The organism is Sinomonas halotolerans, from assembly GCF_039615075.1.
In the GTDB taxonomy this organism is placed as follows: Bacteria; Actinomycetota; Actinomycetes; order Actinomycetales; family Micrococcaceae; genus Sinomonas; species Sinomonas halotolerans.
Genome location: NZ_JBDFRB010000008.1, coordinates 67,542 through 124,444 on the forward strand (window position 1 = coordinate 67,542; position 56,903 = coordinate 124,444).

Annotated in this window: 51 protein-coding genes (1 of these 51 only partly in view); 18 read left to right on the forward strand and 33 right to left on the reverse strand. The window is 69.7% G+C overall.

All coding sequences use genetic code 11. The features are described from left to right. Nucleotides 1-82 precede the first annotated feature (82 nt). The 3 genes from ABCQ75_RS10615 to ABCQ75_RS10625 all read right to left on the reverse strand — a co-directional run bounded on the left by ABCQ75_RS10615 (nt 83) and on the right by ABCQ75_RS10625 (nt 3,017). A complete protein-coding gene (locus tag ABCQ75_RS10615) occupies nt 83-1,240 on the reverse strand; it encodes a substrate-binding domain-containing protein (protein WP_345885341.1) in 1,158 nt (385 codons plus the stop codon). Between the two features lie 90 nt (nt 1,241-1,330). Beyond that, entirely contained in the window at nt 1,331-1,819 is a 489-nt protein-coding gene (locus tag ABCQ75_RS10620) for a hypothetical protein (RefSeq protein WP_345885342.1), read from the reverse strand. 130 nt (nt 1,820-1,949) lie between these two features. After that, a complete protein-coding gene (locus tag ABCQ75_RS10625) occupies nt 1,950-3,017 on the reverse strand; it encodes a LacI family DNA-binding transcriptional regulator (protein WP_345885343.1) in 1,068 nt (355 codons plus the stop codon). 176 nt (nt 3,018-3,193) lie between these two features. On the opposite strand from ABCQ75_RS10625, the gene ABCQ75_RS10630 reads away from it, so the two are divergent. After that, nucleotides 3,194-4,105 (forward strand): hypothetical protein, encoded by a 912-nt coding sequence (locus ABCQ75_RS10630; protein ID WP_345885344.1) that lies wholly within the window; start codon nt 3,194-3,196, stop codon nt 4,103-4,105. Here ABCQ75_RS10630 and ABCQ75_RS10635 read toward each other — a convergent pair. The 3 genes from ABCQ75_RS10635 to ABCQ75_RS10645 all read right to left on the reverse strand — a co-directional run bounded on the left by ABCQ75_RS10635 (nt 4,102) and on the right by ABCQ75_RS10645 (nt 5,954). After that, nucleotides 4,102-4,890 (reverse strand): GntR family transcriptional regulator, encoded by a 789-nt coding sequence (locus ABCQ75_RS10635; protein WP_345885345.1) that lies wholly within the window; start codon nt 4,888-4,890, stop codon nt 4,102-4,104. The two genes, ABCQ75_RS10630 and ABCQ75_RS10635, sit on opposite strands and share 4 nt — an antisense overlap. Nucleotides 4,891-4,990: 100 nt before the next feature. Beyond that, complete coding sequence (locus ABCQ75_RS10640; RefSeq protein ID WP_345885346.1) at nt 4,991-5,527, reverse strand: flavodoxin domain-containing protein; 537 nt, start codon at nt 5,525-5,527, stop codon at nt 4,991-4,993. A 91-nt stretch (nt 5,528-5,618) separates the two neighbouring features. After that, nucleotides 5,619-5,954, reverse strand: coding sequence for a TfoX/Sxy family protein (locus ABCQ75_RS10645; protein WP_345885347.1), 336 nt, complete (start codon nt 5,952-5,954; stop codon nt 5,619-5,621). Nucleotides 5,955-6,180: 226 nt separating this feature from the next. Here ABCQ75_RS10645 and ABCQ75_RS10650 point away from each other — a divergent pair, with 226 nt between their 5' ends. The 4 genes from ABCQ75_RS10650 (at nt 6,181) to kce (ending at nt 10,290) form a co-directional block, all read left to right on the forward strand. Beyond that, nucleotides 6,181-7,185, forward strand: coding sequence for a LacI family DNA-binding transcriptional regulator (locus tag ABCQ75_RS10650; protein ID WP_345885348.1), 1,005 nt, complete (start codon nt 6,181-6,183; stop codon nt 7,183-7,185). Nucleotides 7,186-7,252: 67 nt separating this feature from the next. Next, on the forward strand, nt 7,253-8,569 hold the full coding sequence (locus ABCQ75_RS10655) for an MFS transporter (protein ID WP_345885349.1): 1,317 nt from the start codon (nt 7,253-7,255) through the stop codon (nt 8,567-8,569). Then, complete coding sequence (locus ABCQ75_RS10660) at nt 8,566-9,345, forward strand: SDR family oxidoreductase (RefSeq protein WP_345885350.1); 780 nt, start codon at nt 8,566-8,568, stop codon at nt 9,343-9,345. Before ABCQ75_RS10655 ends, ABCQ75_RS10660 begins: the two co-directional genes overlap by 4 nt. Before the next feature lie 12 nt (nt 9,346-9,357). After that, the gene (kce, locus tag ABCQ75_RS10665; RefSeq protein WP_345885351.1) at nt 9,358-10,290 is read left to right on the forward strand and encodes a 3,5-dioxohexanoate:acetyl-CoA acetone transferase; all 933 of its coding nucleotides are present in this window, start codon (nt 9,358-9,360) and stop codon (nt 10,288-10,290) included. 207 nt (nt 10,291-10,497) lie between these two features. Here kce and ABCQ75_RS10670 read toward each other — a convergent pair whose 3' ends face one another. The 3 genes from ABCQ75_RS10670 to ABCQ75_RS10680 all read right to left on the reverse strand — a co-directional run bounded on the left by ABCQ75_RS10670 (nt 10,498) and on the right by ABCQ75_RS10680 (nt 11,996). After that, nucleotides 10,498-10,998, reverse strand: a complete 501-nt coding sequence (locus tag ABCQ75_RS10670) for a hypothetical protein (RefSeq protein ID WP_345885352.1) — start codon at nt 10,996-10,998, stop codon at nt 10,498-10,500. Between the two features lie 186 nt (nt 10,999-11,184). Next, nucleotides 11,185-11,451, reverse strand: coding sequence for a DUF4190 domain-containing protein (locus tag ABCQ75_RS10675; RefSeq protein ID WP_345885353.1), 267 nt, complete (start codon nt 11,449-11,451; stop codon nt 11,185-11,187). Between the two features lie 113 nt (nt 11,452-11,564). Next, nucleotides 11,565-11,996 (reverse strand): carboxypeptidase-like regulatory domain-containing protein, encoded by a 432-nt coding sequence (locus tag ABCQ75_RS10680; RefSeq protein ID WP_345885354.1) that lies wholly within the window; start codon nt 11,994-11,996, stop codon nt 11,565-11,567. A 182-nt stretch (nt 11,997-12,178) separates the two neighbouring features. Here ABCQ75_RS10680 and ABCQ75_RS10685 point away from each other — a divergent pair, with 182 nt between their 5' ends. Next, nucleotides 12,179-12,892: a biotin transporter BioY gene (locus ABCQ75_RS10685; RefSeq protein WP_345885355.1), complete on the forward strand. Its 714-nt coding sequence runs from the start codon at nt 12,179-12,181 to the stop codon at nt 12,890-12,892. Beyond that, a complete protein-coding gene (locus ABCQ75_RS10690; protein WP_345885356.1) occupies nt 12,889-13,200 on the forward strand; it encodes a CHY zinc finger protein in 312 nt (103 codons plus the stop codon). Before ABCQ75_RS10685 ends, ABCQ75_RS10690 begins: the two co-directional genes overlap by 4 nt. Nucleotides 13,201-13,269: 69 nt before the next feature. Here the strand turns inward: ABCQ75_RS10690 and ABCQ75_RS10695 are convergent, their stop codons facing one another. The 9 genes from ABCQ75_RS10695 to ABCQ75_RS10735 form a co-directional block, all read right to left on the reverse strand. Beyond that, nucleotides 13,270-13,539 carry a type II toxin-antitoxin system RelE family toxin gene (locus ABCQ75_RS10695; protein WP_345885357.1) on the reverse strand — a complete coding sequence of 90 codons (270 nt, stop codon included), beginning with the start codon at nt 13,537-13,539 and terminating at the stop codon, nt 13,270-13,272. Next, nucleotides 13,536-13,814 (reverse strand): type II toxin-antitoxin system Phd/YefM family antitoxin, encoded by a 279-nt coding sequence (locus ABCQ75_RS10700; RefSeq protein WP_345885358.1) that lies wholly within the window; start codon nt 13,812-13,814, stop codon nt 13,536-13,538. Before ABCQ75_RS10700 ends, ABCQ75_RS10695 begins: the two co-directional genes overlap by 4 nt. 103 nt (nt 13,815-13,917) lie before the next feature. After that, a complete protein-coding gene (locus ABCQ75_RS10705) occupies nt 13,918-15,273 on the reverse strand; it encodes an MFS transporter (protein ID WP_345885359.1) in 1,356 nt (451 codons plus the stop codon). Nucleotides 15,274-15,423: 150 nt separating this feature from the next. Beyond that, nucleotides 15,424-16,044: a hypothetical protein gene (locus ABCQ75_RS10710; RefSeq protein WP_345885360.1), complete on the reverse strand. Its 621-nt coding sequence runs from the start codon at nt 16,042-16,044 to the stop codon at nt 15,424-15,426. 182 nt (nt 16,045-16,226) lie between these two features. After that, the gene (locus ABCQ75_RS10715) at nt 16,227-16,460 is read right to left on the reverse strand and encodes a type II toxin-antitoxin system ParD family antitoxin (protein WP_345885361.1); all 234 of its coding nucleotides are present in this window, start codon (nt 16,458-16,460) and stop codon (nt 16,227-16,229) included. A gap of 116 nt (nt 16,461-16,576) precedes the next feature. Next, nucleotides 16,577-17,668, reverse strand: coding sequence for a hypothetical protein (locus ABCQ75_RS10720; RefSeq protein ID WP_345885362.1), 1,092 nt, complete (start codon nt 17,666-17,668; stop codon nt 16,577-16,579). Nucleotides 17,669-18,260: 592 nt separating this feature from the next. Beyond that, nucleotides 18,261-18,416 (reverse strand): hypothetical protein, encoded by a 156-nt coding sequence (locus ABCQ75_RS10725; RefSeq protein ID WP_345885363.1) that lies wholly within the window; start codon nt 18,414-18,416, stop codon nt 18,261-18,263. A gap of 20 nt (nt 18,417-18,436) precedes the next feature. Further along, nucleotides 18,437-18,970, reverse strand: a complete 534-nt coding sequence (locus ABCQ75_RS10730; protein ID WP_345885364.1) for a helix-turn-helix domain-containing protein — start codon at nt 18,968-18,970, stop codon at nt 18,437-18,439. A 98-nt stretch (nt 18,971-19,068) separates the two neighbouring features. Beyond that, nucleotides 19,069-20,916, reverse strand: a complete 1,848-nt coding sequence (locus ABCQ75_RS10735) for a hypothetical protein (protein WP_345885365.1) — start codon at nt 20,914-20,916, stop codon at nt 19,069-19,071. A 163-nt stretch (nt 20,917-21,079) separates the two neighbouring features. Between ABCQ75_RS10735 and ABCQ75_RS10740 the strand changes: the two genes are divergently transcribed. From ABCQ75_RS10740 to ABCQ75_RS10760, 5 genes are all read left to right on the forward strand, one after another. After that, nucleotides 21,080-22,474 (forward strand): IS1380 family transposase, encoded by a 1,395-nt coding sequence (locus ABCQ75_RS10740; protein WP_345885366.1) that lies wholly within the window; start codon nt 21,080-21,082, stop codon nt 22,472-22,474. Between the two features lie 542 nt (nt 22,475-23,016). Then, complete coding sequence (locus tag ABCQ75_RS10745; RefSeq protein WP_345885367.1) at nt 23,017-24,390, forward strand: DNA cytosine methyltransferase; 1,374 nt, start codon at nt 23,017-23,019, stop codon at nt 24,388-24,390. Between the two features lie 31 nt (nt 24,391-24,421). Further along, nucleotides 24,422-26,323 (forward strand): GmrSD restriction endonuclease domain-containing protein, encoded by a 1,902-nt coding sequence (locus tag ABCQ75_RS10750; RefSeq protein ID WP_345885368.1) that lies wholly within the window; start codon nt 24,422-24,424, stop codon nt 26,321-26,323. Between the two features lie 7 nt (nt 26,324-26,330). Further along, nucleotides 26,331-29,138 (forward strand): Z1 domain-containing protein, encoded by a 2,808-nt coding sequence (locus ABCQ75_RS10755; RefSeq protein WP_345885369.1) that lies wholly within the window; start codon nt 26,331-26,333, stop codon nt 29,136-29,138. A 13-nt stretch (nt 29,139-29,151) separates the two neighbouring features. Next, nucleotides 29,152-30,213 carry a PD-(D/E)XK motif protein gene (locus tag ABCQ75_RS10760; RefSeq protein WP_345885370.1) on the forward strand — a complete coding sequence of 354 codons (1,062 nt, stop codon included), beginning with the start codon at nt 29,152-29,154 and terminating at the stop codon, nt 30,211-30,213. A gap of 19 nt (nt 30,214-30,232) precedes the next feature. Here ABCQ75_RS10760 and ABCQ75_RS10765 read toward each other — a convergent pair whose 3' ends face one another. Further along, entirely contained in the window at nt 30,233-30,478 is a 246-nt protein-coding gene (locus ABCQ75_RS10765; protein WP_345885371.1) for a hypothetical protein, read from the reverse strand. Nucleotides 30,479-30,484: 6 nt separating this feature from the next. Here ABCQ75_RS10765 and ABCQ75_RS10770 point away from each other — a divergent pair, with 6 nt between their 5' ends. Together ABCQ75_RS10770 and ABCQ75_RS10775 are read left to right on the forward strand one after the other, a co-directional pair. After that, nucleotides 30,485-31,420 (forward strand): HNH endonuclease family protein, encoded by a 936-nt coding sequence (locus ABCQ75_RS10770; protein WP_345885372.1) that lies wholly within the window; start codon nt 30,485-30,487, stop codon nt 31,418-31,420. An 80-nt stretch (nt 31,421-31,500) separates the two neighbouring features. Next, nucleotides 31,501-32,250 carry a GOLPH3/VPS74 family protein gene (locus ABCQ75_RS10775; protein ID WP_345885373.1) on the forward strand — a complete coding sequence of 250 codons (750 nt, stop codon included), beginning with the start codon at nt 31,501-31,503 and terminating at the stop codon, nt 32,248-32,250. Nucleotides 32,251-32,270: 20 nt separating this feature from the next. Here ABCQ75_RS10775 and ABCQ75_RS10780 read toward each other — a convergent pair whose 3' ends face one another. Both ABCQ75_RS10780 and ABCQ75_RS10785 read right to left on the reverse strand, forming a co-directional pair. Then, entirely contained in the window at nt 32,271-33,098 is an 828-nt protein-coding gene (locus tag ABCQ75_RS10780; protein ID WP_345885374.1) for an alpha/beta fold hydrolase, read from the reverse strand. A 108-nt stretch (nt 33,099-33,206) separates the two neighbouring features. Further along, nucleotides 33,207-36,797, reverse strand: a complete 3,591-nt coding sequence (locus ABCQ75_RS10785; protein ID WP_345885375.1) for a TM0106 family RecB-like putative nuclease — start codon at nt 36,795-36,797, stop codon at nt 33,207-33,209. 219 nt (nt 36,798-37,016) lie between these two features. Between ABCQ75_RS10785 and ABCQ75_RS10790 the strand changes: the two genes are divergently transcribed. Beyond that, nucleotides 37,017-37,289, forward strand: a complete 273-nt coding sequence (locus tag ABCQ75_RS10790; RefSeq protein WP_345885404.1) for a Fic family protein — start codon at nt 37,017-37,019, stop codon at nt 37,287-37,289. A gap of 24 nt (nt 37,290-37,313) precedes the next feature. Here the strand turns inward: ABCQ75_RS10790 and ABCQ75_RS10795 are convergent, their stop codons facing one another. The 3 genes from ABCQ75_RS10795 to ABCQ75_RS10805 form a co-directional block, all read right to left on the reverse strand. Next, on the reverse strand, nt 37,314-37,643 hold the full coding sequence (locus ABCQ75_RS10795) for an SHOCT domain-containing protein (RefSeq protein ID WP_345885376.1): 330 nt from the start codon (nt 37,641-37,643) through the stop codon (nt 37,314-37,316). A 195-nt stretch (nt 37,644-37,838) separates the two neighbouring features. Continuing rightward, nucleotides 37,839-39,122: an MFS transporter gene (locus ABCQ75_RS10800; protein ID WP_345885377.1), complete on the reverse strand. Its 1,284-nt coding sequence runs from the start codon at nt 39,120-39,122 to the stop codon at nt 37,839-37,841. Further along, on the reverse strand, nt 39,119-40,513 hold the full coding sequence (locus ABCQ75_RS10805; RefSeq protein ID WP_345885378.1) for an MBL fold metallo-hydrolase: 1,395 nt from the start codon (nt 40,511-40,513) through the stop codon (nt 39,119-39,121). The genes ABCQ75_RS10800 and ABCQ75_RS10805 overlap by 4 nt, the downstream gene beginning before the upstream one ends. A gap of 101 nt (nt 40,514-40,614) precedes the next feature. On the opposite strand from ABCQ75_RS10805, the gene ABCQ75_RS10810 reads away from it, so the two are divergent. After that, the gene (locus tag ABCQ75_RS10810) at nt 40,615-41,295 is read left to right on the forward strand and encodes an ArsR/SmtB family transcription factor (RefSeq protein WP_345885379.1); all 681 of its coding nucleotides are present in this window, start codon (nt 40,615-40,617) and stop codon (nt 41,293-41,295) included. 301 nt (nt 41,296-41,596) lie between these two features. Here the strand turns inward: ABCQ75_RS10810 and ABCQ75_RS10815 are convergent, their stop codons facing one another. The 3 genes from ABCQ75_RS10815 to ABCQ75_RS10825 form a co-directional block, all read right to left on the reverse strand. Further along, entirely contained in the window at nt 41,597-42,184 is a 588-nt protein-coding gene (locus ABCQ75_RS10815) for a hypothetical protein (protein WP_345885380.1), read from the reverse strand. A gap of 353 nt (nt 42,185-42,537) precedes the next feature. Further along, nucleotides 42,538-43,173 carry a DUF6318 family protein gene (locus ABCQ75_RS10820; RefSeq protein ID WP_345885381.1) on the reverse strand — a complete coding sequence of 212 codons (636 nt, stop codon included), beginning with the start codon at nt 43,171-43,173 and terminating at the stop codon, nt 42,538-42,540. Nucleotides 43,174-43,379: 206 nt separating this feature from the next. Then, nucleotides 43,380-45,464, reverse strand: coding sequence for a hypothetical protein (locus ABCQ75_RS10825; RefSeq protein WP_345885405.1), 2,085 nt, complete (start codon nt 45,462-45,464; stop codon nt 43,380-43,382). A gap of 234 nt (nt 45,465-45,698) precedes the next feature. Between ABCQ75_RS10825 and ABCQ75_RS10830 the strand changes: the two genes are divergently transcribed. Beyond that, nucleotides 45,699-46,523, forward strand: a complete 825-nt coding sequence (locus tag ABCQ75_RS10830) for a maleylpyruvate isomerase family mycothiol-dependent enzyme (RefSeq protein WP_345885382.1) — start codon at nt 45,699-45,701, stop codon at nt 46,521-46,523. A gap of 4 nt (nt 46,524-46,527) precedes the next feature. Here ABCQ75_RS10830 and ABCQ75_RS10835 read toward each other — a convergent pair whose 3' ends face one another. From ABCQ75_RS10835 to ABCQ75_RS10860, 6 genes are all read right to left on the reverse strand, one after another. Beyond that, a complete protein-coding gene (locus tag ABCQ75_RS10835; protein WP_345885383.1) occupies nt 46,528-47,835 on the reverse strand; it encodes an FAD-dependent oxidoreductase in 1,308 nt (435 codons plus the stop codon). 5 nt (nt 47,836-47,840) lie between these two features. Beyond that, the gene (gene fdhA, locus ABCQ75_RS10840; protein ID WP_345885384.1) at nt 47,841-49,058 is read right to left on the reverse strand and encodes a formaldehyde dehydrogenase, glutathione-independent; all 1,218 of its coding nucleotides are present in this window, start codon (nt 49,056-49,058) and stop codon (nt 47,841-47,843) included. 153 nt (nt 49,059-49,211) lie between these two features. After that, the gene (locus ABCQ75_RS10845) at nt 49,212-49,934 is read right to left on the reverse strand and encodes an aspartate/glutamate racemase family protein (protein WP_345885385.1); all 723 of its coding nucleotides are present in this window, start codon (nt 49,932-49,934) and stop codon (nt 49,212-49,214) included. 114 nt (nt 49,935-50,048) lie between these two features. Next, a complete protein-coding gene (locus ABCQ75_RS10850; RefSeq protein ID WP_345885386.1) occupies nt 50,049-51,578 on the reverse strand; it encodes an NCS1 family nucleobase:cation symporter-1 in 1,530 nt (509 codons plus the stop codon). Nucleotides 51,579-51,942: 364 nt separating this feature from the next. Beyond that, entirely contained in the window at nt 51,943-52,593 is a 651-nt protein-coding gene (locus ABCQ75_RS10855) for a transglycosylase family protein (RefSeq protein WP_345885387.1), read from the reverse strand. A gap of 301 nt (nt 52,594-52,894) precedes the next feature. Continuing rightward, complete coding sequence (locus ABCQ75_RS10860; RefSeq protein ID WP_345885388.1) at nt 52,895-56,386, reverse strand: DEAD/DEAH box helicase; 3,492 nt, start codon at nt 56,384-56,386, stop codon at nt 52,895-52,897. 334 nt (nt 56,387-56,720) lie between these two features. Between ABCQ75_RS10860 and ABCQ75_RS10865 the strand changes: the two genes are divergently transcribed. Further along, nucleotides 56,721-56,903, forward strand: partial view of a hypothetical protein gene (locus ABCQ75_RS10865; protein WP_345885389.1) — the 5' portion only. Its footprint extends 1,005 nt past the window's final position; the window shows 183 of its 1,188 coding nt (coding positions 1-183); the start codon lies at nt 56,721-56,723; its stop codon lies off the right edge, out of view.

Genomic DNA, 56,903 nt, shown 5'->3' on the forward strand with positions numbered 1-56,903 from the left:
CTGGGGGGGGGGGGGGGGGGGGTCGTGGGGGGGGGGGGGGGGGGGGGGGCCCCCCGGCCCCCCCCCCCACCACCGGTTCCGGCTACTGCTTGTAGGAGTCCTGGAGCTCTTTCGGAGCGTCCTCGTGGTAGACCTGCTTCCACGCGTCCAGGACGTTGTCGTGGTCCACCGGCAGGGCGCTCAGGGCCACGTAGGCGGGCGCCTTCTTGCCGATGAGGGCACCGGCGCCGAGCCGGGCCTCCGCCGCTCCCTGGTCGAAGGGGACCTGCGCGCCGAGGCCGACGATGAGCTCGTTCTTGGCCAGGCCGATGGCGACGTTCTTGCCCAGGTCCTCGGTGGCGATCTTCAGGTCCTGCCGGCCCGAGGCGCGGGCCGCGGCCATCACGCCCTCGGCGGGCACATCCCACACGGCCCAGATGCCGGAGAGGTCCGCGTACTTGCTCAGCATCGCGTTGGCCGCAGCCTGCGCGTCGCCGGCGAAGTCCGGGCCGGCGATGCCCTTCTCCTCGACGATCTGGATGTCCGGGTAGTCCTTCTGGATGGTCTCCTTGAAGCCCTGGTAGCGCTGCTTCGTGACGAAGAAGTCCGCCTGGTGGAAGACGAGGCCGATCTTGCCCTGGCCGCCGAGGGCCTTGGCCATCTGGTGGGCGGAGACGACGCCATTGCCGTAGTTGTCCGCGGAGACCACCGAGACGTAGTCCTTGCCGGCGGTGAGGCCCTGCGGGACGTTGTCCATGAAGACGAGCTTGGCGCCGGACTCCGCGGCCTTCTTGTAGGCGGAGGCGGTGGCCACCGGGTCGGTGGGGATGGAGACGATGATGTCCGGGTTCTGGGTCATGACGGTCTCGAGGTCCGAGACCTGCTTGTCCGGCTTGAAGTTGGCGTCCGTGGTGGCGATGACCTTGATGCCGAGCTTCTCGAACTCTGCCTTGAGGCCGTTGACCTGGGCGGTGGCCCAGTCGTTGCCGCCGTAGTGCATCACGATGGCCGCGGTGGCGCCGAGGGCCTTGACCTTCTCGATCTCCTCCGGCGTCAGATCGGCCGCGGAGACGGGTGACGGGGTTTCGCCGTTGGGGCCCTTGCTGAGCACCTTGCCCGTGATCTCCTTCAGGGCGGCCTCGGCCTTCTCGGAGACGGCGGTGTTCTCGGTGGCGGCGGTGCTCGTGGAAGAGCTGCAGCCGGTGGCGAGGGCCAGCGTAAGGACCGTGGCGGCCGCGAAAAGGGATCTCCTGCGGATCATAGTTGTTCTCCAGTGTGTTGGGGGGAGGGCCCTGAATGCCCCGCCTGTGGGTGCGAGGGTGGGCTCGGAGGTGGTGGGATTCTGGGTGGCTCAGGCGAGGGCGATGGCCAGAGCCGGGGGGACCGGCGACAGGACGAGCCCGCCGGCGGCAGCGGCCGCGCGGATGGCCGCGGCCTTGTCTGAGGAGTTCAGGAACGCCTCGGCGTGGGGTTTGTCGAAGAACAGGCCCAGTGAGCACGGCCCATGGTGTGTATGGACCCAGCTCACAGCCGTGCCCGCCACGGTGCCCATGTTCCTGTGCAGTCCTACGGCGGCGCCGTCGACTGTTGTCAGGGACGACGGTGTGCCTTCGCCATTGACCGTGACCACCAGGCTTGCCCACAGCGCGCCGTCGTCGATGACGCCGACCACTGCCGATGAGCCACGGGGGACGAATGCTCGGACAGCACGCGCGACCTCGTCGCCCGGACCCGCTGACTTCACCAGGAGCTGTTCGACGTGCGCCCACTGGGTTTCGTCGATGTCGTGGGGTGTGACGTCAGGGCGAAGCGCGAGGGCCCGGAGGATGCTGTCCGCCACGAGCGCTCCTTCCTCTTCGTTGAGTCGATTCCCGTGAACGTTTACGGTGACATCTATCGTGAACGTTCACGGAACCTGTGTCAAGGGTCACTTTTGAAAAACTTCCGGGCCTTGCCGGATCGGGACTGAGCTAGCCGGCCTGAGCGCGGGCGGGGGCCGCGCTGCTGCGGACCACCAGAGTGGGCGCGCTGGGCGTGCGGTCGACCTCGCGGCCGTTGATGGCCCCGAGCAGCACGTCGATGCTCGTGGTGGCCACGGCGGGGAAGTCCTGGCGGACCGTCGTCAGGGGAGGGAGGAAGTAGTCCGAGCCCTCGATGTCGTCGAAGCCGACGACGCTGACGTCATAGGGCACGCGCACACCGTTCTCTGCGAAGGCGCGGATGATCCCGAGGGCAGTATGGTCGCTGGCCGCGAAGATGGCCTGGGGGACGCGTCCCTCCTTCACGAGCCGAAGGGCCGTCTCGTAGGCCCACTTCGGGCTCCAGTCCCCCTCAAGGCACAGCCCGGGCTGAAGGCCGGCATCCCGGAGCGCTGCCTCCCATCCGCGCTTGCGCACCCGACCGTCGAACCAGTCGGTGGAGCCGGCGAAGTGGGCGATGTCGGTATGGCCCAGGTCGATGAGGTGCCGGGTGGCCAGACGCGCTCCCAGCTCCTGGTTCTCGGAGTAGGTGAAGACATTGGGGGTCGAGGTCGCCCCGGCCGCGATCATCTCGACAGGGATCCGAAGCGGCGTGTTCCAGACGGCGGCCGCCATGGGCAGCACAGGTGCGATGACGATGATCCCGTCGACGCCGAGGTCCTCCAGCGTGTCGAGGGCGCTCGGGACGGACTCCTGATAGGGCGGCTCGGCCGAGACGACAGTGGTGGAGTATCCTCTCTGCCGCGCGACGTGCTCAAGAGCCACCAGGGTTCCGACCGGTCCGAAGCGGGGGGATCCGTCCGTCAGGATGCCGATCGACGTGGAGCGGCTGGTGACAAGGGCCGTGGCTGTCCGATTCCGCCGGTATCCGATGTCCTTGATCACCTGCAGCACCCGCTCTCGGGTGGCCGCGTTCACATCCGGGGCGTTGTTGAGCACCCGGGAGACCGTGCCGTAAGAGACGCCGGCGATCTGGGCGACTTCCTTGATGTTCGGCTTGCGGCCGGAGGTAGCTGGCTGAGACGCCTTGGCTTCGGGGCGACTCACTGCTTCTGCCACGACCTCTCCTGTCTCAACCCAGCCCTCCCGTGGGTCACGGGCATGCGTGCTTGCTTAACCTTACGCGGAGGGAGTGCGTCCGCTGGCGCGCTCCGGAACTCGGTCACCGGCGGCGAGTGAGGCCCACGCTGCCCGCGATGCGGCTCTGGGGCCGGGCGGGGGCCGATGATGGACCCATGGGCTTCAGCTACACGTTCCCGCTGGCTCCTCCCCGCCCGGCGGGCCTTCCGTATCCGGTGTGCGGGCTGGACCTGCGGGACCACGGCGACCATTCCGTCGTCCTCCACTCCCCGGAGGAGCTCGACTGGAAGGCGGCCGTCAAGAGGCTCTCCGTGGCCCTCGCCGTGCTCGCCCTCCACGAGGGGGTCGGCCTGATCGAGCGCGCCCCGGGAGGCATCGACGGGTACTCCGTGAGCGCGTCGTCGGCGGCGTGTGCGGAGCCCGCGCTGCCGCCCGAGGTCGCCGAGGCCGTGCGCCGGCTGGAGCTGGCCAACGACCCGTACCAGGTGCAGGCGTGCTTCACCCTCTCCCGCGGTCTGGCCCTCATGGCCACGCCGGAGAGCGCGATCATCGAGTTCTTCAAGGTCATCGAGCTGCACATCGAGCACCTCGCGTGGTCCCGCGCGCTGGACCCCGGCGCCGCGAGGAACGTCCTGGTGGACAAGATCATCCTCTCGAAGCGGGTCAGGGATGCCCTGAGCGTCCGGCGCCTCCTCGAACCCGGGGTGCTCGAGCTCGTCTTCAGGATGAAGGAGGTGCGCAACAAGTTCGTCAGCCATGGGGGAGTGCGGCCCCCGGTCGGCGAGCTCTTCGGCGATCCCGAGGGCAGCGCCCAGCTGCTCGAGGAGTCCGAGTTCCGGTACGACCCGGAGCTGCACTACGGGCCGGGCTTCTTCGAACGCGTCGTGGAGGACCTCGCGCTGCTCGCCGCCTACGTCTTCACTCTGACGCAGGGCCTCGAGCCCCGGATCCGCGAGGCGCCGGGAGGCGGGTCCCGGGCGAGCGCGGGCGTCCGCGAGACGCTCTCCGCCGCTGGCGTGACGTGGATCAGCGCTGGGCTGGGCCCGCATGCACCGCGCCCGAGCTAGAGCCGGACCTCCATGCTCAGCGCGTAGCGGTCCGAGCGGTACCAGGAGCGGGCGTGCTCGATGGGGAGGTCGCCCGAGTAGGAGACGCGGTCGAAGAACAGGACCGGGGCGCTCGTGCCGGTGCCGAGGAGCGCGCCGATGTCCGCCGGCGCCCCTTCGGCGCGCACGGACTGCCGCGCGCGGTCGATCTGGTGGCCGAACTGCGTGGCCAGCGCCTTGTACACCGACCCGGTGAGGTCGATCTCGAGCAGGCCCCTGGCGTGCTCGGGGTGGTACCAGGCGTCGTCCACGCTCACCGGGCGCCCGTCGGCGAGGCGCAGGCGGCGCAGGTGGATCGCCTCGGTGCCCCGCTCGAGGGCGAGCGCGTCCGCAGTGTCGTCCGGCGCCGTCGTGAGCTCCGAGACGAACACGACCGTGCTGGGCGTGTGGCCCTGCGCCTCCATCTCCTGCGTGAACGAGGCGAGGTGGAGCGTGGACTGGACCGTGGCGTCCGCGACGAAGGTGCCCTTGCCGGGGACGCGGACCAGGTGGCCCTCCGTGACCAGACGCCCGATCGCCGCCCGCACGGTGATCCGGCTGACCCCGTACTCGTCCATGAGGACGCGCTCGCTGGGGAGCCGGTCGCCCGGCTGGAGCTTCTCCTTCGCGAGCCTCAGGATGATCGAGCGGAGCTGCTCGTGCTTGGGCACCCGCGTGTTCCCGATGGACTCTGCAGTGCCGTTGGACTCTGCAGCGCCGACGGGCGAGGGCGCGTCCTTCTCCTCTCGGGCGGAGGTGGATCTCACGGTGGCTCCTCGGCGTTGGATAGGTCTGGTAATGACCACTGCCTCGGATTATGGCACGTCCTCTGGCCCGGGGGCAGGGTGCGCCCAGCCTTCCCGGCCGTCAGTGCGAGGCCGCGAGCTCCGCAGCGAAGTCCTCGCCGAAGCGCCGCAGCGCCTCCCAGTCGGTGTAGACCGTGTCCTGGCTCGTGTCGGTGCTCAGCACGCCCCGCTTGCTCGCCGCGATGGTACGCATGAGCTGCCGCTTGGCGAACCCGTACTGGGTGTAGAGGAGGGCGCCCGCGACGAGGGAGACCCGGTCCGGGGTCCATCCCGAGTCGGCCTCGAAGTCCCGCACGTACTTCTCCGCCTCGGCGGTGTCCCCGACGAGCGCGAGGCTCACCGAGAGGAACGCCGAGGGGCGCTCGGCGAGCGCCTCGAGGTTCCTCGCGGCGAAGTCCACCACCTGCGGATCGTGCTTGCCCACGTGCACCGAGCCGCCGAGCACCACGGCGCCGCATCCGTCGGGGACGGTGTCCGTCGCCTTGACGTCCGCGACCGTGACCTCGTGCCCCTGCTCCCGCAGCACGTCCGCCACGAACTCCGCGATGGTGCCCGTGTGCCCCTCCGTGGTGCCGTAGGCGACGAGAATCTGGGTCATGGCTGCTCCTTGGGTGCTGGGCTGGGTGCGCACGGGCCGACGACGCGGCGGCCGGTCCTGCACTCAGCGTAGGAGGCCCGCGGGACGGCGGCTATTTCTTTGCCGGAAGTGACTCGGCGTAATCCGTGCCGACCTGCACCCAGCGGGCCAGGTCCGCGTCGTCGGCGACAGCGCCGTCGTCGACAGTCAGCCAGCCGTTCATCACGCGCTCGCGCATCACGGCGCGGTCGACGCCGGGGCTGCCGCACAGTTCCGCGGTCGCTCCGGGGTTGCAGCGGAGCAGCAGGCCGCCTTGGCCGCTCGCGGCGACTGCCATGTTCCCCCCGACGAGGAAGGCCAGCCCGCCGAACATCGACTTCTCCACGACGCCCTCGTGGTCCGACAAGACGGTGCGGATGCGGTCGGCGAGTTTGCGGTCGTAGGCCATGAGGCTATCGTTCGCCGCCGCGGGGGCCGGTGTCCAGCACACGACCGCCGGTTCTGGAGGCGGCGTCCCCTGGGACTTAACGTTGCTTAACGTTGGCGCGGCCTCTGTAATGGAGGTCACATGGCGCGGGAGCTTCCCTCGCACGAGTCGCAGGGGAAGGAGGTGCTCTGAATTGTCGACCGGAGCAGTGGCGGATGTCCGACCGACGAGGGTGTCGGCTGCGGCTGTGGCCCGCGCGGCAGGCGTCTCGCCGGCGACCGTCAGCTACGTCATGAACGGACAGAGGGGTGTTTCGGTCGATACACGCCGGCGGGTCCTCGCAGTCGCAAACGAGCTGGGCTTCCGCGTCTCGGGTCGAACGCGTTCCCGGGACCCGCAGCTCACGCGGGTGGTCGGACTGATCGTGCCCAACATCGTCAATCCGATGTACACCGGTTGGGCGCAGCACATCATCACGGCCACAGCCGAAGAGGGATTCGACGTCTTCGTCGCCACCACGCAGGACGATGCCGACTCTCTCTCGCAGATTGCCGCCACTCTCGCTGCCCGCAATGTGGACGGCGTGATCATTGCCGCGGCGCTGAGGCATGACGCCCGCTCGCTGCAGACGCTGAGGCAGCACAGGATCCCCTACGTCTACCTCTCGCGCCGGTCCGAGCAGGTTCCCGGTGATTTCGTGGGGATCGACGACGAGGCAGCGGCCTCCCAGCTGATGCTCCATGTCCTCGGGCACGGGTACACCGAGATCGCCACGGTCATCGGACCGCGGTTCTCCACAGCATCCCTCGCCCGGGAGAACGCCTTTGTCCGCACCGCCTCGAATGCCGGGATCACCATCGCAGGGGAGCGCAGGGTGAGCACGAGGCTGAACGCCCAGGGCGGGGCTGCGGCCGCCCAGCGGCTGCTCTCGTCGCCCCGGCCTCCGGCGGCGATCGTCTGCGGATCGGACGAGATCGCCATCGGCGTCATGGAGCACGCCCTCACCCTCGGTCTCCGCATCCCGGAGGACCTCGCCGTCGTCGGGAGCGACGGCCTCCCGCACAGCCGCTCCAAGCTGATCGGGATGACCACGATCGTCCAACCCGTCCAGAAGATGGCGCACAAGGCCTTCGCGCTGCTCCTGGACCAGATCACCACCAAGCGCACCACCGTCATCCACGCGATCTGCGATCACGAGCTTCACCTCGGCACCTCCTGCGGCTGCCCCGCCGATCCGCATTCCGCCCGTTAGACCTCAAACCTCAAGAGACGGCCCGCCGTCGGACCGTTCCCCTCGAAGCACAAGAAAGGGCACACCCATGTCCTCAACCGTCCACACGACCGCCCGGCGATCGCCGGAAGCGGTCAACCGACTGATCTTCCGGCGCATCATGCCCCTGCTCATCGGCGCCTACGTCCTCGCGTTCCTCGACCGGACGAACATCGGCATGGCGAAGGACCGCCTCGAGATCGACCTGGGCATCAGCGCCGCCGCCTACGGGATCGGAGCCGGGCTCTTCTTCCTCACTTACGCGCTCTCCGAGGTCCCCTCGAACCTCATCATGCACAAGGTCGGGGCCCGGTTCTGGATCATGCGCATCATGATCACCTGGGGCCTGATCTCCGCGGCTATGGCGCTCGTCAACGGCGAATGGTCCTTCTACGTCCTGCGGATGCTCCTCGGCATCGCCGAGGCCGGACTGTTCCCCGGCGTGATGTACTTCCTGACCCAGTGGTTCGTGGTGAAGGACCGGGCCAAGGCCAACGGCATGTTCCTCCTCGGCGTGTCCATCGCGAACATCGTCGGCGCCCCGCTGGGCGGGCTCCTCCTCACCATGGACGGTGTCGGCGGCCTCCACGGCTGGCAGTGGATGTTCGTGATCGAGGGCCTGCCCTCCTGCCTGCTCGCCTTCGCCGTCTGGAAGTTCCTCCCGAACAGACCAACGGAGTCCACCTTCCTGACCCGCGACGAAGCCGAGGACCTCGAGTCCCGCATCGTCGCCGAGGAGCGCCAGGGCGCGGCCGCCGCGGGCAACTCGAAGCTGCGTCACGTCCTCAAGGACAAGCAGATCCTCCTCGTCATCGGCATCTACTTCACCCACCAGATCGCCGTCTACGCGTTGAGCTTCTTCCTGCCCTCGATCATCGGCTCCTACGGCAAGCTCAGCCCGGTGCAGATCGGACTCCTCACCGCCGTTCCGTGGATCTTCTCGGCGGCCGGTGCCATGCTGCTCCCGCGGCTGGCGACCAACGGTGCGCGGTCGCGGACGATCGCCACGGCGGCCATGGTCGGAATCGTTGCCGGCTTCGCCCTGGGGGCGGTGGGAGGCCCGGTGCTCGGCATGGTCGGCTTCTGCCTCGCGGCCTTCAACTTCTTCGCCCTCCAGCCGATCCTCTTCACGTACCCCGCAACCCGTCTCACGGGCGCGGCGCTCGCCGGCGGCCTCGCGTTCGTGAACACCATCGGCCTGTTCGGCGGCTTCCTCGGCCCCTACGTCATGGGCATGACCGAGGACCTCACGGGGTCCAAGCTCTCCGGCCTGTGGTTCATCGTGGCGCTGTGCGCCGTCGGGGCAGTCCTCACGCGCTCCCTCAAGCGGGGTGCCGAGGCTCCCGCACGGGAGGCGCAGCAGTGACGGCACACGGTCTCGACTATTCCGGCCGTAGGGTCCTGGTCACCGCGGGAGCGGCCGGCATCGGACTCGCCATCGCCTCCCGGTTCAAGGGCCTCGGCGCCTCGGTGTTCGTCACCGACGTCGACGAGGGCGCCGTGGAGCGGGCGGAGCGCGAGGGGTTCGCCGCCAGCGTCAGCGACGTGTCCAGCGAGGCGCACGTGGCCGAGCTCATGGAAGAGGTCGAGTCCGCACTCGGCGGTCTGGACGTCCTGGTCAACAACGCGGGCATCGCCGGTCCCACGGGACCGATCGACCAGCTGGACGGCGATGCCTGGCGTCGCACCTTCGACGTCAATGTGCACGGGCAGTTCTACGCGGTCAAGCACGCCCTGCCCCTGCTGCGGCTCTCGGACGCGGCCTCGATCGTCAACCTCTCCTCCGCCGCGGGACGGCTCGGGATGGCCGGCCGGAGCCCGTACTCGGCGTCGAAGTGGGCGGTCGTCGGACTGACCAAGACGCTCGCGATCGAGCTGGGCGGCGAGGGCATCCGGGTCAACGCCATCTGCCCGGGCGCGGTCAACGGCCCCCGCATCAGCGCCGTCATCGAGGCCAAGGCCGGCATGCTGGGCCGCCCGGTGGAGGAGGTGTCGGAGCTGTACCACGCGCAGTCGTCCATGAACCGGCTCGTCGAGCCGGAGGACATCGCGGACATGGCCGTGTTCCTCGCCGGGCCGCTGGCGAAGAACGTCAACGGCCAGGCCATGGCCGTGGACGGCAACACCGAGAAGCTCTACTAGGAGGCCCTGGACATGTCGCTCAAGCGCAAGGTCATCATCACGTCGGCCGTCACGGGCGCAATCCACACGCCCTCCATGTCGCCGCACCTGCCCGTCAGCCCGGACGAGATCGCGGAAGCGGCGATCGGCGCCGCCGAGGCGGGTGCCGCCGTCGTGCATCTCCACGCACGGGACCCCCGCGACGGGCGACCGTCGCAGGACCCGCGGCACTTCGAGCCGATCCTCGAGAAGGTCACGGCGAACTCGGACGTGGTCATCAACATCACCACGGGCGGCTCGCCCCACATGACGGTCGAGGAGCGGATGCGGCCCGTGGCCGCGTTCAAGCCCGAGCTTGCCAGCCTGAATATGGGGTCGATGAATTTCGGCCTCTACCCCATGCTCGAGCGCTTCACCGAATTCGAGCACGAGTGGGAGCGCGAATCCCTCGAGAAGTCGCGGGACCTCGTCTTCAAGAACACGTTCTCGGACATCGAGACGATCCTCGGCATTGGCAACGCCAACGGAACCCGCTTCGAATTCGAGTGCTACGACATCTCCCACCTGAACAACCTGGCCCACTTCCACGCGCGGGGACTGGCCAGGGGCCCGCTGTTCGTGCAGTCGGTGTTCGGGCTGCTGGGCGGGATCGGCGGGCATCCGGAGGACCTCATGCACATGCGGCGCACCGCTGACCGGCTTCTGGGCTCGGACTATGAGTGGTCGATCCTCGGCGCAGGCCGGAACCAGATGCCCTTGGCCACCATGGGGGCTGCCATGGGCTCCCACGTCCGGGTGGGCCTCGAGGACTCGCTCTGGATCGGCCCGGGACAGCTCGCCGAGTCCAACGCCGAGCAGGTGTCCCGCGCCCGGGTGATCCTCGAGGCGCTCAACCTCGAGGTCGCCACACCAGACGAGGCCCGGGAGATCCTGCAGCTGAAGGGCCGCGCCAACGTCGGCTTCTGAACGGCGGGGGGGGGGGGGGGGGGGGGGGGGGGGCCGGGGGGGGGCGGGGGGGGGGGGGGGGGGCCCCCCCCGGGGGGGGGGCGCCCGCCCCGGGGGGCGTCGGCCGGGGGGCCCCCGGGGGGGGGGGGGGCCCCCGCCCCCCCCCCCGCGGCTGGGGAGGGCAGCAGCCAGCGCTGCGGGCCTCGAACCTGGCGTGGGTCGCTCGCGTCAGCAGGTGATGTTGGGGTTCCAGGTGGTCAGGACGCCGTCCGGATTGTGCGACCAGATGTAGGCGTGGAGGTCGTAGTGGATGGGCATGCCCGGGGCGTGGCCGGGCATCGGGCCGTCGAACGCCGTGCCGAAGAAGTATGGCCGGTCGCTGTCCGTCGTCAGGTCCTGGTCGGCGTCGACTTGGAACCACTCGACTGCAACGAGCTTGAGCCGCCCGTTCGGCGCCGGTGCGTAGAGCAGGGCGCCCGGGTGGAGGGGATCCGGCGGAGCGCCGAAGCTCGCGAAGTTGACGTAGTGGATGCCCATGCCCGGGATGCAGTGGACGTCGGCGGTGTAGCCGTCGGCGAGGGCGACGTTGACGTCGTGGTACTTGGCGGTCGCGGCGCGCACCGCTGCCAGGTCGTCCTGGACGGTGGCGGCGGATGCGCTGGACGCCGCGAGCGGCACTGCCAATGCGGCAGCCGCGGCGGCAGCCAGCAGCTTCTTCGAACTCTTCATGGCCCTATCCCCTTCATTGTGGAATGGGCGCCGCCCCAGCACAGACGCTGACGGGGCGATTGTAGGCCTAGGTGACTGCGGCAGGAAGGCGCGGATGAGTCCAGTGAGGCGGAGCATGGGCGGGTTCGGGGACGCGGAAGGGGCCACCGCCGGAAAGCCCGGCGATGGCCCCTCGCACTCGGTGGGTCAGTACCGCGATGCGGCGGTGCCGAGCACCGTGATGGCGACGATGATGCCGAGGGCGATCCCCGCGTAGCCGATCACGAGGCCCGCGATGGCCAGGCCGCGGCCGCCCTCGCCCGTGCGCTTGATCTGGTTCAGGGCGATGTGGCCCAGGATCACCCCGAGCAGGCTGATGAAGAACGAACTGATCAGCGCGGCGATCGCCAGGCCGTTGGTCCGCTGCGACGGCGCGTAGGCCGCCTGCTGGCTCGGGTACTGCTGGTAGCTCATGGTGTCTCCGTTCGCATGGGTGCGTGGTCCCCCAACCCGCACGCAAGCGGATCGGCAAGCGCATCGTAGCAGCGGCACCCGCTGAAACAGAGGCGCCGCGCGAACGCCTGTCCTCAGCGGATGCCGGTGTCGCAGGAGACGTCCGCGCGGACGGCAGAGGCCGGCTCCACGGTGACCGGCGTGTCAGGGCAGGCCGGCCACCCCGAGCGGGTGACGACCACCAGCACGTAGCGGCCCGGCAGCAGGTCGAGGGCATAGCGGCCGGACGAATCGCTGTGGGTCGAGGCCATGGGCGCCCCTCGCAGGCTGCGGGCCACGACGCCGGCCGAGACCGGCTGCGGCGGGCAGGGCTGGTCCGCGCGCTCGACCGGGTAGGTGGGGCCGGCCGTGACGGAGCCGTAGACGCCCGTTCCGGAGCGCGGCGTGGGGGACGGCGAGGCCGAGCCTGTCGCGGTGGGGCTCGGCTGCGGGGCCGGCGGGCCGCACGAGGCCAGCAGCAGGCAGGCCGCGCTCGCTGCGGCCGTGACTGCCGGCGTCGCTCTCATGGCATCAATGGTTCGCCGGCCCTGTGGGCGGTGTCGAGAGGGGCGCCCGACGGGGCGGCCGGGCGATTGTTGTAGCGATCCGCCGACCGGACACTCCTGCCCATGGTGGATTCACTACAAAACGGCCGTGCCGCGCGCTGCATAGCCTTCTTCCAGACCCACCCGGATCATCTGGAGGAACCATGAGCAACCCGACAGCGCCGACCCCGGCACCCGACGCCCTCGCCGAGCAGGCCGAGAAGGGCCAGACGGCCGAGAAGGGCACGACCACCGAGACGGCCGCAGCAGCCGAGAAGGCCCAGCCGAGCCCGCGAAAGCCCCGCCGCATGTGGGACTCGCAGTCTCTGGCGCTCGTCTCCGTGTTCGCCGCCCTCATCGCGGCCTCGGCGATCGTCCCGGGCATCCCGGTCGGCGGCCTCGGCGTGCCGATCACGCTGCAGACTTTCGCGATCATGCTGACCGGCCTCGTCCTGGGCGGCTCCCGCGCGGTCGCGGCGGTGGCGCTCTACCTCACCCTGGCGTTCGCCGGGCTGCCGATCTTCTCCGGCGGGCGCGCCGGGCTGCAGGTCATGGCGACCGGCTCCGGCGGGTACATCATCGGCTTCATCGTCGCCGCGCTTCTTGTCGGCATCGCCGCCGAGCAGATCATCAAGCGCCTGCCGGCCAAGCGCCGCGGCCTGTGGTTCTTCCTCGCCGCCGTGGTGGTCACGGTGGTCGCCTCGCACGCGCTCGGCGTCCTGGGCATGATGGTCAACCTCAAGCTCTCGTGGGAGGCGGCCTTCCTCGCCGACCTCGTCTTCTACCCCGGCGACATCCTCAAGGACGCCGTTGCCGCAGTCGCTGCCGTGGCCGTGCACCGGGCGTTCCCCGACGTGCTCGTGCGCCGCGTGAAGTGAGGGTCTTCGGCAGCACTGTTGACGACCAGACCCGGTGCATCCACTACCGCACCGAGGTGGACGTCATCGCCATCAAGTTCCGGTGCTGCCGGCGGTACTACCCCTGCCACCTCTGCCACGCCGAGGACGCCGACCACGAGGCCCAGACCTGGCCGCGCAGCGAGTGGGCCGAGCCGGCGGTGCTGTGCGGCGTCTGCAAGGGCGAGATGGCCGTCCAGGACTACCTGGCGGTGACCTCGTGCCCGAGTTGCGGCGCCCGGTTCAACGAGCGCTGCGCCCTGCATTCGCACCTGTACTTCGAGGCGTGACGGCGGACGCCGCGGGAGGGGGCGGACGACGGCGGGCGCGTACCCGCCGTCGTCCGCCCATCTCTGCTGCTAAGCGCGGTATGCGTCCTTGCGATGCGTCACGGCGACGACCTCGAGTTCTCGGCGTGAGTCGTCGAGCCGGTAGATGACGCGATAGGTGCCTCGTCGGGCGGAATAGAGGGGGAAGAGCGGCTCCGCGAGCTGCTTCCCCAGCCGGTGCGGGTTCTCGCTGAGCGCACCCGTGATGAGCTCGAAGGCCGCCGCGGCGACAGCTTCCGGAAGCCCTTCGGTGAGGGCGCGCTTCGCGGCAGGAGAGAACCGGACGGTGTAGCGGCTCACAAGCGCCCGGCGGCCTTCATGGCTGCGCGGACGTCGTCTTCATCGTGGCCCTTGCCGGAGCTGAGGTCCTGGATGGCTTCCTTGAGCTCCTGCAGCGTCTCCGCCTCGGAGAGGATCGACACGGTCTCGATGAGCCCGTCGTAGTCGTCGGCGCCGAGCAGGACGGCCGCACGTTCGCCGTTGCGCGTGATGTCGAAGCGCTCGTGGGTCCGCTCGGCCCGGTCGATGATCTTCGAGAGGTCGGCACGCGCTCCTGCGACGGGGATCGTGGTCATGTACATAATTGTAGCGCTTCTCAGGGCGCTACCCGCAGGGATCAGCGGACGACGGCGGGCGCGCGCCCGCCGTCGTCCGCCCGCCTCGGAGGAGGTGCCGCGGTCAGTGCCCCGCCGCGACCGCCTCGAGCTCGCCGTCGGAGGCCTCCGCCCGTGCGGGCCTCACGAGCAGCGTCGCGGCGCCGGCCACCACGAGCGGCACCGCCAGGGCCGCGAAGTAGCCGGACGGGCCGAGGCCGGTGAGCAGCACGCCGCCGAGCGCGGACCCGACGATGGAGCCGAGGCGGCCGACGCCGATGCCCCAGCCGGTCGCGGTCGCGCGCAGCTGGGTGGGGTAGGCGTTGGCGATGAGGTAGTTGAGCGCCAGCTGCTGCCCGCCGATGCCGAAGCCGGCCAGGCCGAGGAGCGTGAACACGAGGCCCCACTGGGTGCCGGCCGCGCCGAGGCCGAGGGCGATGAGGATGCCCGCGGCGAACATGCCGAGCAGGAGCCGCCGCGGGTTGACGCGGGGGAGCGCGGCCGAGAGCGGGACCGAGAAGACGATGAACGCCGCGTTGACGGTGACGGTGCCGAGGGCGGCGGTCCCGGCGTCGAGGCCCAGGGCCTTGAGCGCGGTGGGCATCCACAGCAGGAGCAGGAACCACGCGATCCAGTTGAAGAGGTACGTGGCCCAGACGGCGACGGTGACCTTGCGGTACGTGGGGGCGAACAGTGCCGCGACGGAGCCGCGCTTCTCGCCGGCGTCCTCGACCGTGAGCGCGGTGTCCTCGGGGACGGCGCGGCCCGTGGAACGCGCGATGAGCGCGCGGGCGCGGGAGTCGTCGTCGTGCGTGCCCTTCGCCACGAGGTACGCGGGCGACTCCGGCAGCAGGGCGACCGCGGCGGCGAGGAGGAGCAGCGGCAGGGCGCCGCCGATGAGGAAGATGCCGCGCCAGCCGACCACGGGCAGCCAGGCCGCTGCGACGAGGCCGCCGATCATCGCGCCGCCGGGCAGGCCCAGGAGCACGAGGGTCATGAGGGTGCCGCGGCGGGCGCGCGGGCTGTACTCGGCGGTGAGGGCGAGCAGGGCCGGGGTCGCGCCGCCCATGCCCAGGCCGATGAGGAAGCGCAGGACGACGACCTGCCACGCGGCGGTCGCGAAGGCCCCCGCGAGCGAGAACGCGCCGAACAGCGCCAGCGCGATGAGGATGGTGCGCTTGCGCCCGATCCTGTCCCCGAACGTCCCGAGCGTCATCGCGCCCAGGGCCATTCCGACGGTGCTGGCCGTGATCACCCAGGTCATGTCCGTGGCGCTGAGCGCGAACTCGGCGGCGATCGCGGTGCCGATGAACGCGATCGACTGCGTGTCGAACCCGTCCAGCAGCGCGATCACGAAGCAGAAGGCCGCCACGGCCCACCGCCTCGGCCCCATCGGCGGGTCCATGGTCTCCTGGACGCTCAGCGTCCGCGTGGCTGTCATCGTCGGCTCTCCTCCGGTCAGTGCGGGGAGGACGACGGCGTCCCCCCGGTTTCGCCTGTTCCCGAGGCTAGGTGGGGGCTTCTTGGGCGGTCCAATACTTGTTTGGGCGGGATTGATAGGGGGGCGGGAGGACCCGCGTTGGGCTGACCGCTAAGACGTGGGGGGCTGATTCGCTGCAGGTGAATTGAGCGACAGCAGCTCGAGCCGGTCCCGGAGCCTGCCGACTTCCGCCTCGAGATGGCGCTGGCGGACGGCCAGTTCGTCGAGCTGCCGCACGCGCTGCGCTTCGACGTGCCGGCCCAGCAGGAAGGCGGCGATCGCGATGCAGACCATGGCCACGGTTCCCCAGAGCGCCATGACCATGAAGTCGCCCGAGACGATGAAGGCGTTCTTGATCGCGAGGGCATCGTTGACGCCGGATTCCACGGTGCTCGCGAAGCCGTTCAGCGCGTTGACGATCCCATCGAACAGAGGGAGGCTCGGCGCGAGCTCCGGCACGTCGAAGGGGGCGTCCCTGCCGGCGGACCAGCGCACGTCCGAAGCGTGGCCCAGGATGTAGAACGCCGCCGCCAGGCTTGCCGCCGCGTAGGCGCCAGCGCCGGCCCGCAGGCTCTGCAGCGCTGCGAGGCCAGCCGGCCGCCAGTCCTTGCCGGACCTTCGTGCGGTGGGAGCGAGTAACTGCAGGGCCGCGACGGCGACGGTTGCGGCAACTGCCACGATCCACACGGCGGTGCGGAGGTCGTCGGTCCCCATGGTGCTCAGCACGTCCACTGCCCGCTCCTCATCCGAGTCTCCACCCTGTGGCGTTCGAGAGGATCCTAGTCGAGGGCCGCAGGCTCATCGATGCGGCAGGATCGGCCGCGTTGCGACTCGGAAGGGCCTCCCAGAATCGGCGGTGTAGTCCCACATCGATGGCAGATCCTGTGCCGCGGCCGGCGTGAGCCCGTACTGCTTCACGACCGATTTGAGGCCATGAACGCGTCGAAGTCGAACGGCTGCGGCTCGCCGCTGGCCTCGCCGGCGCTGAGAGCCGAGCGCAGGGCAGAGAGCCGGGCTTCCTGACCCTCCAGGAGCCTGAGGCCGGCCCGCACTACCTCGCTTGCGGACCCGTACCGCCCCGATGCCACCTCACGGGCGAGGAAATCGGATAAGTGGGAATCCAGGCTGATCGACGTGTTGCGTGCCATGGGAGCGAGGGTACCGGGGATTGTTATGGCACGGCAGGGATTCCGCGGGCTGGCCGTGACCACCGAGGTCATGTCCGCGGCGCTGAGCGCGACTCGGCCGCGATCACGTGCCGACTTTAGAGCGACTCTTCGGTCAGGCCGAACGCCTTGGAGACCTCTTCGATCGTGAATTTGCTGCGCAGCTTGCATGCGCTGTTCTGGTTGGCGAACATCCCCTGGCGCCACACGGCACTCTCGAGAGGAACGGTGTGGAGCCATCTGACTGGCACGATGTACTCGCCGACGTCACCGCTCTCGCTGTCACCGTGGGAATAGGAGGCCGTCACGGGCAGTGATCGGAAAGGCTGCTGTTGCCCGCCGAGGCTCAGAACCGCGTCATCCGCGGGCTGGGCGGGACCTTCGACAACTCCCACGCCGACGTACCCGCGCTGCGGCACGTGCACGAAGACCCTCGCCCCCTCAGGGAGGCTCTTCAACGTTCGTGAGTACCATTCACCGCCACCGGCTGAAACGAAGCCGAAGCGCTTGGCGTCGTCCCAATGCCTGTCCCTGCCTTCGCCGAACGCCACGTACCAGTCCCTGCCATTCCAGGAGGCCCGCGTTCCTGAGGTTCGAGACGCAGAGGGGGACTTCACCGCCGAGGCCTCGTCCACCACCCAAGTTCGCGCGAGATATTCGTGGTCGCCATCACGGAAGTACTGGAATTTCATGATGTTGATGGGAACCCCGTAGGACTGGTTGAGATACATGACGATGCGTTCAGTGGCGGTGTCGGTGTCGCTCGCCACCACCGTGAGCGAATGTGTGCCGTTCAGTTCGTCGGGGACAGGAGCGCCGTCGAAGCGCTCGGCGAAGGCCTCATCGAATAGCACAGCTGGATGGTTGACCGTGAAGATGTCGCGTATGTCGTCGTTCCCTAGCTCCTGCACCCAGGTCGCGTAGTCGAGGATCTGGGCGACCACGTCGCGGGGCGTCTTGTCCCGCTTGAGCTCAAGGATGTGGATATTCCCCTCAAGGTCGAGGCCGAGGACGTCCGCGAACTTCCCGTAGCGCGTGGGGACCTGATTGCCGATAAGGAGGAGCTTCGACCCCAGTATCTCCGGATCGTCGAGAATCAGCTGCTCCAGCCGCGACTCAAGGGGCATGGAGCCCGGGCGGATCCTTTCCGCCACCGTGTCGATCCTCCATAGCCCAACTTCAACTGGCACGGAGCCGCCTTCCTCTAGCGCTCGACGTCGTCTCTGGCATCAGGGTGCCGCAGGCAGGGTGCCCGTTTCCAGTGTTTGAGCACCCTCGGATGTGGATCACGTCAACCATTGCGTCCCGATGGGGGACCCGCTGCGGCCTAGGTGACATGGCTCATGTCTTCTTCGGATGCACATCAGGGTCGCTCGGGGTGCTCGAGTGATAACGGCGAAACTCGCATTACTTCACCTCCTCATGTTCGCCAGCGTGCAGCTCTGCACGCGTGACCGAATGTAGAAGGAGGGTCCGACAATCATGGACCGCGATCACGAACCGAAGTTTCGGCGGCCGCCTACTCGTTCGGTAGTTCTTCCGGATAGACATGTCCCAAGGCCTCGCCCAGCCCGTAGCGCCTGACGAGTTCGTGGGCTAGGGAGAGCGCGTCCGTCTTCCGTCTTTGGCCCATCTTCTCCAGAGCAAGCCGGGTGAGATCGGGGTCCAGCGAGACATGGTCCGCGAGGAATTGCGCAGGCTGCAGTACTTGGAGGGAAACTGGCAGGCGGCTTGAGGGGAAATCTCGCATGTTATGCGTGACGATGCACCCCGCGCCACCTATTACTGCTGCGGCCGCGCGACATGCTCGTCATTCGGATCCGGGAGGTTGAACGAGCCTTCGAGCGGTTCCCAGCCCGTCACGATGGCGTCTTGGAAGCTGTCCTCCATTCTGAGGACGAGGCGCCGTGCCCGGTTGCGGGCCTGTTCGCGTTCCAAGCCGCGGCGGCGAACACGGTCTATCGATGCCCGTACCGGCGGCCCACGGCCCGACGCGCTTCACGCAGCCGTTCGAGCATGGCTTCCAGGCCTTCCTCCTCTTCCAGTTCAACGCTCGTCGCGGCCAGCGCGTCGTACTGCTCTTGGCGTCGCTTCTCGCGATAGTCGAGCAGGTCGCGAAGCTGCAGCCGCCGGTGGGAACCGACGCGTTCGTAGGGGAGGGCGCCTCCTGCGAGGAGCCGGATCAGAGTTGGCCGACTCACGCCGAGAAGGTCGGCGGCCTGCTGTGTCGTCAGGGTGGTGGTCTCGGGCGTCACCGTCACGGCAAGCCCGTCGTCCATGGCCTCTGCGACCTTCTTGAGCACCGCGAAGATCTCGGGAGTCAGGGGAATGATGTCGTCCGGGCCAGGGCCGGACAGGGAGTAGCCGGTCTCTGCCGCGGCAGCGGGCGCGTCATGCTCATGCGAACGCACCGACGCAAGAATCATCCTGGCCGTGCCGGCGTCCGCGACGGTTGGAACGAAGGTTTCTCGGGTGAGCGTGCTGGCAGTCATCATCGCCCCTCTCTGAATGAAACATAACACCTTGCGATTCGTTCGGATAGTCACGGGTGAGCGGCTCACCGGCCGCAGCTGGCGCTCCGAGCAGAGAGCTACCCGTCCTCGGTTCCGGCGAGGTGTGCGACGGCGAGGAGGACGCCACGGGCAACAGCGGCCCGCAGCCGGTCGGGGACCTGAAGGGTGCCTGAGACGTCGAAGGCGACGAGTCCCGCGCGCTCGAGATTCCGCACGGTCCATACCGGCCCCCGGCCGAGCAGTGCGGGTGCTTGGACCTCGAGACCTTCGGGAGCCAGCGCACCCATCAGCTGGGCCAAGGACGGCTTGACAATGAACGCACCGTAGTTGCCCTGGTTCATGGGGGCGGCCAGCGTCGCTGCGACGAATATTCCTGCGACCGACTCGGCCAATTCGAGCGGCGGAAGCGCCTCGGCGCTCCACTCGGCGGCCAGGGGGCCGGGCCGGACGCTGGAGGAGTTGGTCCGGATGACTTCCGCGGCCAAGAGCGCCTCCCACCACTGGGCGAGCAGGGGGACGTCGGCCATCGAGAGCGCCTGTACCGGCTCGTCCTCGTCGCGGTAGTCGCCCACGCGCTTCGCGACCCCGACTGCCCGGACGCCCAGCATGCCCGCGACCTCCTTGATGTCCCCGCGGCGCACGCCGCCGGTCTGCGTCACCGGCCGGCCGGTGCCGAGCCACGCGAGCAGGTCCTTCACCGCGGCGATGAGCCGGGTCTGCGCGAGGGCGCTGCGGCGTGCGTGCGGACTGACCTTCTCCGCATCCTCCAGGATCGCATCGAGGGGGCTCGGCCCGGCGACGTCGTCGAGCGCGTCCTCGACGGCACCGTGCGCTTCCTCCCAACCGCCCGGGTCGTGGCCGGCCTCGAGGCGGAAGTGCACGTAGTCGTGCAGCGTCTCGAGCGCGGCGTCGAGCGCATCGGGGTTCTCGAGGTCGGAGTCGCGGAGCAGGTCGATGAGGGGCTCGACGTCGGCGGCCCGGCTCAGGTCCAGACGCTCGCCGCGCGCGATGCCCACCAGCATCTGCATCATGCCCAGCTCGTCGGCCACCGTGGGTGCGGCGATCGACGGCGCCTGCTCGAGCCACGCGCCGAAGCCCCGCTGCAGCGCGCGGTCCGCGGCCCGCGCGCTGCGGGCACCCTGTCCGGGAACAGCCCGGCGCGATCCTCTTGTACTGCCTGCCGCCCGTGGGCGCGTGAAGCTGCTTCCGCGCGGATGGGCGGAGGGGGCAGGGGGAAGGTCCTGGGTGTGAGGCAGGCCCCAGCCGGTGTCGACGAGCACCCGCCCCGCCAGCTCGCCCACCGATGCGCCCTCGCTCGCGGCGCGCGAGCCGAGGGACGCCGCAACAAGGAGCGCGGATCCCTCGAAGAGCGCCAGCCCTCCGTGCCGGTGCAGGCTCTTCAGCGAGTCGAACGCGCGCCCCTTGCGGGCGAGGGCGAGGACATCGGTCGCCGCAGCGCCGGCTGCGCGGTTCCACCGCGGCACGCGCGTGCCCGCGAGCGCGCGGCGCAGCCTCGGGTCGGTATGCCAGCCGTCGAGGAGCCCGAGGCTGACGCCGAGGACGTGCGAGATTGCCGGGGCATCGCCCGCTGGATCGCTCTCGACGCCTGCGACCACTGCGGCGGCCAGGTCTTCATCGCCCTCCGCGAGGGACTCGGCAAAGAGCCGCAGGACCGCGAGGGCTCCGGCACGCTGCGCGGCGACGGGCGTGAACAGCGCCAGGTTGTGGCGCTCGGTGGCGCGGGCGAGGGCAGCGTTGACCTCGCCGAAGTCGACGTCGTCGCCCAGGTTGTCTAGGTCGATCCCCTCGGCGGCGAGCAGCGGCGCGAGGTCATCCATCATCCGGGCCGCCATGCCAGGAGTCTGGACCACGCCCATCTGGGCCAGTCGGGCGGTGAACTCGGGATCGTCGAAGGGCGATGTCACCCGGTCAAGGCTACGCGGTGCGGGGGTCGGCCGCCGCGATTAGCCTCGGGCTTTCATGGGGTGGCGCTGGTGGCTGCGACCTGAACTGCGAAAGGTGCCTCTGATCTGGGAAAATGCTGTTGTCTACGCAGCGTTCCGACCAGCTCGAGGAGGCACCTTTCTGGTGCAGAAGTCTACCTGTCCCTATCCGGCTGTGCTCGTGGACGGCAACGGCTTCGGAGTTGTCTCCCAGGCCGGCGGGATCGTCCTGACGGAGACGGTGCGCGCCAGTGGCCTCGCGGCGGGCCTTTCTACGGCGTTGAGGCCATGGCGGAAGCCGCTGTCCCGGCATGATCCGGGCAAGGTCATCACCGATCTGGCCCTGTCGCTGGCGATGGGCGGGGACTGCCTGGCGGATGTGGACCGGGTCCGTTCCCAGCCGGGCGTGTTCGGCCCGGTCGCTTCGGACCCGACGGTCAGCCGCGTGATGAAGGCCCTGTCCGGGCAGCAGCCGGCAGAGGCGCTCAAGGCGATCGCCACCGCGCGAGCCGCGGCCAGAGCCCATGCCTGGTCCCTGGCCGGGGAGCAGTCCCCGGCCCATGGCGCCACGGCGCGGGATCCGCTCGTGGTGGACCTGGACGCAACCCTGGTCACCGCGCATTCGGAGAAGGAGCACGCGGCCCCGACGTGGAAGAAGGGCTACGGCTTCCACCCGCTCACGGCGTTCCTCGACCACGGCGCCGACGGGACGGGCGAGCCGCTCGCGGTGCTGCTGCGGCCCGGGAACGCGGGCTCGAACACCGCCGCGGACCACATCACCGTCACGAGGCAGGCCCTCGCGCAGCTGCCCAGGGGGTTCCGGTCCGGGCGGAAGGTGATGATCCGGACCGACTCCGCCGGCGGAACGAAGGACTTCCTGCACTGGCTCACCGGTGCGCGGCAGAACCTGGGCTACACGGTCGGGTTCCCCATCGGCGCCCAGCTGGAGTGCGCGCTTCCCCGCATCCCGGAGGAGGCGTGGGCCCGGGCCTACAATTCCGACGGGCACGAGCGCGACGGGGCCTGGGTCGCCGAGGTCACCGGGATGCTGGACCTGTCCGGCTGGCCGGAGGGCATGCGGGTCATCGTCCGGCGGGAGGTCCCACACGTCGGGGCGCAGCTGCGCATCACGGACCTGGACGGGATGCGCTACACCGCCTTCGCCACCAACCAGGCCAAGGGCCAGCTCGCCGACCTCGAGGTCCGCCGCCGGCTGCGCGCCAGGTGCGAGGACCGCATCCGCGGCGCCAAGGACACCGGCCTGTCGAATCTGCCCCTGCACGCGTTCGACGCGAACACCCTGTGGTGCCACCTGGTCATGCTCGCCGCCGAGATCACCGCCTGGGCCCAGATGCTCGCACTCCACGGGCACAACGCACGCCGCTGGGAGCCCAAACGACTCCGTGCCAGGATCTTCGAGACCGCCGCGCGGATCTCCCGGCACGCGCGGCGCACCGTCCTGCACCTGGCCGCGGCCTCGCCGGAGACGCCGCTGATCCTCACGGCACTGGGCCGGCTCGCACTCCTGGCCCCGCCCTAGCCGCGCGAGCGTGGACCCAGCAGCGACGAGACAGGAAGAGCACCAAGCGTGCGAGCAGTGGAACCCGCACCGACCACCCGCCACGGTCAGCGGGCAGAACTGTCGCACCCCCATGCCAGAATCCACACAGTCAGGCAGACGGTAAGCCCTGACACTCAGCCAACCAGCCACGCTGAAAGATCGAGGCTAGCGACAGACTGAGGTCCTAGAAGACTTGGTCGAGGCGCCACCGACCCTGGAGAGGAGGCTGCTCCTTCGCACCATGAAGAAACGGGGGAACGAGATCGAGATCCGCTCACTGCCGGCACCACCACAATCAGGGTCGAGGCGAAGGCCACTCCCGCTGAAACGCGAAACGTCGGAGGCCGCCGCTAAAGTACGAGAGGAGGATGCTGGCGCCTGGTCACTTCGCGTGACTCCACGCCTAGTTGCCAAGCAGAGATGCTTCGACTGTGACTCCAGGAGTCTGAGTGTATTCCAAGGCATACGGGGCATGCATCGCAGACTCACGCCATGCAACTTCCAACTCGAAAGGGGGATCGGTGGACCAGCCCGCCGTCAGATTCCGATTCATCGACCTATTCGCGGGGCTCGGTGGGTTCCACGTCGCACTCAGGGACCTCGGTGGCCAAGGGGTCTTCGCGGCCGAATGGGAACCCACCCTGAACACGCTCTACGAGCACAACTTCGGCATTTCGCCGTGGTCTGACGTGAACGAGTTGGACTCGGATGAGGTGATCGCTCAGATGATTCCGGACCACGATGTCCTCACAGCGGGGTTCCCATGTCAGCCCTTCTCGAAGGCAGGGGAACAACTCGGCTTCGAACACACGCTGCAGGGCCGGCTCTTCTTCAAGGTGTTCGATATTCTCAGTGTGAAGCGCCCCCGGCGCTTCATTCTGGAGAATGTCCCGAACATTCTCCAGCATCGTGGCGGACAGACTGCAGCAACGATCGTGGCAAAGCTCGAAGGTCTTGGGTATGAGGTTCAGGTCCATCGTCTCTCTCCGCACCAGTTCGGCATTCCGCAGGTTCGGGAGCGGGCCTATTTCGTCGGATCGCTAGACGGCCTCAACGCTTTCGAATGGCCGACGGAGTTCGAAGAGTCGACCAGTATCGCTTCGGTACTGCACCCCGACGCTCAGGCTTCGCGCGATATCCCTGAGCAGACTTTGCGGGCCATAGACATGTGGGGTGACTTTCTGAGCCGCTCACCCGCTACAGTCAAGTTGCCATGGTTCCCCATCTGGTCAATGGAGTTCAGGGCGACCTATCCGTTCGAGACCACGACCCCACCGAAATCGTGGGCCCGTCGTCGCCCACGCGAACTCGACGGATTTGCTGGTTCATTCGGTTTCCCGCTCGAGCGGCTTAGCATCCGAGAGCAGCGTAGACTCATCCCGAGCCACTCGGGCCGCGATGGCGATATAGAGTTTCCCGTGTGGAAGCAAAAATTCATCCGCCAGAATCGCGAGTTCTTTCTCACCAACCGCAAGTGGATCGAGCCCTGGCTAGACAAGTGGCAGCCTTGGGAACTTCCGTCCAGCTTCCAGAAGTTTGAGTGGAACGCACAGGGCGGAGTGCGCGACATCGACGAGCACGTGCTACAAGTGCGCGCCTCCGGCATCCGGGCGAAGCGGCCGGTGACCGCTCCGAGCCTGATTGCGATGACAAACACGCAGGTTCCGATCCTCGGGGCGAACATATCTCGCACCGGTAAGCGTAGGTACATGACGCCGGAAGAGTGCGCGGAGTTGCAGAGTCTGGGAGGCATCGAGTTGCCGGAGAGCGACCTCCAAGCCTATAAGGCTCTTGGCAATGCAGTAAATGCGAGCGTAGTCAGGGCCATTGCCCACCCGTTGCTCGCAGACCTCCGTCCGGCCAAGAAGAACGCGGCGCACCCACAGGCAGCATAGTCTGAGGCGACGTGGAGAACAGGAGTTTCTGATGGAGACATACAGCATCGACGAGGCCGAGGATGACCTTCCTGAGGAAGACTCCCGCGGGCAGCTGCATGGCCGGATCGCCGAACTGCTCGCCGAACTGTCTGAGGCGACGGATACGCCCAAGGGTGTTGAACCTTGCGCTGCGTTCACCCCGGACGATGTCAGCTTTGACTCAGATGAATGGATGTCCCGTCTGACGGAGATTCAGGGCTGGCTCCATTTTGGTGAAGACTTGTCGACCTCTGATCCAGCGGCATTTGCGGCGAGTCTGGTCGAAGCTCTCGGCTTTGAGGCCCAGGCGGAGGGGATTGCCTCAGCAGACGGTATACCTCGGTTGACGGAGGCGGCGCTCGAACGGCTAAGCGAGCGTGCTGAACTCGCGGCCCGGATTCAGCAAGCCTTCCTCGAGGAACTCGAGGCTGAGGGTGGCAGTCAGGCGTCTGCAACTGCAATTTGGGCCGAGGCCTGGTTGACCGAGGAGGACACTAGCGCGGACGAGGTTGCCCCTGAGCCGGTGAAGGCGGAGGCCGACGTCTGGAACGTCTCGGATCTGGCAGGCACGGACTTGAACCTTAACCCCTCTTACCAGCGCGGCGACGTTTGGCGGACAGGTGACCGGCAGGCTCTGATCGAGTCGGTTATCCGAGGGATCCCGCTGCCGTCGGTCATCCTGCTCCGGACGGGGCCAAACACACCGCACGACGTCGTTGATGGCAAGCAGCGCTTGACCGCCCTCCTACGCTTCGTCGGCCAACACCCTGTCGCACTGTCCAAGGTCAAGGAGGCGGCCGCGATGCACCCGGAGGCCGACTTTTCCAGGATGTTCGCCGAGGACTACCCTATGTTCCGCCGGGCATGGAAACGGTACATGGGCGAGCCTCTTACCGCGAAGCTGGAGGATGACTACTACTTCCCATTTAAGCTCCGCAACGATGACAAGGGCGGGCTCGTAGGTTCCGAATTGGAGCCTCTGCGCGGCCAGTATTACACGCAGATCAGAGACCGCGTCGTCAATGTCGCGGGCCAGCAGGTGACAATCACTACTCTTTTCGAGAAGAGGCCAAAGTATCGGGTTCCGGTGATTGTGTACGACGAGGAGACCACCCAGCGCCAGATTCATGAAGTGTTCAAGCTCTATAACAAGCAAGGCATGCACCTGAACGCGGAGGAGATCCGCAACGCGGTCTATCACGACGTAGAACTCACGCGTGCGATTCTCGTCGCGGCCGGCGACGTGAGCGCGCGCAGTAGCATCGCTGAGGTCGCCCCGTCTCTCGTCGGCGTCCCGGGCGTTCCTGAGCTTGGGAAAACCCTCCGCGACTACGGCTTTGGGGAGGCGCGTTATCGTCGCACCAAGGTGCTCGGCTGGATCGTCGCTGTGCTGTTGGGCGACTCACAGGGGAAGTTGCTGCCCTCGACAGCTCGATACACCGACATGCTGCTCGAAGACGTCCAGGAAAAAGACTCGCACCCGTTGCGCGACAAAGCCCGCATCGCGGACCTGTTCGGCTGGATTGCCCGGGCGGCGGATCTCCACGCGGCACACGACGAGCTCTGGCCAGACCAGTTCCGCGGAGACGGCAAGAACGGTAAGTGGCAGGATCTCCAGTTAGTCGGCTCGCTGGTTGGCGTGGCGATTGCCACTGCCGGAGCACCCACCGAAGTCGAAGAGCGGATTGAAGCGTCGGCCGAGGCGATCCGCTCGGCGGCGTTAGACGAGTGGAAGCGCCCCGAGAAGACCCAGACGCGCACCCAGTGGGACTACATCGCCAAAATCGCCCAAGGCGTCGTCAAGAAACTGGACATTGACATCTCCACAGCGTCGGAGGCGATCAGAGCGCGGTATGGCTCATCTGGCGTCGAGTCGCTCCTCGGTTCGATCCTCCCGCCGAAAGACAGGTAGTGGCGGCATGACGGGTGACGCAACAGAGCGGGTGTACTTCGATGCACCGACATCGACGGCGAAAGACAGTTTTTGGTGGGATCGATACGGCGCAGAGTTGACGGCACTGACATCGACCGCGCGTGGAGCACTACAGACCGACTGCGCCTACATCCTCGATCGCGGAATCTTCGGGTCGGGCGAACCGAATGCGGCTACGTGGCCCGTGAACCGGACACGTACCGGGCTGGTCATGGGCTCCGTTCAGTCCGGCAAGACCGCTTCGATGTTCGGCGTGACTGCACTCGCCCTCGACCGCGGCGTCAATATCGTCGTCATCCTCGCCGGGAGTCGGTTGTCTCTATGGCGACAGACATACGAACGCTTGGGCGAGCAGCTGGACGCCGGAGAAGACAGCGCAGCGAAGATCACTCGCCGTCTCCTATGCCCCGCACGCGGCGTCGCGCTCTCCGGGGCGTCGACGTCGCTTCAGGATACGTACCGACTCTCCTCCGCGCAGGTTAGACGCAAGCTTGCCCAAGGCAGACCGCTGATTGTCGTCGCAATGAAGCAGGCGAACCACCTCTACGCGCTTGGGAACATGCTGCGCGACAGTGTCTTTGATGCGGTGGGGGAACTCGAGCACCCTGTGCACATGCTGGTGCTCGACGACGAAGCCGACGACGGCTCAGTACTCGATGCTGCCGTAGAGGCAGGGCAAGATCCCCTATCCCCGAACCTCAAACAAATTCCCCGAGCCATCGCGGACCTTTGGGAGCCTCGCGCGGGTGATGCCCCGTCCAACCTCTACACCACGTACGTTGGTTATACGGCGACTCCGCAGGCGAATCTGCTGCAGGAGGATCACAACCCGTTAGCCCCACGGAACTTCGTGATCTCGCTGCGAACGCCGCTTGACGTCGGGCACCCGGTCGATCCCGCTCGTAGTGCGCCTAGGACATCGACCTACCCCGAGCCGGCCGGTATCGACTACTACTACACAGGAGGCGAGGTCTACTATGCGCGCGGGGCGTCGGCGCAGCTTTGCATAGAACTCACCGGCCGTGCCGATGACGATCTAGGAGAGGCAGTCCGCGCGTTTCTCGTTGCCGGTGCCATCAGGCATCACCGAACTGTTGGAGCGTCAGGTCCGTATTCCCTGGCGGATGCTGACTTCGATACACGCGGCGCGGCATTGTCGGCGTCGCCGGAACCGCACTCGATGCTCTTTCATCCAGCTGCGGACATCGAGCGGCACTTCACCGGCGCCGAGGACATACTGCTCTGGGCCGGTATCAGCGACCGTGCTGCGGCGCGCGAACTGCTGAGATCAGGCGACGCTCGCTTGCCTGCCAGTCTGATTTCAAAGATGCTCGGCGAACAGTCGCTGTGGGAGGCTTGGATCGACAGATACCGTCATTCGTCCGCCGAGATCGCCACCGAGTTCAACCTCTTTAACCCGCGCACGATCCCAGATTGGCCTGTGGTCCGGCAGATTCTCGAGACTGAGATTATCCCTGGGACACGGGTCTCGGTCGTTAACAGTGACCCCAATGCCGACGACCGTCCCGAATACAAGCCATCCTTCGAGGAGACCACCGGGAGGTGGCGCGCGGGGCGGGACTTGTCCACTATCTTTGTCTCCGGCAATGTGATGTCCCGCGGGTTGACCCTCGAGGGGATGACAACTGCGCTGTTCCAGCGAGGGTCGAACAACCCGTATGCGGACACTCAGATGCAGATGCAACGTTGGTTCGGTTACCGCGGCAAGTACATCGAGTTGTGTCGGGTGTTCGCCGCCCGCCAGCAGATCGACCTCTTCAGCGCGTACCACGACATCGACGAAGCCCTACGCGAGGGGATTGCCGCGAAGATGACAGGGGAGGCCCCTTCTCCGGTAGTCCTCCATGGCATGGGCTTCCTCGCAACCGGAAAGATCGCAAACCTCGGCCGCACGCCGCTCTGCCCGAGTTCGAGGCCGTTCGTGACTCTCATCAACGACGGCCAGGCACCCGACCCGAACGCGCAGCTCGTCGCCGATTTATTCGCGGCCGAGCCGTCGTCGGACGTGACCGTTGGCCGGACCAGGGGGCGTGCGCTCGACGACACCTTATCGCTCACTGAGGCTGCTGATCTTCTTGACCAACTCGTCTTCGACTCATATCGCCCCGGCAGAGATAACCGTCTGGGCGAGCTTTGGGATCAGGTTCAGACTCGCGTCTCGGCCACTCTCCCGCCGTTGCCGAGCGACACGTGGCTGTACAACCCACCGGGGCCGTCCGAAGGCGAACCCTCTCTCGTGCGGCTCGACTGCCCATACGCGATCCCGGCGTACCTTCGCCTCTGGGAGGCGTGTCTCACCAGGCCGGTCCGCGGGCTCTTCGTTATCGGCGAGCCGTCCGGCCGTTGGTCCATGGCCGATCTTCGGAACAAGCAACGGCACCAACCGAGGTTCACGGTGGGCATCCGTTACGGAGCAGGGGACCCGATCAAAGACGGCCCACTCGCGGAGCTGGGCTTCAGCATCCCAGCGACCCAGAAGCGTGTTGGGATCGAGGGTGAACTCGAGACGACATGGGGCGCGAACGATCCGAGTGCAGGCCCGCATGGTTACCGCGGTGACGAGTTCTTCGACTACTACCATCGAGGGGAGCCAGTACCGCTGTTGAGCGGGAGCGCGCCATGGCGGCCCGCCGGATCGCATGGTCAAATTCTGTTCTACGTGAACCAGTTTCCCCAACAGCCGCACCCTGCCGTGACGGTTGGAATATGCATTCCGGCGGGTGGGCCCGAGCAGTTTGCGGCGACTCGCACCGGATCGCTGGTTGCGGGGTGAGAAGGAGGCGTCCTTGACGACTTACGAGGCAGTGCTTCAGTTGATCGAAGACGTGCCGAGCGCGGCATCTGCCGGTCACCGCGACGTGAGGTGGTTGACGGGCGCCCGTGTGGTCGGAGTCGCGCGGGACCACGACGGCCACATTGAAGTGTTCCTAGCAGGAGTTCGGCTGAGCCCTGGTTCTAGCGCGGTCAGGGACGCAATAGAGTTCCGCGCCTGGCATCGGGAAGGAGCCCCCTCGTTCGACGCCAGCAGGCTCCTATTCCCCTCGTTCAGTTACTTCGATCAGGTCGCGGCGTTCATCTGCGCCGAGTTGCTGCGGTGCGGCGCTGACGTGTCCCTGAGGCAGGCATTCGCTCAGACCGAGCCGATCATCGAACTGGCTATTCAGAGACTCCGCCTGTCGAACCAGGTCATCCTCGGTTTAGCCGGCGAGCTTCTCTTGCTTGACGCTCTGTGCCGCCAGGCCGCCGATGAGCAGGTGGCCCGGATCGCCGGGTCATGGGACGGTTGGAAGAGGTCATCGCGGGACTTCTCCTGGGGCTCCACCGGCATCGAGGTGAAGGCCACAACCCGGAGCGGTTCCTCGCATCTCGTCGAGGGGGTCCATCAAGTCGAGCGGAGCGATGGCTCCGATGGAGGGGCGCCGGAGGAACGGCTGTTTCTGGTGAGCATCGGTTTGCAGCTCGCGGCCCCTGGGGATAACGCCTTCACGATTACGCACTTGGTGGAGCGAATCATCGCGCGCATAGAGGGAGCAGGGGGCGGCGGATCAGTTGCCGACAACTTCCTCGCTCATGTCGCCGAATACGGCGCGAGTTCGGGCGCCGGATACCAGCACAGCACCCAGATGCCCGACCCCTCCTACACGACACCGTTCCTTACGAGCTTCTTCCGTGCGTATGACATGTCTGACAGCGCTGTCGAGGTGCTGCGCAGGGGCGACGTCGCGGTTCGCCATCATGTTGACGTCAACTCTGTGAGATTCCGCGTGGAATTGCCGATAATTGCAAGTCTAGGCAACCCCATCGTGGGTGCGAATCAGGTGGCACGGGCCATCCTTGGCGCTGCATAGGCTCAAGCTGTAGGGGTGTTCACCCGGAGAATTCCGCGATGTAGGTGAAACTGCGTAGGTGAAACTGCTTCGCAAGTTCGGCCACGCTGAGCCGCTGCGCGGGCTGTCGTATTCGCGGTTCAGTGGGAATGGCCACCATGCTGCCCAGTCTGCGGACGAATTGCTGACGCCGCAGGCTCGCCGCAGGATTGCCGCGTTTTCCTGAATCGCCCCGCGCTCGCCCGCGATCATGGATGACGGCCGACCACTCGTTCTTGGGGGACACCTTTCCATGCCTGACCTGCCGTCTCTGCTCCACCCGCGCCCGACTGCCCGCCAGCGCGTCCTCGCCGCGTCCGCCTGGCTGGCGGCTGCGCTTGCCGCCTTCGGGATCGGCACGGTGGCGACGCCGCCCGCCCACGCTGCCAGCTCGCCGTCGTCCGTCTACACCGCGCCCAACCCGCAGCCGGCCTACGGCGCCACCGCCAGCGAGGTCCTCGCGACGCTCGAGGTGAAGGGCCGCGCCCCGAAGACGGGCTACGAGCGCTCCCAGTTCGGGTCGGGCTGGGTGGACGTGGACCGCAACGGCTGCGACACCCGCAACGACATGCTCAACCGGGACCTGACGGGGATCGTCTACGTCAACAGCGTCCCCTGCAAGGTCGCCTCCGGCACGCTCGCCGACCCCTACACCGCCACCACGATCGCCTTCCTGCGCGGCACCACGACGAGCGACGACGTCCAGATCGACCACGTCGTCGCGCTCTCCGACGCGTGGCAGAAGGGCGCCCAGCAGCTCACCTACGAGCAGCGCGTCGCCTTCGCCAACGACCCCCTCAACCTCCAGTCCACCGACGGGCCGACCAACCAGCAGAAGGGCGACGGCGACGCCGCCACCTGGCTGCCGCCGAGCAGGGCCTTCCGCTGCGAGTACGTCGCCCGGCAGATCTCCGTCAAGGCCACCTACGAGCTCTGGGTCACCCAGGCCGAGCACGACGCGATGGCGCTCATCCTCACCGACTGCCCCGGGCAGCCGGCCCCGACCAACCAGACGTCGCCGGACGCTGCCCTCGAGCCGGCGCCCGAGCCCCAGCCCGCCTCCGAGCTGCCGCTCGTCACGCCCGGCGCCTACTGCAGCACGGAAGGGGCGCTCGGGGTCAGCTCCACCGGCGTCGTGTACACGTGCAAGACGTCGGAGACGGACGCTCGGCTGCGCTGGCGGCAGTAGGGGCGGGATGGGCGGCTGCCTTGCGGGAAGGCGCTGCACGCGTCATTGCGGGGGCAGCGGGGCTGCGCGACCATCGTCGTATGGGTGCCGATACGCCTGTCTCTGTTGAACTGAACCTCCCCCAGGCCGTCCTGCTCCTGGCCACCAATGACACCGACGGGAGACCCGAGGTGCCCGTGTTCGCGCTGCGGACCGCGGTGGCGGGCGCCGTGCTCGCCGAACTGCATCTGCTCGGGGCGGTCGAGCTGCAGGGGAAGCACGTTCGCGCCACGGGCCGGGTGCCGATGACGGACTTCCAACACGAGCTCGAGGTCATCCGCGACAAGTCCCGCCCCCACACTCCCAAGCGCTGGGTCGCCATGTTCGAGGGCCGCGCCCAGGTGCAGCGCGTCTACGAGGGGATGGCATCGCTGGGCATCCTCGAGCCCATCGGCGAAGGGCGGGCGGGGCGGTTCCGGGCCAGGCGGTACGCGGAGAAGGACCACGCTCCGAGGGCGGCGCTCCTGAACGAGATCGAGCAGGCGCTCGGCGGGACGCCGTCGCCTGCCGTGGCCTCCGACTCCTCCGGTGTGGGGGCCGAGGCTGGGATGGGGGCCGGCGCCGGCGCCACCGAGGCGCACACGGCCGACCACGGGAAGGCCGCAGCGGCCCAGGCCCGGGTCACCGCCCTCATCGCCCTGCTCGAGGCGAGCGGGCTGCTGGCCAGGCTCCTCCCGGCGGCGGACAAGACCTGGGCCGACGAGATCGCGAAGGACTACTGGCCGGCCCGTGCGGTGGAGGACGAGCTCCGCCTGATCAGGATCGCGGAGGAGGAAGCCCCGACCCTCTGACGGGCAGCTCTGACGCGCGGCTACGCCGCCTGCCGCAGGAACCGCCGGAAGGCGCCGAGCATCGCCTCGGAGGGACGGTGCAGAGCGCTGTGGTTGGCCCGCGGGACCACCATGCTGGTGCTCCCCGGGAGCGACGCCGCCAGGCCCGAGGCGATGGTCCGGAAGTACGCGGGGCTGCGCGCCCCCGCCAGGAGCAGGAGGGGGACCGCGATGCCGGCGTACCGGTCAGCGGCCGCGCGGCTGCTGTCCAGCAGCGCGATCTCCTGGGCGAGGGCCGGCACCATCTCCTTCCACGCGTGCCCGTCCCGAGTGAGGTGGGACGTGGCCCACACGAGCGCCCGCGCCGCCGAGTCGGGCAGCGGCACCCGCGCCATGACCGGGTCGATCTCGCGCGAGAAGACTGTGACGGCCCCGACGTGGTCCCCTCTGGCCGAGGCCGCGACGAGTGCGGGAAGCGTGCTCGTGGGAAGGCATCCGTCGATGTTGACGGCGGCGTCGTAGACGGCGACCCGGCTCACCGGCAGGCGCAGCGCCGCCTCCAGGGCGATCCCGCCGCCGAAGCTGTGCCCGAGGACCACCGAGCTGCCCGTCGCGTGCAGGACCGTGTCCAGGTCCTCCAGCTCGGTCTCCATGGAGTAGTCCTCCGGCTGCGGGGGCGACCCGCCGCGGCCCCGGCGGTCGTACACGTGGACCGGGACGGTGGCCGAGAGGCTGCGGGCGAACCTCTCGTAGACGGCCGTGCGGGTCAGGCTGCCGCCCGCGAGGACGGCGCCGGGGCCGGTGCCGTAACTGTAGACGCGCAGTGAGCCGCCTGCGGTGCCGATCGACCGGATATGGGGGGCAACCATGGCGGCCTTCTTCCTCGAAGACTGCGCCCCCAGCTGCGACAGCGTGCGGACATGATAGACCCGGCCCGGCCGCGCGCATAGATGCCGCGCGCCCCGCGCCGTCAGTCCTCAGGAAGGGGCGCTCCCTCGGTGCCCTGCCGAGAGGAGAGCGTGTTCTCGCTCAGCCGTGAGCCCCACGAAGGCGCCGAGCTCCTCGAGCGCTCGCGGCCTGTTCGGCAGCGTCCACGTGAGCTGGGGCGACCGGACGATGACGGCGCGCCACATTCCGCGCGAGATGGCCACGTTGATCCGGTTCCGGTTGAGCAGGAACTCGAGCCCCCGCGGGGCATCGCCGGGGGAGGAGCAGCCCATCGAGACGACCACGACCGCGGCTTCCTGGCCCTGGAACTTGTCCACGGTCCCCACCCGGACGCCGCTGTGGCCGGCGGCTTCGAGCGCGTCCTTGATCAGGTTCACCTGGGCGTTGTAGGCGGCCACCACGAGGACGTCCTTCGGCCCGAGGTCCCGGGACCCGGTACCGTCGTGCCACCGCAGCCCGAGGTGGCGGCGGACCTGTTCCACGACCTCCTCCGCCTCCTCGGGGGAACTGGTCCGGTTTCCCTCATGCTCGACGAACACGGTCTCGACGCCGGCCGGCACCCCGTCAAGCCTCCTGCGCTCCACGGCGCGGGCTGGCTCGAGCTTGCCGTCGTAGGCCAGTCTCGAGACGGCGGCGCACAGTTCGGGCGCCATGCGCCACGACTCCGCGAGGAAGTATCCGAAGCGCGGTGGGAGCACCGCCGCGCCGTCGGCCAGCCAGCCGAGCGCCGAGGTGTCCACGGGCGCCGGATGCGTGCCCTGGCTCACCTGCGGCAGCTGCTGCGGATCGCCCAGAAGCAGGAGCCGGGAGGCGGCCCTACTCACGGCAACGGTGTTCGCGAGGGAGAACTGGCCGGCCTCGTCGATCACCAGCAGGTCCAGTGACCCGGCGGGCACGTGCTGCCCAGTGAGGTTCCATGCGGTCCCGCCGATGAGGCAGCCGCCCTCGCCTGCGACCAGCGCGCCGACGGCCTCGATCCGGTCGTTCTCGGTTGGCCACGGGACTGGGCAGGTGGCCCGGTCTTCGCCGTCCTTGACCTTCTTCGCCACGAGGTGCGCTGGGACGCCAGCCTCGACCGCCTTGCACAGGACGTTCTCGATCACGGCATGCGAGTTGGCGACGACGCCGACCTTCCAGCCCTCGGCTACGAGAGCCGCGATGACTTTCCCGGCGGTATAGGTCTTGCCGGTCCCGGGCGGTCCCTGCACGGCCAGGTAGGAACGGTCGAGGAGCCGGATGGCTTCCGAGATCGTCTCCCACCTCTCACGGCCGGCGGCAGCCTGGGGGAGTCCCGACGGCGTCCGCGGAGCCGAGCGGCGCAGGATGTCCATTCCCGGCTGCTCGAGCATGCGCGGCAGCGCCGCCGCTGCCGCAGTCGCCAGCTCGGCCTGCGCCGCCTCGATGGACTTGGTGTCGAAGGGCCGGCCCTCACTGAGGACGACGGGGAGCTGCGGATACGCTCCCCCCTTGGCAAGGCTCACCTTCTCCCTGATCACCATGACGTCGCACTCGCCGTCGTGGGAGACCTCGAGGACCTCCGTGTCGAACCACCCGTTCCGGCCCTGCCCCGAGGCGTCGGTCGGCTCGAGGCCCAGGGGCAGCGGCTGGTTGAAGGCGCGGAACCACCCCTTCGAGCCCGCGCGGAAGTCCGAGCCAGGGGTGATCCGGCCGGACAGCCGGGCGGTCCGGGCCACGCTCTTGGCCACCGGGGCCCAGTCCTCGACCACCTCCGCCCGGTCCACGACCATGACGTTCCGCTGGTCCTCGAGCTCGTCCAGCGGCCGCTCGAGCCGGTCGAAGTGGGCCCACCAGAAGGACTTCTTCTCGCGCGGGTGGAACCGCACGGCGGCGGCGAGCAGCTCGAGCGCCGTGTCGTCCGCTGTCGGCTCCCAGTCCGCCCGCTCGGCACGGCGCTCCAGGTACGCCAGCAGGGGAGCCTCGGCGCCCACGGGAATCTCGGCGCCCAGATCTGGCTCCGCCCGTTCGGACTCCTCCACGGACGCCGGCGCCGCCGAGCCGAGTTCGCGCAGCCACTCGTCCAGGCGCAGGGTCGAGACGCAGTCGTCCCGGTTGTAGTCGAGGATGTCCCGCAGGAGCCGCTCGGCCTCGGCCTCGTCAGCCTCCTCCCGCGCTTGGGTGAACTGTTCGTACAGGTCCACGCTCGAAGCCGCCGTCTGGACCACCCCGGTCCGAAGGTTGTCTCCCATGTACAGGGGTTCGAGCTTCTTGATCGAGTACGAGCGTTCCGAGATGCGCACGCTCTCCCGGACCGTCGCGTAGAGGTCCACGAGGAGGCCCTGGCGCAGCCAGCAGTCGATCTCCGCCTCGCGGACGCCATGCCGCACCGAGAGCTTCCGCAGCGCGGTCTTCTCGTACGCGGCGTAGTGGTAGACGTGGAGCCCGGGGTAAGCGGCGCGGCGGGCCTCCGCGTAGTCCACGAAGTCCTCGAACGCTTTCTTCTCCTCGGCCAGGCTGTGCGCGAGGAACGCCCGGAAGGTCGGCTCGCCGGCGGCGCCCTGCGGACGCTCGACGACGCCGAACAGGTACTCGAGGCCCCACGCCCGAGTGGTGGGGTCCTGCCACAGAGGGTCGCCCTCGAAGTCGAAGTAGATGTCGCCCGGGTCGGACGCCGGGAGCGACCCGATGCGGTGGGTCGGAAGAAGGCTGTACCGCAGCGGGTGGGCGGGAACGTCGTCGTGCGCCGGGACGATGACGCCTCCGTCGCCCGCCTCGGCGCCGGACTGGAGCCGGGCCTGCGCGCGCAGGCGCTCGAACGTCTGGTCCTGGGGGCGCGGCTCGGCGGCCGCGAGGTCCGCAACGGTGCGGATCCCGTCGGCGCGCAGCTTCTTGCGCCGCTGGACGCTCATCCCGGCCACGAGCAGCACATCGCCCGCCGCCTCCGCCTCCGCGGAGCAGTACTCGCAGCGGCCGCAGGCGTGCACGCCGTCGGCCTCCCAGGCGGCAGGCCCGAGCTGGGCGGCATGCCTGTCGACGAGCTCCTCGAAGCGCGCGCGCCGTTCCCTGTAGACGGGCAGGAGGTCCGGCAGGCGGAAGGACTCCTCGGCGTCCGTCCCGAGGATGAGCGTCACGGTGTCCGACGGCGGGAAGCCGGCCCGGGCGAGCTGGTCGCCGTAGGCGGCGAGCTGGAGCAGCGCCGTGACCTTCGCGTGCCGGGCGAGCTTGGTGTCGAAGACCTGGTACCTGCCCCCAGGGTCCTTGACGAGGAAGTCGGAGCGGCCGTGGAAGCGGCCGTCGAAGAACGACGCCTGGAAGACGACGTCGGCACCGGCGGCGAGTGCGGCGAGGCTCTCGGCGTGCTTGCCCTCCAGCGAGGCGCGGTCCATGCCCTCGCTCGGGACGATCTCGGCCACGCCTCCGGAAGCGCCCGGCGTCCACGGCCCGTACTCCTCGCGGAAGCGTCCGAGGACCCGGAGCTCGTGCACGTCGCCCAGTCGGGCAGCGCGGGCCTGCATGGGATCGTCGACGTCGACCTTCTCGGCCCGGCCGAGCTTCGCGTCGAGGATGCGCAGGGCCTTGAACTCGCATTGCGCGGCCGTCACGAGGTCGCTGGCCGAATACCCGAGGACGCGTGCGCCGTCGGCTCCCTCGAGGAAGAACATGGAACCCCCATCTGTAGGCCTGTTCACACTCTAGGCAGGCCCGCCGACAGTTCTCACCCCGCAATTGTTGAGTTGAGCGGGGTGAACGGACGCCGCACCCTGCTCAATCCAACAATTGCGGAGGGCGAGGGCGCAGATCTCACAAGAGACGGCCCGCTGTTGTCTTTTCATCATTCAAATACGAATAATGGACCCGGTATTCGTTGTTCGGGGGGCATCATGCTCGCCCAATCCGCGTTGGCACATGCGCAGTTCGAATCCATCCACCCCTTCACCGATGGAAACGGGCGCATCGGCCGGGCGCTCATCAGCGCGGTGCTGCGGAGGCGTCGGCTGGCGAGCCGAACTGTGACCCCTATCGCCTCGGCCATGGTGGCTGACGTGGACCGCTACTTCGGACGTGCTGGACGAGGTCGACCGCCTCGCCTCACGGCTGAGGCATCCCTCGACGTTCTAGTCCATGCTCGCGTGCAGCCGGGCCAGGGCCCATAGTCCAGCGCCCTCGCCGCTCTCCCCCTACGCGCCGCCGCGGTGCTGCCGCAGCACGTCGATGCGGGCGCGGTACTCGGCCTCGTCGATCTCGCCGCGCGCGAACCGCTCGGCGAGGAGCTGTTCGGGCCCGCCGTGGGGGTTGCCGCCCTGAGGGCCACCGGCACCCCAGCCGGGCCCGCGGGAGGGCGGCGCGCCCCAGCCCGGCTCGGACCAGGCCGGCCCGCTCTGCTGACCGCGCCCGAGCGACCGGACCAGCAGGACGACCACGGTGATGATCGCGCCCCAGAACAGCACGAACGTCACGATCATGGTGATCCAGCCCCACACGCCCATCTGGCCGTTCCAGTACATCATCACGGTTCCTTCCGCCGCGTCCGGAGGCGTCCCTGGACGTCCCGTTCGCAGTATCCGGGCGCAGGGAGGGCGGCTGGTAGGGCCATGAGTCACTGGAAGCGCGCCGGCGCGGGGGCCGCCGCCGCGGGGCACGCGCCGTCGTCCGCCACCGTGCGCTGCCGCACGCGGTGGCGGCGCACGACGGCGGGGGCCCGCCTACCGCCGCGCGTGGTCGCCGGGACGCATGCGGAGGGCGACGACGGCGCCGGAGGCCGCCGTGAGCGCCGCGACCACCGCGACCGCGGCGGGGATGCCGTACAGGTCCGCGAGGACGCCGGAGAGCAGCGCGCCCACGGCGAAACCGCCGTCGCGCCACAGCCGGTACACGCCCACGGACCGGGCACGCCAGGCCGGGTGCGCGACGTCGCCGATCGCGGCCAGCAGCGTCGGGTATACCATCGCCGTGCCGAGGCCCAGGAGCACCGCCGCCGCGAGCCAGGCGCCGAACCCCTGCGTCGCCGCGACAAGCGCGAGCCCCACCGCCTGCACCCCCATCCCGGCGGCGATGAGCCACTTGCGCCCCCACCGGTCCGACGCCGGCCCGGTCACGATCTGCGCCGCGCCCCACACCGCCGGGTAGGCGGCGGCGAGCAGGCCGATCTCCCCGAGCCCCAGCCCCGCGGAGGCGAACAGGACCGGGAAGAGGCCCCACGCGAGACCGTCGTTGAGGTTGTTCACCATGCCCGCCTGGCTCACGGAGGAGAGGGAGCGGTCCCGGAAGCTCGTGAGGGTGAACACCTGGCCGCTGGTCAGGCCGCCGTGGGCGTGCTCGTGGGCGTCGACGTGGCCGAGCGCCTCGGCGCGCGCGTGGCCGCGGGTCTCGCGGACCAGCACCACGGACATCCCCAGGCCCAGCGCGATGTACGCCGCGCCCACGAGGAACGGCCCCGGCCGCAGCCCGTACTCGGCGGCGATGTAGCCGGTGGCAAGGGCCGTGACGGCCACCCCGAGGTACCCGGCGGCCTCATTGAGCCCCATCGCGAGCCCGCGCTGCGACGGCCCCACGAGGTCCATCTTCATCATCACCGCGATCGACCACGTGAGGCCCTGGCTCACGCCGAGCAGCACGTTCGCCGCGACCACCCAGCTCCAGTCCGGGGCCAGGATGAGCATGGCCGGCACGGGCACCGCCGCGAGCCACCCCGCCACGAGAACCGGCTTGCGCCCGAACCGGTCCGCGAGGATCCCCGCGAAGTAGTTCATCGCGGCCTTCGAGAGCCCGAACGCCACGATGTACGTCAGTGCACTCGTGTACAGGTCGAGGTGGAACTCCTCGGTGGCCAGCAGCGGCAGCACGGTGCGCTCCTGCCCGAGAGTGCCGCCCACGAGCGCGTTGACCGCCACGAGCAGCGCGAACTGCGGCAGGTTCTCCCGCAGCCCCAGCACCGGTGCGGCGCCCGCGGAGGCGCGTCCCGCCGTCGGGCGCCCCGGGCCGCTCACCGGGCGGGACCGGTGACGAGGGGCTGGCCCGTCGCGGCGGCCCAGTCCTCCGGCGCGCCCTTGAACACCGTCACGTCCGCGAGGCCCGCGCGCTGGAGCAGGCTCGCCCCGCCCGCCGCGCGCTCGCCGTGCGCGCACATCACGACGACGGGCCCGCCCGGCAGCTGCCCCGCGTCCATGCCGGCGAGGGCCCCGAGCTCGAGGTTGAGGGCCCCGGGCACGTGCCCGTCCGCGTACTCGGACGCCTGGCGGACGTCCACGATCCGCGCCTCCTGCACGCCCTCCGCGGACGCGTCGGCGAGCCCCGCGGTGTCGGCCAGGCCCGCGTGGGCCGCCTCGCCGCCCGCCGCGGTCCACGCGTCCATCCCGCCACTGAGCTCGCCGGCAGGGCGGTCGACGCCGACCAGCGCCGCCGCGGCCGCGATCGCCTCGGGGTCCTGGTCGCCTCCGCGGACGATGACGAGCGGGACGTCCGGGTCGGCGAGCCAGCCGAGCCACACGGCGAACACCTTCCGGAAGGGGATGCTGATGGCGCCGGGGACATGGCCGGCGGCGAACTCGGCGACGGGCCGGGCGTCCACGACCTGGGCGCCGTCCGCGACGAGCGCGCGGACCTGCTCCGCGGTGAGCGGGGCGAGCGCCGGGGGCTCGGCGAGCACGGCTGGGCCGCGCCGGTTCACCTCGGGCAGGCGGCGGAAGTAGTCCGGGAAGGTGCCCATCTGGGCCAGGAGCGCCTCCACGAAGGCCTCCTCTCCGTCGAGCTGGAGCAGGGGGTTGCCGCGGCGCTCGCGGCCGATCGTCGTCGTGCGCTCCGCTCCGCCGCCTGATGAGCAGAAGGAGCCCGCGCCATGGGTGGGCCAGACGGGCGTCTCGTCGGGGAGCTCCATGAGCCGCTGCAGCGAGTGGTACTGGTCGCGGGCCAGGGGGATGGTCTGCTCGGGGGCCACGAGGTCGGTGCGGCCGGCCGTGCCCACCATGAGCGAGCCGCCGGTGAAGATGCCGGCGAGGTCCTCGCCCGCGTAGACGAGGTAGGAGAGGTGTTCGGGGGAGTGGCCGGGCGTGTGCAGGGCGCGCAGAGAGAGGCGGCCGAGGTCCAGGCGCCCGCCGTCCTCGAGCGCGGTGTAGCGGAAGGCGCGCTCGCCCACCTGCGGGGCCACGACCTCGGCGCCCTCGACGGCGGCGAGCTCGGCCACGCCGGAGATGAAGTCCGCGTGGAGGTGGGTCTCGACCGCGTACGCGATCCGCAGCCCGCGGGCCGCGGCCTCGGCGCGGAGTGTCCGGAGGTCCCGCTCGGGGTCAAGTGCGAGGGCGGTGCCGTCGCCGAGGTCGAGGAGGTAGGAGGAGTTGCCGAGCCCCTCGTCGACGACGGGGATCGGGGTGATGGCGTCCATCCGTGCACGTCCTCTCGGGGCCGGAGCCCGGTAGGGAGTGTATTCCACGAAAGTGTGGAATAGTATGCTCAGCATTATTACACGGATCTTTGGAGGACGTGATGGGTGACCGCGCGGACAAGGCGGCGCTCTTCGAGGAGTTCGCCCGGGTGGGCAAGGCGCTCGGGAACGGGAAGCGGCTCGAGCTCCTGGACCTGCTCGCACAGGGGGAGCGCAGCGTGGAGGCGCTCGCCGCCGCGGCCGGCCTGGGACTGAGCACCGCCTCGGCCCACCTGCAGACGCTCCGCCAGGCCGGTCTCGTGGCCACGCGCCGGGAGGGCACCCGGATCTTCTACGGCATTGCGGGGCCGGACGTGCTGCGGCTGTTCGGCCTGCTGCGCACGGTGGCGCAGGAGCGCGTGCCGGAGGTGGAGCCTCGGCGGGTCGCCTACCTGCGCCTCGAGGGCGGGCGGGCCGACGCCGAGGTCCTGACCCGGGACGAGCTCGCCGCACGCGCCGGCGACGGCGGGGTCACGGTGCTCGATGTCCGCCCCGCCGACGAGTACCGGGCCGGGCACGTCCCGGGAGCGCTGTCCGTGCCGCTCGAGGAGCTCGAGGGGCGCCTTGCCGAGCTCCCGGCGGATGGGGAGCTCGTGGCGTACTGCCGGGGAGCCTACTGCGTCATGGCCTACGAGGCGCTGGACATCCTCCGCGCAAACGGCCGCGACGCCCGGCTGCTCGAGGACGGGATGCTCGAGTGGCGGCTCGCCGGCCGCGAAGTGGAATCCGGGAGCGCGGCGTAGGCGGTGGCGACGGCTACGGCTGCCTCTGCCTCTGGCTGCCGTGGCCCGCGCGGGGTTCGGCACCCGCCCGGCAGAGACCACGTTGCGGGGTCCCGTTCCGTCGGTTGCGGGGTCCCGTCGCGCCGGTTGTGGGGTCGATTGCTGGCATCCAACAGGTTCAGTGCCCTGGCCGTTCGCTCCTGCTCGTTATGGGGAAGCAGGCCACCCAGCGCTCGGCGTGTCGCCGTTCGCCACGCCGGTGGCAGTCTCCAGCACGAGCACGAGCAAACACGCCGCCCCGTGGCAGGCCTGAATCAGTGGTTCAGCAGCCCTCGCCCGCAGGGTTGACGTTGCAGTCGTCGGCGTAGAGCTTGACCTGGGATCGCCAGATGCTCAGCGCCCGCGGCTGCGAGTCGACCTCGGCGGTGCCCACGATGGCCTGGAACGGCCCGCCGTCCACCGAGTACTCGCCGACGAAAACGGTGGTCAGGCCGACTTGGACGTCTCCCGTGGCGGTGTAGACATGGCTCGTGACGGTCTTCTCGCCCCACCGGCTCTCCGGCACGGGGCCGCCGGGGGCTGCGCTGATCAGTGTGGTGCCGTCGCCGTAGTCCCAGTGGTATTCGAGGGGCCGGGTCCTGATGCTGAACTCATGTCCGGCGAGCGTGACACTGAACGACTGCTCTCCTGACTCGGCGTAGATGTTCGTCTCGGCGCCCTTCAGCGTGTGCCGCCCCGGCTGCGCGCCGATCTTCGCGGGAGCAATCGGCAGCCTCCGGAACTCCCGCTGGGTGAAGGCTGGGGCGGCCGCTGCGCCGGACGGCGGCTCGTTCGGGAACTGGCACTCCGGCGCGCCGGACTTCTCATACCGAACTGGAGCTGTGCCCGGAACGGGCACCATGAGCTGCATCAGTTCGCCATCTTCCGCCCCGCACTCGGCTTTCCTCTCGGAGCATAGGGGGCCGAGGAGATCCGAATAGTCGGTCGGGCAAGCCCGCTGCCAGTACGGCTGAGGGCCCTCGGCCACCCCTCGGCCTTTGCCGCCGCTTTCGCCGAGTTCGTCCATTCCCGGTACGGTCCGCTCGGCCTCCACCTCAAGATCGCCTCCTCCAACCCCGACACGGCCAGGCGGAGCTTGGTCTGCCGGGGAAGGCGTTGTGCTGGGCGTTGGGTCGGCAAGTGCCTGGGCGGGGCTGGCGAGAAGGCTCAGGACTACGGCCAGGGAAAGGCCCATTAGCCGAAAGGACGCACTTCCGCTGCCCATTATCGGCGGGTGCCCTTCGGGACACCGAGATCGAACATCTGCCATGCGCCGCTGACGAATCGCGCGCGGGCGAGCAGAAGGCTCGAATCCCCTCCCTTGGACGTGGACGCGGGAGTGGGGGTCGGGCTGGAGGACTTGTAGTCCGTGAAAGGCTGCTGGCGCAGTTTGAGGTACGCCAGCCAGATTCCATGGATATCCGGAGTGGGGTCCGCCGAAAGATCCGACGGTGACAATTCTCCCCCCACGAGCCACGACTCATCACCGACCGTACTCGCGTCCTTGGTGATGGTCCCGCACATCCCGCACTCCGCGTCCCCCACGGCCAGGGCCGGCTTCGTGTCACCGGTCTGGTAGGCGTAGTCGAGCAGTGCGATGTAGTGGCGGACGAAGGCCTCGAAGCCTTCCTTCGTGTTCTTCTTCGCGGCTTCGGGCAGCTCGGGCACCGGGATGTTGCGGGCGGGAGCGGTGGAGGAGGCTGGAGTCGGGCGGGTGTCCGGAGCCGGCGCGGCGGTGGCGGAGGCGCTGTTCGAGGCGCTGGGCGCCGCCTGCCCGTTCCCGCCGCACCCGGTGAGCGTGAGCATCCCGCAGACGGCAAGAGCGGTGAGCACAGTGCTGGTCGCGCGCGTGGGCGCCATGGAAATTCCCCCTCAGTCCATCCCGGACCGGCCGCGGTCCTTGGGTCGCGGCGAGTCTACAGGCCCCCGGCGAACGCCGAGGAAGGTTATCCACAGCCCAGCCCCACAGCGGCAAGCATCGCCAAGTGAGCAGGATGAAGAAGAAGCAGAGGCGGGGCGCCAGACAGTGTCTGGTGCCCCGCCTCCCCTGGCCCGAGCCCGTCAGCTCAGAACGTCACCACCCGGACTACGCCGTTCTTCCAGTAGATGCGGCCGCCCTGGAAGTTCTGGGCGACGGAGCCGTCCGGGGTGCTGTACTGGCCGCTCGTGGGCCAGCCGAGGACGCCGCCCTGGGCGCCCCGGGAGAGCCATGCGTTCCGGATCCCGCCGAAGATGAAGTACGTCCCGCTGCCCGACCAGGTGATCGTGCCGCGCTCGTAGTTCTGGTACGCCCCGCCGTTGGTGTGGACCTCCTCGGCGGTTGGGTAGCCGATGAAGCCCCTCTCGGCCCCGTAGCGGACGTGGAGGCCGCGGATCGCGCCGATGGTGCGGTGCGCGCCGTAGGTGGGGTGCCAGAAGATGGTGCCGCGCTGGAAGTTCTGCACCACGCCCCCGCGCACCGAGGCGACCTCGCCGGTGGTGGGGTAGCGCACGTAGCCGTCCTGGGCGCCGTAGTTGAGCCACAGGTTCCGGACCGCGCCGCGGAGGATCTGTGCGCCGGTGGTCGGGGTCCAGTAGATGCTGCCGCCCTGGAAGAGCTGGCGCACGCCGCTGTCCCGCAGGCCGCCCACCTCATCTGTAGTCGGGTACCGGAGTGCACCGTTCTGGGCACCGGCCCTGGCCCAGGCCCCCCGGATCGCGCCGCGCGTCACGTGGGCGTCGGTCGCTTCCGTCCAGTGGACGCTGCCGCGCTGGTACGCGCGGGCCTTGCCGCCGTCGCGCAAGCCGGAGATTCCGGCCGCGAGCGGGTCGCCGAGGTTCGAGGCGGCCGCCTTCTCGTCCAGGACCGAGAAGTCCTCGGTCACGGTGCCCTGGTAGCTCAGGCCGGGTCCGGTGACGGTCACGCTCGCCCCGGTGGAGGAGATGGAGTTGACCTTGACCTTGGTGCCGGACCACGTGGTGAACGTCTGGCCGGCCTGCCACGCCGCGTTGGTGATGTACCAGCCGGAGTAGGGCTTGGTGCTCGGCGGGATGAGCAGGGATTCCGAGGCGGAGTCGTCCGCCTTGAGGATCTCCACGCCGCGGTTGCCGTTCACGGCGGTGGAGGAGTCGAATCCCACGGGCAGGCGCAGCTGCACGTAGTAGGTCTCCCCGCCGGCGTCGGTGAACTTCAGGGCCCTGCGCGCAGCCGTCCCGGCCCAGGCCGTGAGGTTGTAGGTGGCGCTCGCACCGGGCGTGACCGTGCGGAGCTCGTCGCCGCGGCCGAACCCGCTGTAGTCCAGCAGCGCCGCGTTGAGGTAGGGCTTGGCCCACTGGGAGATCCCCATGAGGTCCGTCGTTCCGCCGTAGGCGCGCGAGGTGCAGGCCGTGTCCTTGAGACCCGTGGACAGCCGGGAGACGTCCATGCGGCCGTTGGTGCACTGCAGGGAGTTGGCGTGGCCCAGCCCGAACACGTGGCCGAACTCGTGCGCCATGACGGGGCCCGTGAAGTTGGAGGTGATGGGCAGCAGGATACGGCCGCTCGTGGGGCCCGAGGCCCAGCCGGCGCCGAGGTTGCCGCCGCTGCCGTACACCACCACGTCCGTGCGCGGGATGAACAGCACGAGCACCCGGTCCGTGCCGCCGGTCCAGCCCAGCTCCTTCTGCACGGTGTTCATGATCGTGGAGAACTCGGCCCCGGAGGACACGCTCGTCTTGAAGCCGAGGACGGTCTTCTCGATCCCGATCGTCATCTTGCCCGCGGACACGCTGCGCCAGTACTGGTCCGAGCCGGTCACGGCGGCCTTGGCCGCGGCGACGTCGATCTTCGCGAGGTCCGCGGCGGTCTTGTCCTTGGTCTGCAGGGTCACGAGCGTGACCCGGATGTTCGCCGAGCGCGGCGCGAGGGCCGCGGGGGCGAGCGCCTGCACGGCGGTCTGCGGGGAGGCGGCCTCGAGGACGGCCGGGGCGAGGGTACCCGTGGCGGCCTGGGCCTCCGCGGAGACGGCCGACGCCGACGCGGGCAGAGCCTGCAGGCCGGCGGTGAGGAGGGCGGTGGCGACGAGCGCGGAGCCCTTCGCTGCGGCACCGACGGAGGCGGCGGCGCGCCGGGACGACCGGGTGGAGCGCTCGGCGCGGTGGCGGCCCTTGGCCTTGCGCTGGGCAGGGGTCATCGAGGACAAGCGTGTCTCCTAGAAGCTGCGGGCGTTGCTGCCCTGGCCTGGGTGGGGCTGGATGCGGGGTCCGAGACTCGTCCGCGGCGCGGAACCCGGTAGTGGTGCCCCCGTCGGATCGAGGGGGATCCGTCCGCGCCTCTTCGAAGGTAACAGCCCACACGTGGCCTATCGGCAGGTCCGCGCGAATCTTGAGGCCAACCTTGCACAATGCTTGGCCGCTACGCTTTTCCCGTGCCCCAGCCACAGAATCCCCACGCCCCCGAGCCCGCTACGCCGCTCCTCGACCCGGCGGCCGAACACACCTTCACCCCTTCATCGGACCCAGAGGCCTACACCGGTGCCCTCGCCGTACTCGAGGAACTCACCCTGGCCTTCGCGGGGGCCGCGGAGGATGCCCGCCGCCAGCCGGACGGCCTCGCCCGGGCCGTGCCCGCCTGCCCGGGCTGGAGCATTGAGCAGCTCGTGGACCACCTCGCCCAGGTCCACCGCTGGGCCGCGGCAACCCTGGGCGCCGAGTCCGCGCCCGCCCGGCCACCGCGACCGGCCGGCCAGGACCCGGTGGAGTGGTACCGGGCCAGCGCGGCACATCTGCTCGGTCGGCTCCGGTCCGCCGGGCCCGCCGCCCCTGCCTGGACGATGTGGGGCGAGCCGGTGGCCGCCTTCTGGGCCCGCCGCCAAGTCCACGAGACATGCATCCACGTCTTCGACATCCTCGACGCCCTCGGCCGCCCCCACGAATGGCGCCCGGACCCCGCCCTCCCCGTGGACGGCATCCGCGAGATCCTCTTCAGCCTCTACCCGCGCCAGGTGCGGCTCGGGCGCACGGCCGGCCTGGCCGGCGTCGTGCGCTTCGAGGTGACGCACGACGCCGGCCTGCCGCCCGCGGCGCTCGTCTCGCCGGGGGTGGGTGAGGGCGCCGCGGGCGCGGAGGTGCAGCTCGGGACGGTCGCTGCCCGGGCGGAGGAGGTCTATCTGGGGCTGTGGGGACGCCGGCCGCTGCCCGGCGTCCCGGCCGCCCTCGCCGAGGCGCTGAGGTCTGCGAAGCTCACGCCCTGACGGCCTACCGGAGGGGTTCGAGGCGCCGCGCCCAGCTCGGCGCGTGCTCGGGCCGAGGACCGATCCCCACTACCCGGGCGGGGATGCGCTGGAGCACGGGGAAGCGCATGAGCAGGCGCAGGGGCAGCGGGACCCGGCTGCCGGCACCGACCCGCCCGCGCAGCGCGCCCCGCACCACGGTCGCGTGGCCGGCCCGCTGGGCGGCCTGGACGAGCGCCGTGGGCCAGAGCCGCCGCCTCTGCACCTCGGCGAGCACGTCCCGGCCCACCGGCCCGGGCGCCCTGCGCATCGCGGTCCCCACGATCCGCGCGGTGGCGACGGCGTCCTGGATCGCGAGGTTGATGCCCACCCCGCCGAGGGGGGACATGGGGTGGGCGGCGTCCCCGATGAGGAGGAGGCCGTCCTCGTGCCAGCGGGGGAGCCGCTCCACCCGGACGTCGAGGAGTTTGACCTCGTCCATGCTCGAAGGGTGCTCGCCCAGACGGTCCGCGAGCCACGGCTGCAGGGACGCGATGCGCGCGCGGAAGGCGGCGAGGCCGGAGGTGCGCAGCTCCTCGTCGGCCCCCTTGGGGATGACGTAGCCGCACTGCCAGTACTGGCCGCGGTCGATCATGATCATGAACCCGCCGCGGGAGACCCGGCCGATCCCGCCCTCGGGGTCGCCGTCCCGGCGGGGGACGCTGAACCACCAGACGTCCATGGGCGCGCCGTAGCTGCGCGGCTCGAGCCCGGCGGCGGCGCGGACCGAGGACCAGCGTCCGTCGCATGCCACGACGAGGTCCGCCTCGAGGGCACGCGGCTCGGCGCTGTCCTCCGGCCGGCCGGAGGACCGGTCGAGCCAGCGCACCCCGGCGACCCGGCCGGCGTCGTGCATCAGGTCCACCGCCTCCGCGCTGCGGACGAGCGTGAACGCGGGCTCGCGCTCCGCCGCGGTGGCGAGCATCTCGAGGAAGTCCCACTGCGGCACGAGCGCAATCCCCCGGTGCCGGCCCGGGAGCGAGGCGCCGAGGTTGGAAAGGCGCACGGTGCCGGCGTCGAGGCGGATCTCGGCGCGGTCCAGGAGCCGGTGGGGGAGCGCGGCGAAGGCGGTGGCTAGGCCGAGCTCGTCCAGGAGGGCGAGCGTGGAGGCGTGGACGGTGTCGCCCCGGAAGTCGCGGAGGAAGTCGGCGTGCTTCTCGAGCACCACGGTCTCGATCCCGCCGCGGGCCAGGAGCAGGCCCAGCACCATGCCCGCTGGGCCGCCGCCCACGACGGCGACCCTCGCCCGGGTGGGCGAGGGCCGCTGTGCGGGGGCCGGCTCGGGCGGCGGCACGGCCGTCAGTTCCTGACGTAACCGTTCGGGTCGAGGACGAACTTCGTGGCGGCGCCGGCGTCGAACTCGGCGTAGCCTTGGGGGGCCTCGTCGAGGCCGATGGCCTTCGCGTTGACGTTCTTCCCGATCGAGACCCGGTCGTTGAGGATCGCCATCATGAGCTGACGGTTGTACTTCATGACCGGGCACTGGCCCGTGGTGAAGGAGAGCGACTTGGCCCAGCCGGTGCCCAGGCTCAGCGAGAGCGAGCCCTTCTTCGCGGCCTCGTCGATCCCGCCCGGGTCCCCGGTGACGTAGAGGCCGGGGATCCCCAGCGCGCCGCCGGCAGCGGTGATCTCCATGAGGGAGTTGAGCACCGTGGCGGGCGCCTCGTGGCCCGCGTCCTTGCCGTGGCCGCGCGCCTCGAAGCCCACGGCGTCCACGCCGCAGTCCACCTCGGGCACGCCGAGGATCTGCTCGATCTGCTCGGCGGGGCCGCCCTTGGTCAGGTCCACGGTCTCGCAGCCGAAGCTCGCGGCCTGCTTGAGGCGGTCCGCGTTCATGTCCCCCACGATCACGACGGCGGCGCCCAGGAGCAGCGCGCCCGTCGCCGCCGCGAGCCCCACCGGCCCGGCGCCGGCAACGTACACCGTAGAACCGACGCCGACCCCGGCCGTCACGGCGCCGTGGAACCCTGTGGGGAAGATGTCCGAGAGCATCGTGAGGTCCATGATCTTCTCGAGCGCCTGGTCCCGGTCCGGGAACTTGAGCAGGTTCCAGTCCGCGTACGGCACGAGGACGTACTCGGCCTGCCCTCCGACCCAGCCGCCCATGTCCACGTACCCGTAGGCGCTGCCCGGCCGGTCCGGGTTCACATTGAGGCAGATGCCGGTCTTGCGCTCCTTGCAGTTCCGGCAGCGCCCGCACGCGATGTTGAACGGGACCGAGACGATGTCCCCGACCTTGATGAACTCGACGTCGGGACCGACCTCCACGACCTCGCCGGTGATCTCGTGCCCGAGGACGAGGTCCGTGGGGGCGGTGGTGCGGCCTCGGACCATGTGCTGGTCCGAGCCGCAGATGTTCGTGGTGACGGTCTTGAGGATGACCCCGTGGCGGACCTGCCGGCCGACGTTGGCCGGGTTCACCCCCGGGCCGTCCTTGAGCTCGAAGGTCGGGTACTCGGTGTCGATGACCTCGACCGTGCCCGGTCCCTTGTAGGCGACTGCCCTGTTTCCTGCCATGCTTCCTGCTCCCTATGGGTAGTTCGGAACGCCCGATGCGGGCCGGCACGGCATGACCGTGCAATGTGGCACGCATCACTTCCTGGCGGTACTCGCACCCTAGGCAGGCTCGGAGGCCGGGGTCAAGGGCCCGCCGCGGGGCGGGCCCCGGCGCTACCGGACGAGGGGCCAGCCCGTGACGGCCTTGGGGCGCGGGGCGGCGTAGGTGCGCACCTTCGATGTCGCGAGGCCGAGCCGCACGAGCCCCTCCGCCACCGCCACCGCGGCCGCGACGCCGTCCACGACGGGGACCCCGCAGCGCTCGCGGATCTGCGCGTCGAGCCCGCTCATGCCGCCGCAGCCGAGCACGATCACCTCCGCCTTGTCCTCGCCGACCGCGAGCTCGGCCTGCGCCACGATCTCCTTCACCGCACGCTCGGGGTCCTCCTCGAGCTCGAGGACGCCGAGGCCCGAGGCGCGCACGGACGCGCAGCGGGCCTCGAGCCCGGCGAGCCTGAGCCGGTCCTCGATGAGCGGCACCGCGCGGTCCAGGGTGGTCACGACCGAGTACTTGTGCCCGAGGTACATCGCCGTGGATGCCGCGGCCTCGGTGATGTCCACGACCGGCACGTCGAGGAGCTCCTGCAGGCCCTCGCGGCCGTGCTCGCCGTAGCCGGCCTGGATGACGGCGTCGAACCCGCCCTCGTAGCGGGTCACGGCGTCCATGACGGCGACCGCGGCGAGGTAGGACTCGAAGTTCCCCTCGCAGGACTCGGCGCCGAAGCGCGGGGTGATGCCGATGATCTCGGTGCCGGGGGACGCCGCCGCGCGGGCGGCCTCGGCGATCGAGTCGGTCATGGACTGGGTGGTGTTGACGTTGGCGACGAGGATGCGCATCGCGGGACCTTCCGGGAGGGGGCTGGGGTGCGGGGTGGGCTGGTGTGCAGGTGGGGAGCACGACGGCGGCGGGCCGGGTCAGGGGCCGGCCCGCCGCCGTCGTGCTCCGGGGCGCTAGTGGGCGCTGGGGACGGCGATCTCCTCGCCGTCGGCGTCCGTGAAGGTGCGCTTGCGGTCCGCGATGAACCAGTAGTTCACCGCGGCGATGCCCGCGCCGAAGAACCAGGAGAAGGGGGCCAGGGCGCCCAGGACGGGGATGAAGGCGATGGCGATCGCCACGGCCGCCGCGGGGACGAGGGCCGCCACGGCGCGCAGGTTGACGCCCTTGACGTAGTGGTAGTCGCCGGCGGCGTCCTCGGTGTAGAGGGCGGGGACGTTGACCCGGCCGCGGCGGATGAGCCAGTAGTCGGCCATGATGACGCCGAACAGGGGGCCGAGGAGCGCGCCGAGGCCGCCGAGGAAGTACACGATGACCACGGGGTTGTTGTAGAGGTTCCAGGGCAGGATCACGAGGCCGATGACAGCGGAGACGATCGCGGCCTTGCGGAAGTCCAGGTGGCGCGGGAACAGGTTGGTCAGGGCGTAGGTCGGAGCCACGAAGTTGGCCATGAGGTTCACCGCGATGGTGAGGACCAGGAGTGCGGCGGAGGCTCCGGCCAGCAGGAAGGTGTTGGGGATCCCGGCGACGATGTCCGAGGGGCTCGTGATGATCTGGCCGTTGATCTTGAACTGCGCGCCGGCGAGGACCACAGTGATGGCGCCGAAGAGGAGCATGTTGATCGGGATGCCCCAGAAGTTGCCCTTGACGATCGCGCCCTTGGACTTGGCCGCGCGGGTGAAGTCGCAGAAGTTCAGCACGAACGTGCCGTAGATCGAGACCCAGAGGGCGCCGCCGCCGAGGATCTGGACCCACATCTCGCCGCCCGAGAGGCTCTTGTCGGTGCTCCACGCGATCTCGAAGCCGGCCTGGGCGAACATCCAGACGGCGAGGGCGAGCATCGTGACGAGGATGATCGGGCCGGCGAACGCCTCGTACTTGCGGATCATCTCCATGCCGTACGAGACGATGACGACTTGGACGATCCACAGCGCCACGAAGGCGATCCAGCCGAGCGGTGAGAGGCCGAGGATCGAGCCCTGGTCGAGCGGGGCGAGCCCCGGAGCGAGCGCGATGAGCAGGACGCGCAGGACGACGGAGGCCAGGTAGGTCTGGATGCCGAACCACGCGATCGCGACGCCGCCGCGCAGCACCGAGGCGATCTGGGCGCCATGGATGCCGAAGGCGATGCGGCTCATGACCGGGAACGGGACGCCGGTCTTCTGGCCCATGAAGCCGGAGAGGTTCAGGAGGGCGAACAGCAGGACCGCGCCGACGCCGAGCGCCGCGAGGACCTGCCAGCCGCCGAGGCCCAGGGCGAAGAGGCCGATCGCGAAGGCGTAGTTGCCGAGGCTGTGCACGTCGTTCGCCCAGAGGGTGAAGATGCTGTACGCGGACCACTTGCGGCCCTCGCGCTGCGTGGGGGCCAGATCATGGTTGTAGAGGCGCGGGCTCGTGCCCGCGAGGGTCGCAGTGGCGGAAGACGCGCCCGAATCGGCGCTATGGGATCCCAGCGGGGGGACGGCGGTGTCCTGAATGCTGTTCATGGTGCTCTTCTCGGATCGTGGTGAACGGGGGCTCGCGCCCGGGAAGTTGGCTGATCCGCGGGGCCTTCCAGCGCTGATGGGCGGCTGGGGCCCAGCGGAGCGGCTGCTGCCGCGTCCTGACGTGAGTGAGGGTGTGACCTGCGTCTCGCGTTCTGGTATCCCAACTGTAACCGGTGGCGGCTTGCAACCACAAGGAGAAATTTTCTTTCCGCATAACGGAAGAAAGCCGCATCGGCACGGACCGGCCTGCGCAGGCAGGCGGTTCGTCCCGATGCGGCGTTCCGCAGGGGGAGAATGGTGGGCGCGCAGGAGGGGGCCGCGCCCGGTGCCCCCGCCCTTCTCGGCCGGGGGCGGAGGCCCGGCGTTACTCGGCCGGGAGCTGGAGGACCTGGTCCACGAAGATGAGGTCCGGGTCGGTCACCGTGTCGGCGTTCGCGTCGGCCAGGGCCTCCCAGCCTGCGGAGATCCCGAGCTTCTCGGCAATGATGCTGAGCGTGTCGCCGGCCTGGACGGTGTAGGTCTCCCCGCTCACGGCGACCTCGGCGGTGTGGCGGCCCTGGGCGGGTGCGGGCTGCTCGACGGGCTGGACCGGCGCGGACTGGACCTGGACCGGAGCCTGCTGGACCGGGGCGGCCTGGACCTGGGTCTGCGTGGTGGCGCCCGCGCTGCCGTAGAGGCCCAGCTGCGAGGAGCAGGACGGCCACGCGCCCCAGCCCTGTCCGGCCAGGATGTTCTCGGCCACAGCGATCTGCTGCTCGCGGGTCGCGTCCGCCGCCGAGCCAGTGCCGCCGTACGCGGCCCACGTGGTCGGGGAGAACTGGAGGCCGCCGTAGTAGCCGTTGCCGGTGTTGATGGACCAGTTGCCGCCGGACTCGCACTGCGCAAGGGCGTCCCACGTGGAGCCATCGGCAGCATTGGCTGCGGGGGCCCCGAGCGCGGCTGCGCCGAGGGCGGCGCCGGACGCGGCGGCGAGGGTGAGGGTGCGGCGGACTGCGGTGAAGGAGGTCTTCTTCATAAGGGTGGCTTCATGCTCGGGGCTCCACCGGCATTCCCCCTGTCCCCAGAGGTCATCATGCGCCGCCGGCCCCTGACTGCTCGAGGTCAGGTCAATGGTGTCTGCTCAGACGGCGGCGAACGGTGGACGGCAGCACCCGGCATATGCGGCCGACGGCGTGCTGCCGCGGCGTTTGTCGCGCCCGCCGCGGTGCGGCTGGACGCCGGGGTTCGTTACCAAACCTTGATCTACGGTAGCCCAGTGCCGTCCGTCGTTGCAAAACCGTGACCTGTCCGGGTGTCGCCTGAACGCCTGCTGGCGGCTATTCGAGGAGGCTGCGGACGTCGTCCGCAGTCAGTGACGAGGCGAACATCGCGTCGTCGTCCATGACCGAGGAGAAGAGCGCCGCCTTCTTCTCCTTGAGCTCCATGACCTTCTCCTCGATGGTCCCGCTCGCCACGAGCCGGTAGGTCATGACCTTGCGGGTCTGCCCGATCCGGTGCGCACGGTCCACGGCCTGCGCCTCCGCCGCAGGGTTCCACCATGGGTCCAGGAGGAAGCAGTAGTCCGCCTCGGTGAGGTTGAGCCCGAAGCCGCCGGCCTTGAGCGAGATGAGGAACACCGGGGCGTGCCCCTCCTTGAACCGGGAGACCACCTCGCCGCGCCGGCGCGTGGACCCGTCGAGGTACTCGTACGCGATCCCCTCGGCGTCCAGCCGCTCGGCCGCCTTCTTGAGGAAGGACGTGAACTGGCTGAACACGAGCGCCCGGTGGCCCTCCGCCACCACGTCTCCCAGCTGCTCGAGGAGCGCGTCCAGCTTCGCCGGGGACACGCCGTCGTGCGCCTCGTCGACGAGCGCCGGGTCCAGCGCCATGAGCCGCAGGAGCGTGAGCGAGCGGAACACGATGAACCTGTTCCGGTCCAGGTCCTCGACCAGGCCGAGCACCTTCTGGCGCTCGCGCTGGAGGTACTGCTGGTAGAGCTTGCGGTGCCTCGGCGAGAGCTCCACGTCCAGACGCTGCTCGAGCTTCTCGGGCAGCTCCGTGGCCACGGCCTCCTTGGTGCGGCGCAGCATGAGCGGCCGCACCCGACGCCGCAATCGGGCCAGGCGGGTCGCGTCCCCGTTCTTCTCCACGGGCTTGGCGAACTCCTGCGAGAAGTGGTGCGCGGCAGGGAACAGCCCGGGCGCGACGATCGCGAAGAGGCTCCACAGCTCCATGAGGTTGTTCTCGAGCGGCGTGCCGGTGAGGGCCAGCTTGAACGGCGTCGCGAGGTCCCGCGCGCACTGGTGGGCCTTGGTGGCGCGGTTCTTGAGGAACTGCGCCTCGTCCATGATGAGCCCGGACCACTCCACTGCGTCATAGGCCTCGAAGTCCAGACGGAACAGCGCATAGCTCGTCACGACGATGTCCGCCACCGCCGCCGCGTCCGCGATGGGCGTGCCGGACTTTCCCTGCGTGTCCGTGAGAGCCACCGTCGCCACGCCGGGCGCGAACCGCGCCGCCTCCGCCGCCCAGTTCGGCACCACCGAGGTCGGGGCGACGACGAGGAAGGGCGCTGGCCTGGCGGCGCCGCTCCCTGCCGCGCCGTCCTGCCGCCCAGCGCCGTCCCGGGCGGTCTTGCCCTGGCTGCCACTGTCCTGCCCAGCGCCGTCCCGGGCGTGGAGGATGAGGGCGAGGGTCTGCAGGGTCTTGCCCAGCCCCATGTCGTCCGCGAGGACCCCGCCGAGCCCGTGCCGGTGCAGGAAGGCGAGCCACTGGAACCCCTCGTCCTGGTACGGCCGCAGCTCCGCGGCGAGCCCGGCGGGCACGGGGACACGGTCGAGGGCGTGCGGGTCCAGGAGCCCCTCCACGGCCTCCTTCCACCGCGGCGCCTGCACGGTCTCGCCCGCGAGTTCGGCGATCTCGTCCCACAGCCCGGCCTGGTACACGCTCAGCCGCGGCGGCTTCTTCGCCCCGCCCTCGGCGCGCCATTCGCGCAGCTCGTGGGAGTCGTCGATGAGCCGCCGGAGGCGCTGGATCTCCGGGGTGTCGATCCGGAACCACGTCTTGTCCGGCAGCAGGACCTTGTCCCGGCCCCGGGCCAGGGCGGTGAAGATGTCCTGGAAGGGGATGGTGCGCTCACCGATCGTGACCATGAGCCCGAGGTCGAACCAGTCCCGCTTCTCGCTCTCCACGGTGCTGACCACGAGCTGCGGGGACCCCTCGAGCCGCCGGTAGTCCGGCTGCGTGCCCTCCACGCGCACGTCCACGCCCTCGAGCGCGGCGAGCTGGGGCAGCACGCGCTCGGCGAAGTCGGCCGTGTCGAGGTCCTCGAGCCGGGCCGGCCCGAGCGGCTTCCCGCGCAGCGGCGTGTCCGCGAGGAGGGCGGTGGCACGGTCCTTCGCCTCCGCCTCGGCCCTCTCGTCGCGCCGGGTCGCCTCGCCCGGGACGGGTACGAGCGCGAGCTGCCGCGCGGCGTCGCCCGCCCCGTACTCCCAGTGCCACGCGAGCCGCAGCACGTCGCCGGGCTCGAACGCCGCGGTGAGCACGAGCCGCGGCGGGGCGACCGGCGGGAGCTGCACGCCGTCGTCGGCCGCCCTGAGCGTGACCGAGCGCGCGAGGTCCGGGTACACCTCGGCGAGGAACGCCTCCCGGTCCGGCCCCGGGATCTCGATCCCGGCGGGCGTGCCCAAGAGGGCGCGCTCGCGCTCGGTGAGGCGGGCGGCGGCGGGGGCGAGGAGGATCCGTTCGGTGCCGTTCTCGCGCACGACGGCGTAGGCGCCGTGGTCGCCGATCGTGCCCGCCGCCGTGGCCGGCACCGGGACGCCGCCGATCGCGAGGACCGGGGAGAGGCGGAGGCCACCGTCGCCGTCGGGGGCCGAATGGGCGTCCAGGGTCACCGTCGCCGTGCCGTCCGCGAGGGCGACCTCGGTGCCCTTGCGCGCGCCGACGAGCCCGATCTCCATCTGGGCAGCGGCCTCGAGGAGGGTCCAGAGGAGGGGGCTGAGGTAGTCGTCGAGGTACATCCACGGGTCGCTGCCGTTCCAGTACCCGGACTCGGTGCCGAGGCGGAGGGCCTGGAGCTCGCGGAAGCAGTCGAAGTGGGGCTGGTGGAAGTCGCCGTAGATGTTCTGCCGGCCGAACGTGCTCCACGTCAGGTTGCCCTTGACCCAATTGCCGGTGTGCGGGTTGTGGGTGACCGGGCGCATGCCGAGCTTGGTGCCCTGGCGGTGCCGTGCGGCGGGGTAGCCGCCGAACCGCTTCCCCAGCTCGGCGTCCAGGTCCCGGAGCTCGAACTGGAGGCCGAGCCGCTGGCCGGGGCCCCGGAGCGGGTTCCTGGCGGTGGAGGGGTCGATGATGCGCTGGAGCTCGCCCTTCCACGCCGGCTCGGGCGCGGGGGCGGGAACGGGAACGGGCTGGGCGGAGAAGGCTCCGCGACGGTTCGTCGCGGGGCCGATCTCGGTGGCCCTGCGCAGGCCGAGGACGTCTGCTGCCACGGCGATCTCATTCGAGGCGAGCACGAGCGCGGCGACGTGCTTGCAGTCCTCGCCGATGGGGCACGAGCACCAGCTTCCGGTGCAGGCGTAGCCGGAGCTCCCGGAACGCAGGTACACCTCAGTCCTGTACGGCTCGACCTCGCTGCCTTGGACCTCGCCGGCGATGACCGCGCTGTCCGCGTCCCATTCGACGTAGTGGACATGGCCGCTGCGAGCATAGGTGCGGCCCCGGGCGATCGCGGCGGGCCCCACCCGAGCTGCGACGGTGCCGACGTCAATGAGCGGAGGCGCGCCACCGCCGGCGTCATCGGGTTCGGGGAGTTGGAAGGAGGCCACGGTCAATGGTCCCACGCACCGCCGGCACGACGAGCCCGGCAGCACCCTATGTGGACACCGTGCCCGTCCCACCCCCGCTGTGGGGTCCCGTCCTGTCGGTTGTGGGGTCCCGTCCCACCCGTTTGTGGGGTCCCGTCCCTCGAGGGGCACCACCCACGGCTGCGCGGTTGATCCTCACTGTTCCCGCGAGGTAGGGAGGACCGGGCATGATGCTCCCATGGAGGACCTTCGAGACCTGCTCCAGCCGAGCAGTTCAGAGTGGATCGGCTTGCCCAGACGAGGCTCGGCGGCCAGATCCGTTCTGGCGGCATGGCTTCTGGGAGCTGCCACCGTTGTGCTCGCCTTCATCGTGGACCGCGGGTGGCAGGAACCGCTGTCCTCCTGGGAAGACTCGTTGCGACCGATCAACGTCTTCGGCACTGTTGCGTTGATCTGCGCGGCTGTGTTCGCCCTCGGGGGCTGGGCACTGGGAAGGATGGCCGCCTCCGGACTCGTGATGGTGCTTGGCGCCTGCGCG

Bases quoted from the DNA above. Each gene is read 5' to 3' on its own strand.
- ABCQ75_RS10705 (WP_345885359.1), bottom strand. From the start codon at position 15,273: ATGACAGCCACGCGGACGCTGAGCGTCCAGGAGACCATGGACCCGCCG.
- ABCQ75_RS10715 (WP_345885361.1), bottom strand. From the start codon at position 16,460: ATGGCACGCAACACGTCGATCAGCCTGGATTCCCACTTATCCGATTTC.
- fdhA (WP_345885384.1), bottom strand. From the start codon at position 49,058: ATGGCAGGAAACAGGGCAGTCGCCTACAAGGGACCGGGCACGGTCGAG.
- ABCQ75_RS10640 (WP_345885346.1), bottom strand. From the start codon at position 5,527: ATGACCCAGATTCTCGTCGCCTACGGCACCACGGAGGGGCACACGGGC.
- ABCQ75_RS10810 (WP_345885379.1), top strand. From the start codon at position 40,615: ATGGGTGACCGCGCGGACAAGGCGGCGCTCTTCGAGGAGTTCGCCCGG.
- ABCQ75_RS10850 (WP_345885386.1), bottom strand. From the start codon at position 51,578: ATGAACAGCATTCAGGACACCGCCGTCCCCCCGCTGGGATCCCATAGC.
- ABCQ75_RS10670 (WP_345885352.1), bottom strand. From the start codon at position 10,998: ATGAAGAGTTCGAAGAAGCTGCTGGCTGCCGCCGCGGCTGCCGCATTG.
- ABCQ75_RS10755 (WP_345885369.1), top strand. From the start codon at position 26,331: ATGACGGGTGACGCAACAGAGCGGGTGTACTTCGATGCACCGACATCG.
- ABCQ75_RS10655 (WP_345885349.1), top strand. From the start codon at position 7,253: ATGTCCTCAACCGTCCACACGACCGCCCGGCGATCGCCGGAAGCGGTC.
- ABCQ75_RS10790 (WP_345885404.1), top strand. From the start codon at position 37,017: ATGCTCGCCCAATCCGCGTTGGCACATGCGCAGTTCGAATCCATCCAC.
- ABCQ75_RS10685 (WP_345885355.1), top strand. From the start codon at position 12,179: ATGAGCAACCCGACAGCGCCGACCCCGGCACCCGACGCCCTCGCCGAG.
- kce (WP_345885351.1), top strand. From the start codon at position 9,358: ATGTCGCTCAAGCGCAAGGTCATCATCACGTCGGCCGTCACGGGCGCA.
- ABCQ75_RS10700 (WP_345885358.1), bottom strand. From the start codon at position 13,814: ATGACCACGATCCCCGTCGCAGGAGCGCGTGCCGACCTCTCGAAGATC.
- ABCQ75_RS10615 (WP_345885341.1), bottom strand. From the start codon at position 1,240: ATGATCCGCAGGAGATCCCTTTTCGCGGCCGCCACGGTCCTTACGCTG.
- ABCQ75_RS10645 (WP_345885347.1), bottom strand. From the start codon at position 5,954: ATGGCCTACGACCGCAAACTCGCCGACCGCATCCGCACCGTCTTGTCG.
- ABCQ75_RS10630 (WP_345885344.1), top strand. From the start codon at position 3,194: ATGGGCTTCAGCTACACGTTCCCGCTGGCTCCTCCCCGCCCGGCGGGC.
- ABCQ75_RS10845 (WP_345885385.1), bottom strand. From the start codon at position 49,934: ATGCGCATCCTCGTCGCCAACGTCAACACCACCCAGTCCATGACCGAC.
- ABCQ75_RS10780 (WP_345885374.1), bottom strand. From the start codon at position 33,098: ATGGTTGCCCCCCATATCCGGTCGATCGGCACCGCAGGCGGCTCACTG.
- ABCQ75_RS10770 (WP_345885372.1), top strand. From the start codon at position 30,485: ATGCCTGACCTGCCGTCTCTGCTCCACCCGCGCCCGACTGCCCGCCAG.
- ABCQ75_RS10795 (WP_345885376.1), bottom strand. From the start codon at position 37,643: ATGATGTACTGGAACGGCCAGATGGGCGTGTGGGGCTGGATCACCATG.
- ABCQ75_RS10855 (WP_345885387.1), bottom strand. From the start codon at position 52,593: ATGAAGAAGACCTCCTTCACCGCAGTCCGCCGCACCCTCACCCTCGCC.
- ABCQ75_RS10820 (WP_345885381.1), bottom strand. From the start codon at position 43,173: ATGGCGCCCACGCGCGCGACCAGCACTGTGCTCACCGCTCTTGCCGTC.
- ABCQ75_RS10675 (WP_345885353.1), bottom strand. From the start codon at position 11,451: ATGAGCTACCAGCAGTACCCGAGCCAGCAGGCGGCCTACGCGCCGTCG.
- ABCQ75_RS10825 (WP_345885405.1), bottom strand. From the start codon at position 45,464: ATGACCCCTGCCCAGCGCAAGGCCAAGGGCCGCCACCGCGCCGAGCGC.
- ABCQ75_RS10805 (WP_345885378.1), bottom strand. From the start codon at position 40,513: ATGGACGCCATCACCCCGATCCCCGTCGTCGACGAGGGGCTCGGCAAC.
- ABCQ75_RS10775 (WP_345885373.1), top strand. From the start codon at position 31,501: ATGGGTGCCGATACGCCTGTCTCTGTTGAACTGAACCTCCCCCAGGCC.
- ABCQ75_RS10815 (WP_345885380.1), bottom strand. From the start codon at position 42,184: ATGCAGCTCATGGTGCCCGTTCCGGGCACAGCTCCAGTTCGGTATGAG.
- ABCQ75_RS10750 (WP_345885368.1), top strand. From the start codon at position 24,422: ATGGAGACATACAGCATCGACGAGGCCGAGGATGACCTTCCTGAGGAA.
- ABCQ75_RS10680 (WP_345885354.1), bottom strand. From the start codon at position 11,996: ATGAGAGCGACGCCGGCAGTCACGGCCGCAGCGAGCGCGGCCTGCCTG.
- ABCQ75_RS10730 (WP_345885364.1), bottom strand. From the start codon at position 18,970: ATGACTGCCAGCACGCTCACCCGAGAAACCTTCGTTCCAACCGTCGCG.
- ABCQ75_RS10785 (WP_345885375.1), bottom strand. From the start codon at position 36,797: ATGTTCTTCCTCGAGGGAGCCGACGGCGCACGCGTCCTCGGGTATTCG.